The sequence below is a fragment of the Ruegeria sp. AB6 genome (genome assembly GCF_056542685.1).
Map to the genome: position 1 here is coordinate 335736 of NZ_JBQGAD010000003.1, position 55597 is coordinate 391332.

The following is a 55597-nucleotide window of genomic DNA, read 5'->3' on the forward strand; positions in this document are numbered from 1 at the left end:
CACATTCTCCGGGGCTCCGCCCGTTCGTGCCTCAAACGCTCCGCCGGAGCGTTTGCCGGAGCAAAGGCCCCGTAGCGGCCCTTACCCCTTAACCGCCTTCACGATCTTCTCGGCACCGTCTTTCAGGTTGTCCGCCGCGATCACGTCCAGGCCAGAGGTGTTGATGATCTCTTTGCCTTTCTCGACATTCGTGCCTTCCAGACGCACGACCAGCGGAACCTGCAGGCCGACCTCTTTCACGGCCGCCACAACGCCCTCGGCAATGACGTCACAGCGCATGATGCCGCCGAAGATGTTGACCAGTATGCCTTTGACGTTTTCGTCCGACGTGATGATCTTGAACGCCTCGGTCACTTTCTCTTTGGTGGCACCGCCGCCCACGTCGAGGAAGTTGGCAGGCTCAGCGCCATACAGCTTGATGATGTCCATCGTGGCCATCGCCAGACCGGCACCGTTCACCATGCACCCGATCTCACCATCCAGCGCGATGTAGTTCAGGTCGTATTTGGACGCTTCGAGTTCCTTGGGATCTTCCTCGGTCTCGTCGCGCAGTTCGGCGATGTCGGGGTGGCGGTAGACCGCGTTGCCGTCGAACCCAACCTTGGCGTCCAGCACTTTCAGATCACCCTTGTCCGAGATGATCAGTGGGTTGATCTCCAGCATCTCCATGTCCTTCTCGACGAAGGCGGTGTAAAGCTGGCTCATCAGTTTGACGCATTGTTTGACCTGTGCGCCTTGCAGACCCAGCGAAAATGCGATGCGGCGGCCGTGATAAGGTTGATAGCCGGTGGCCGGATCAACCGAGAAGGACAGGATTTTCTCGGGCGTGGCTGCAGCCACTTCTTCGATATCCATGCCGCCTTCGGTCGAGCAGACGAAGGAAATACGGCTGGTTTGGCGATCCACCAGTAGGGCAAGATACATCTCGGTCTCGATGCCGGAACCGGCCTCGATATAGATGCGGTTGACCTGTTTGCCCGCAGGGCCGGTCTGATGCGTGACCAGCGTGCGGCCCAACATTTTTTTGGCCTCTTCGGCGGCTTCTTCGACCGATTTGGTCAGACGGACACCGCCCTTTTCACCGGCATCAGCCTCTTTGAAGCTGCCCTTGCCGCGGCCGCCCGCGTGGATTTGTGCCTTTACGACCCAAAGGGGGCCATCCAGTTCACCGGCTGCGGTTTTGGCTTCCTCGGCGCGCAGAACCGCGCGACCGTCGGAGACCGGGGCGCCATAGCTGCGAAGAAGCGCCTTGGCTTGGTATTCGTGAATGTTCATCGAAATTGTCCCGTCTGACTACGATTGACCTTTTATAGGGGTGTGTAGGGGACAAGTTTAAAGGCTTTTTTGATAGCAAAGCGGTATTTCACGAAGATTTCCACTATTTGTGATCACAGTATTTTCAGGTGTGATCACAAAAATAAACTGATGTGGAAAGTGATTCGAGCGCGCCATCTTCGCGATAGGTAACGCATTCAGAAACCGGTATTTACTCTGTTTGCGCCAACATGTGCGACCGATATGCGACGACACGCGACCAAAAGAAAACCGGCCCAGAATTGGACCGGTTTCAATTTAGATTAGGTCTGCAGCTTACGCCAGAGAGTTGTCGATGCCCTTACATGCTTCGATCAGGCCTTTCACGGCGTTGACCGAGTTGTCAAAGCCAGCTTGCTCTTCTTCGTTGAGCTTGATGTTGACGATCCGTTCAATGCCGCCGGCACCGATCACGGTGGGAACGCCCACATACATGCCGTCAACACCCAGCTCGCCATTGCAATAGGCGGCGCAAGGCAGAACGCGCTTCTGGTCTTTTAGATAAGCTTCGGCCATTTCGATAGCCGAGGTGGCCGGTGCGTAGAAGGCCGAACCAGTTTTCAGCAGGCCAACGATTTCGGCGCCTCCGTCACGGGTACGCTGAACGATGGCGTCCAGTTTCTCCTGCGTGGTCCAGCCCATCTCGACCAGATCCGGCAAAGGAATACCGGCGACGGTTGAATAGCGCACCGACGGCACCATCGTGTCGCCGTGGCCGCCCAGCACAAATGCGGTCACATCGCGCATGGAGACGTTGAACTCTTCCGACAGGAAGTGAGCAAAACGGCCCGAGTCCAGAACGCCTGCCATACCGCAGACTTTGTTGTGCGGCAGGCCCGAGAATTCGCGCAGCGCCCAGACCATTGCGTCCAGCGGGTTGGTGATGCAGATGACGAACGCATCGGGCGCGTTGGCGGCGATGCCTTCACCCACGGATTTCATGACCTTCAGGTTGATGCCCAGCAGGTCGTCCCGGCTCATGCCCGGTTTGCGGGGGACACCGGCGGTTACGATGCAAACGTCGGCGCCTGCGATGTCTTCGTAGGACTGGGTGCCCTTCAGCTTGGCGTCGAACCCTTCGGAGGGGCCGGATTCTGCGATGTCCAGCGCCTTGCCTTCGGGGGTGCCTTCGGCGATGTCGAACAGGACAACGTCACCCAGTTCTTTCATTGCAGCGAGGTGGGCGAGCGTGCCGCCGATCTGACCTGCGCCGATCAGCGCGATCTTGGGTCTGGCCATGTGGAATATCTCCGATGGATTTTGAAATCGCGGTTGTGCTAGTCGCTAAAGCGGCAATACGCAAGGGTTTCACGACGCGGCATACAACCGCATACCGTTGCTGGGGCGCTTTGATTGCGCTAAACGGCCTTTGAGATACGCTTTTTCGGAACCGCCGCATGTTTGAGTTGAATTTTGTGTTTTTTGCGGTGGCGATCCCGGCGGTGATCTTTGCAGGCATTTCCAAGGGCGGGTTCGGGTCGGGTGTGGCCTTTGCATCCTCATCGATTCTGGCACTGATCCTGACGCCGGGACAGGCGCTGGCGCTGATGTTGCCCATCCTGATGGTGATCGATGTTGCCACGTTGAAGCCTTATTGGAAGCGCTGGAGCTGGCCGGATTCGCGCCTGTTAATCCTTGGCGCTGTGCCCGGCATCGCGCTGGGCGCGTGGCTGTACCGCGTGACAGATGACGATTTGCTGCGCCTGCTGATCGGAGGGATCTCGGTTGGGTTCGTGATCTGGCATATGGCGCAAAGCAAGGGCTGGATTCGCGGATTTGCCAACCGGTTGCCGCCCTCGGCCGGGCTGTTTGCGGGGCTGGTGGCCGGGTTCACCAGCTTTGTCAGCCATGCTGGCGGTCCACCCGCCGCCGTCTACCTGCTGTCGCAGCGCCTGTCGAAGACCGAGTTTCAGGCCAGCACCGTGCTGGTCTTCTGGGTGATCAACGCGGCGAAATTTGTGCCTTTCGCCTATCTGGGCCTGTTCACCTGGCACACCGCGCTGGCGGATTTACTACTGACCCCTTTCGCCATTCTTGGCGCGTGGTTGGGCGTCCGGGCACATTTCATGATGTCCGAGCGCCTGTTCTTTAGCATTGCCTATGTGCTTCTGACCCTGACAGGCAGCAAGCTGATTTGGGATGCGCTGACCTAGATGTTGGGCGGAAGCGCCTCGGCCAAATTCTCATAGGACTGACCGGAGGCGATCAAGCAGGTTTTCCCGTCCGGGAGTGTCACCGTGATCGTCCAACTGCCGCTAGTGGCCGAGGCATAGACCTCCATCACCGCGCCCTGACTCGCGATTCCGATGCTCCGTCGGGTCTCGCCATAGGTTTCGGCCAACCGCTTGACCACGTCTTCGCGCGGAGCGCAGGTTCTTGCTTGCACCTGTTGGGCGGCCAGAACCATGATGCTCAGCCCCATTGTCATCTTGAACAGCGTCTTCTTCATACGTGCACCCTTTCGAATCCATCTGTCCCAAAGGGTGCGGATCAGGCACCGAAATCGGGTTAAACCTACGCACGTTGCGTCGCGAATGCTGCGATGCGGCGATTTTGCCCTTGAACTTTCCGACAAAAAATGCCCCATTCCGCGCAACTTTATTTCTTACGGGAGAGGCCAATGGACCCTCGTCAGCGCCCCTATCGCTCTGTTTTGTATATTCCCGGCTCGCGTGACCGGGCGCTGGACAAGGCACGCAGCCTGCCGGTCGATGCGATCATCTTTGATCTGGAGGATGCGGTTTCAGCGGATGAAAAAGAGAACGCGCGGGAAACACTCAAGGCAGCTTTGGCCGCAGGCGGATACGGCGCGCGAGTCAAGATCGTGCGCATCAACGGGTTGGACACTGAATGGGGCCATGCCGATGCCGAGGCCGTGCGGGACATGGATGCCGACGTGGTTTTGCTGCCTAAGGTGAACTCGGCCGCTGATGTAGACGCGCTGGCTGCGATCACCGGCGATATCCCGATCTGGGCGATGATGGAGACCCCGCGTGGGATGCTGAACGCGGCCGAGATCGCCGCACATCCGCTGATGGCGGGTTTCGTGATGGGCACCAACGACTTGGCCAAGGAGTTGCAGACCCGGTTCCGCCCCGACCGCTTGCCGCTGATGACCTCGCTGGGCCTGTGCCTGTTGGCCGCCAAGGCCGAGGGGCTGATCATCGTGGATGGTGTCTACAATGCCTTTAAGGATGGCGAAGGTCTGGCCGCAGAATGCACGCAAGGCCGCGATATGGGCTTTGACGGCAAGACGCTGATCCACCCCGCTCAGGTCGAGATCACGAACGCGGCCTATGCTCCCTCGGACAGCGAAATTGATCTGGCGCAACGTCAGATCGCGGCCTTTGAAGAGGTCGAAGCGCAGGGGCAGGGCGTTGCTGTCGTGGATGGCAAGATCGTTGAAAACCTGCACGTTGCAACCGCCCGCGAAATTCTGGCAAAAGCAGAGGCGATTTCAGCTTTGCAAGCGGGGTAAGCCAGCATGGGCTTTGTTCTTCTGATCTTTGGTGTGGCGCTTTGGTGGGCCGCACATCTGTTCAAACGCGTCGCGCCCGCGCGGCGGGCAGCTATGGGTAATGGCGGCAAAGGTGCGGTGGCACTGGCGCTGGTGGCTTCGATCTTGCTGATGATCTTGGGCTATCGCATGACCGATTTCATCTATGTCTGGGCGCCGCCCACGTTCCTAATCCACGTCAACAACCTGCTGGTGCTGATTGCCATCTTCCTGATGAGCCCCGCACCCAAGAAAGGCCGCCTGCTGAACAAGCTGCGCCATCCGATGCTAGGCGGGTTCAAGCTGTGGGCCTTTGCGCATCTGCTGGTGAATGGCGATCTGGCCTCGATCATCCTGTTCGGCGGATTGCTGGCCTGGGCCGTGGTCGAAGTGATCGTGATCAACAAGTCCGAACCTGACTGGACCTCCGGCGAACCCGGAACTTACGGCAAAGACGCGATGTTCTTTGTGGCCTCGATCGTTCTGCTGGGTTTCATCGGCTATATCCATGGGCTGGTCGGCCCATCGCCGTTCGGATCGTGAGGGGAATAAGATGGCAAAACTCTATCGTCTGCTGACCGAAGAGGACACCTCGGCCTTTTGCCACAAAGTGTCCGAAGCGCTGGCCAAAGGGTGGGAGCTGTATGGCGACCCGTCTTATGCCTTTGACGCCGCCAACAACGTGATGCGCTGTGCGCAGGCTGTAACCAAAGAGGTCGCGGCCGACTATTCACCCGATATGAAACTGGGACAACAATAATGGCAAAAACCAACTCGGGCCGCTTTTTCGAGGACTATTCCGTCGGGCAGGTGCTGCAGCACGCGGTGCCGCGCACCGTAACCGATGGTGAGCGCGCGATGTATCACGCGCTCTATCCAGCGCGTCATGCGCTGTATTCTTCGGATGAGTTTGCCCGAGCCTCTGGCCTGCCGCAAAGCCCGCTGGATGATCTGGCGGCCTTCCACGTGGTGTTCGGCAAGACAGTGCCGGATGTATCGCTGAATGCGGTGGCCAATCTGGGCTATGCCGAGGGGCGCTGGCTGAAGCCGGTCTATGCCGGTGACACGTTGCGGTCGGAATCCGAAGTGATTGGGATCAAGCAGAATTCGAACGGGAAGACCGGGGTGGTTTACGTACGCACCCGTGGCCTGAACCAGCGCGACGAGGCAGTCATGGAGTATGTCCGCTGGGTGATGGTGCGCAAATCAGACCTGTCCGCCCCCGCGCCCGAAGCGGTTGTGCCGCAGTTGAAAAAGGCGTTGGAGCCAAGCGATCTGGTCATTCCGCAGGGTTTGAATTTCTCGAACTACGATTTTGCCCAAGCCGGTGAGGCGCATCGCTGGGGCGATTATGAGATCGGCGAAAAGATCAACCACGTGGACGGTGTCACCATAGAAGAGGCCGAGCATATGCTCGCCACCCGCCTTTGGCAGAACACCGCCAAAGTGCATTTCGACCTGACCTTCCGCCCCGAGGGGCGACTGATCTATGGCGGGCACGTGATCTCGATGGCGCGAGCGTTGTCGTTCAATGGCCTGGCCAACGCGCAGATGATCGTGGGTCTGAACGGCGGTGCGCACGCCAACCCGTGTTTCGCGGGTGACACGATCAAGGCCTGGTCCGAGGTTCTGGACAAGGCCGAAACCGGTGTGCCGGGTGTAGGTGCCATCCGCCTGCGTTTGGTTGCTACGAAAGGCGGCGAACCATTTGAATTGAAAAATGAGGACGGCCGATACATGCCGGGCGTGCTTTTAGACCTCGATTATTGGGCGCTGATGCCAATCTGATCTGTGCGCACATTCATGTGATCGCAGCTCGGCACAATCGTGCTAGGCTGCGCGCATGTTGCTTCGATCCTTAGCTGCCTGCATTCTGCTTTCGCCGCCCGCCTGGGCGTGTGATTTGGCATTGGCGCTTGCGGTGGATGTCTCGGGTTCGGTCGATTCGTCGGAATACCGTATCCAAATGGACGGGCTGGCGGAAGGATTGCGGGATCCCATCGTCTCAGAAGCTTTGGTGCGCGGAAACGCGCGCCTGATGCTGGTTCAGTGGACCGGCGCGTCGCGGCAAAGAATAACCATCCCCTGGACCAAAATCGACAGTTTCGAAACCCTCGACCGGTTTGCTGATCAGGTGGGTGCTGATCCTCGGGTTTGGCGCAACTTCTCGACAGCTATCGGAGAAGCACTTGAGATGACTCTGGTGAATTTTGACGAGGTTGCCACCTGCAAGCGGCATTTGATCGACATCTCGGGTGATGGAATTTCCAATGAAGGGGTTGAGCCGACCGAAATTCACGAGACCTTGCGCCGCCGCGGCGTCACTGTGAATGCCATTGCCATCGAAGAAAGCGAACCCGACCTTACGGCATATTTCTTCGAAAACGTCATCGTAGGTGAAGGTGCCTTTGTGGTGTCGGCCGCCGGGTTCGAAGATTACCCCGAGCGCATCCGCAAAAAACTGCTGCGCGAGGTGACGCAGCAAACCGCTGGATTGGAATAGATTCGAGGCTCGGGCGCTAACATTCCGAGCGCGTGATTAATTTTGTGATCACGTCATTATTTTGCGTGATCACAACTTGCCGATATCTGCCATATTGCGTCAATTTGCGGCTTTTTTGCATGTGCAGCACGTGACAGTGTCGCAAAAACCAGTAAAACGTTCGGTAGCCAACCGAAAAGGAGCCGCCATGGCCGATGTTAATCGGGGCAATCGCCCGCTTTCTCCGCATCTGTCGATCTATCGTCCGCAATTGACCTCGGTCACATCCATCCTGACACGCATCACCGGGAACGCCATGATCGTGGCTGCTTTGCTGATCGTCTGGTGGTTTCTGGCCGCTGCGACCTCGCCCGAGGCATTCGAGCGCGCGAACTGGTGGCTGACGTCGGTTTTGGGCGATCTGGTCATGGCGCTGTCTTTGTGGGGGCTGTGGTATCACACGCTGGCCGGTATTCGGCATCTGATTTGGGACAACGCGATGGGCCTGGATATTCCCACTGCTACTAAATTGGGTTGGGCTGTAGTTGGCGGATCGGTTGTCCTGACCCTTCTGACCCTGATTATCGTTGCTTAAAGGAGGCCAACCATGCGTTATTTGACAGACCGCAAACGCGCAACTGGCCTGGGATCGGCCAAAGCGGGCACAGCCCATTTCTGGCGGATGAAGGTCAGCTCGGTGGCTTTGCTGATCCTTGTTCCGCTGTTCATCTTCACCTTTGGTCCCGTGTTGGGGCAGCCCTACGATGTGGTCCTGGACTATTATTCGCGCCCGTTCCCGGCGATTGTTGCGGCGCTGACATTGGTGATCGGTATGAAACACTTCGCCGAAGGCGCACAGGTGATGCTTGAGGATTATGCCCACGGCACGACCGAGAAGGTCCTGATCATCCTGACAACCTGCCTGTCCTATGGCGCGGCTGCGGCGGGCCTGTTCGCCATCGCCCGCATTGCCCTCTAATTCCCGGAGCTGAAAGAAATGGCTGCATACGAATACGAAACGCATGAATATGACGTGGTCGTTGTCGGCGCCGGTGGGGCGGGTCTGCGGGCCACCCTGGGCATGGCCGAACAAGGGCTGCGCACCGCCTGCGTGACCAAGGTTTTCCCGACCCGCTCGCACACGGTTGCGGCGCAGGGTGGCATCGCAGCATCACTGTCGAACATGGGGCCGGACCATTGGCAGTGGCACATGTATGACACCGTCAAAGGCTCTGACTGGTTGGGCGATACCGACGCAATGGAATACTTGGCGCGTGAGGCCCCCAAGGCAGTATACGAGCTGGAACATTACGGCGTGCCCTTCAGTCGGACCGAAGAAGGCAAGATCTATCAGCGTCCCTTCGGCGGCCACACCACTGAATTCGGCGAAGGACCCGCAGTACAGCGGACCTGTGCGGCTGCTGACCGGACCGGCCACGCGATCCTGCATACACTGTACGGGCAATCGCTGAAGAACAACGCCGAGTTCTACATCGAATATTTCGCCATCGACTTGATCATGTCCGAGGACGGGCAGTGTCATGGCGTCGTCTGCTGGAAGCTGGACGACGGTACGATGCATGTCTTCAACGCCAAGATGGTTGTACTGGCGACCGGCGGCTATGGGCGCGCCTATTTCAGCGCCACATCGGCCCATACCTGCACCGGTGACGGCGGTGGCATGGTCGCCCGCGCGGGCCTGGCCCTGCAGGATATGGAATTCGTGCAGTTCCACCCGACCGGTATCTACGGCTCGGGCTGCCTGATCACCGAAGGTGCTCGGGGCGAGGGCGGATACCTGACCAACTCGGAAGGTGAGCGGTTCATGGAGCGCTACGCGCCCCAGTATAAAGACCTTGCGCCCCGTGACTATGTCAGCCGGTCGATGACCATGGAAATCCGCGAAGGGCGCGGAGTGGGTGGAGAAGGGGATCACATCCACCTGAACCTGTCGCACCTGCCTGCCGAGGCACTGGCAGAACGCCTGCCGGGCATCTCAGAGTCGGCCAAGATTTTCGCCGGTGTCGACGTGACCAAGGAACCGATTCCGGTTCTGCCAACGGTTCACTACAACATGGGTGGCATTCCAACGAACTACTGGGGTGAGGTTCTGAACCCCACTGCCGATAACCCAACCGCCGTGGTTCCCGGCCTGATGGCTGTGGGCGAGGCCGGATGTGCCTCGGTTCATGGGGCAAACCGCTTGGGCTCGAACTCTTTGATCGACCTTGTGGTCTTTGGCCGCGCGGCCGCGATCCGGGCCGGTAAGGTTGTAGATGCCGAGGCTGCGAATCCGGTGCTGAATCAGGCGTCGGTCGATAAGGCGTTTGACCGGTTCGATGCGGCACGCAACGCTAATGGTTCGATCCCGACCGCTGACTTGCGACTTGAGATGCAGAAAACCATGCAGGCTGACGCGGCAGTATTCCGTACCGCCAAGACCATGGCTGAAGGCGTCGAAAAGATGACGGCCATTGCAGCCAAGATGGACGATCTGAAAGTCACCGACCGCTCGCTGGTCTGGAACAGCGACCTGATGGAGACGCTGGAACTGGGCAACCTGATGCCGAGCGCATTGGCGACGATCGTCGGAGCCGAAGCGCGTAAGGAATCTCGTGGTGCCCACGCCCATGAGGACTTTGCCGAGCGCGATGATGAGAACTGGCGCGTTCACACCGTTAGCCGGGTCGAGGGCAACAAGGTCGAGCTCAGCTATCGCCCTGTGATTGCGGACCCGCTGACGACCGAAGCCGAAGGCGGCATCAGCCTTAAGAAAATCGCTCCGAAGGCGCGGACCTTCTGATCGGTTGATCTGTCAAAGCCATCCCGGATTGGGGTGGCTTTTTTGTTTGGCGCGTGTGCGGATCAAACAAGTTCTGACAACGCATTCTTTAACAATCCCGAGACACGCATCGGATCGCGTTGGACGGCGAATTCGAAACAGGCAAGCCGTTTCTCATTCAGTTCCGCGTCAGACATCTCCATCATACGCATCATCATACGGATCAACCCTCGGGGGTTTTGCGCAGGGTAAAGCAGATCGTGGCAGGTTTCGGGTGTGGTTTGTTTATGCGCTTCTATATCGGGTCCGACTATCGGCAAGCCGAAGGTTTGCGCCAACATCGCCGTGCCCGAGGTGAAGGTGGTCGTCGATGGCAGCACGTAGACATGGGCCTGCGAAAATATCTGGGGTATTTCGCTGTCGGGTATGCGATCGGCAATGACCGAAACATTGGCGATGCCATCCAGCCGACGCGCCAATCGGCGGCCCTTTCGAAATACACGCCCGGCGATCGAGACGTGAAACGCGTGCCCTCGATTGGTCAGTTTACGGGCCGCGAGGTGAAGCCGGTCCAACTCACGATTGCCTCGCATGGCGCCGAAAGTCAGAAACCGCGTGATCGGGCGGGGTGCGAGGGGACGGGCCATTGAGACTTCGGCATCTTCATAAACTCCCAGATAGCTGGGATGCGGGATCAGACGCAGTTTTTCAGACTCGGCCCCGTATTCGGATATCATATAGGCCCATGCATGAGGCGTGTGCACGTGGATCAAATCCGCCATTTTCGTCAGGGCACGGCGGTTTTCGGAAAATAGGTCGTTGGCGTCACCATGGCTGTGGGCCTGTTGGTTGTGGATGGTCCAGATCAAGCGGCCACCGTTTTGCTTGAACCGGTCCAAGTGCGCGCGCGCCTGCTGGAATTTAAGCGCATCATCCTCGCCTGATTCTCGAAACAGCCTATCATCCCAATGCAGGTGGAGAACCCTGTTTTCTTCCGGAAAATCAGGGTGTGCAAATTCTGAAAACTCCACGTTCTTAGATGTGGTCAGATTGAATTCCGGCCCGCAGGCGGAATACATCATTTTCTGATACGGGTTCTTTGTCCCGAAAGGAATATTTGCGACGTTTGTCGGCATTTTTCGGGTTTGCACCTGCTGGAATTCCAAGCCATTTCACTTCTTGCACGTTTCCCGCGCAAAATCAGTTTGTAAAGGCGAAAATGCCTAATTTTATTGACTGTTTTCAAGGCGAAAAGGTTGGCTTTCCGCCTCTCAAAGTGTATCAACAGGCAGGAATTTAGCGAGGTCGGAAATGGTACAACTCACCCTGCCAAAGAATTCCCGGATCACCACCGGTAAAACCTGGCCCAAGCCGGATGGCTCGACCAATGTGCGCAAGTTTCAGATCTATCGCTGGAACCCGGATGATGGTCAGAACCCTCGGGTGGATACCTATTTCGTCGATATGGACAGCTGCGGCCCGATGGTTTTGGACGCGCTGATCAAGATCAAGAATGAGATCGATCCGACGCTGACCTTCCGCCGGTCCTGCCGCGAAGGTATTTGCGGATCCTGCGCGATGAATATCGACGGGATCAACACGCTGGCCTGTATCTATGGCATGGATGAGATCAAGGGCGACGTAAAGATCTACCCGCTGCCCCATATGCCCGTGGTCAAGGACCTGATCCCTGATCTGACGCATTTCTATGCTCAGCATGCCAGCATTATGCCGTGGCTGGAAACCAAGACCAACCGCCCGGCGAAGGAATGGAAGCAGTCCATCGAAGATCGCAAAAAACTGGATGGCCTGTATGAATGCGTGATGTGCGCAAGCTGCTCGACCTCGTGCCCCAGCTACTGGTGGAATGGTGACCGTTATCTTGGGCCCGCCGCGTTGCTGCACGCATATCGCTGGATCATCGACAGCCGCGATGAGGCAACGGGTGAGCGCTTGGATGAGTTGGAAGATCCGTTCAAGCTGTATCGTTGCCACACGATCATGAACTGTGCCAAGACCTGCCCCAAGGGTCTGAACCCGGCCAAAGCGATTGCCGAAATCAAAAAGATGATGGTCGAACGCGCGGTTTAACCCGTACAGCCATGCTTTGTGGCTTTGCGGTAAGCGCATGGCAAGATTGCAAAATCATGCGCTGCGACGGGTGTTGATCGGGCTTATAGTCTGGTCAGGGAGGAGTGATTGAACCAATTAGGGATCGCTCCGATGGAAAAAAAACCCTCAGAAAAACAAGCCGCTGCGGCAGAAGCACTGGAGTTGTTGGATCAGGCGTGGGCCTACTACATGCCCGAGCCGAACTCGACCCAAGAGCAGCATGAGCCAGAGTTGTTTGAATACGCAAACGCGGCTTGATCCGCCGACTGGAATGGGCGATGGAAGGCCATGCCCATTCTGTTGCTTTTGCTTGCTGCCGGTGTCTTCGCCTATCTGTTCTGGCGATCCCGCACAACGACTCTGACGCGTGATTGCCGTTGGCGTCAGCACCGTAAAGAAGGGGTTTGGACTTGCGCTTTTTGCGGCGCGCGGCAGAAGGGCGAGACCTCTCCTACGGCATGCCTCAAAGGACGAGAGTGACGGTAGGCCCGTCTGGATTCAGGCCTCAGGAAACGCGGCCTGCAAGGCAATCTCGACCATGTCGCCAAAGCTGCTTTCCCGCTCGGATGAGCGGAGCGCCTCGCCGGTCAGCAAGTGGTCAGAAACCGTCAACACGGCCAGCGCGCGGCAGTTGTGACGGGCGGCGAGAATGTAAAGCTCGGCGGCTTCCATCTCGACGCCCAGAATGCCGTGGCGCACCATCTGTTCGTTCAGATCGGGCCGTTCGTCATAGAACACGTCCGACGAATAGATGCCGCCCACATGGGTCGGCGTGCCTTTGGCAGTCGCAGCCTGCGCCGCTGCTTGCAACAGGCCCCAATCGGCACAGGGGGCAAAATTCAGCTCTTTCATGATGCCCCGCGACGGCGTGCTGAGTGTGGTTGATGTCATCGCCAAAATCACGTCGCGGATATTAACGCTGTCCTGCATTCCGCCGCACGAACCGATGCGGATCAGAGTTTTTGCGTCGTAGTCACGGATCAATTCGTTCACGTAGATCGACAGTGAGGGCATGCCCATGCCGCTGCCCTGAATCGTAACCGGGTTACCTTTCCACGTGCCGGTGAAACCCAACATGCCGCGCACATTGTTGACCTGTTTTGCGTCGTCTAAAAAGGTCTCGGCGGCCCATTTTGCCCGATAGGGATCGCCGGGCAACAATACCGTTTCTGCAATTTCGCCTTTTTCAGCGCCAATATGAATTGTCATGTCAGGTCAATTCCAATCAGATTTCCAAATCAGCCATATTGGCGCCGGAATTCAGCGCATCATGCACCCATTGCGGTTTTCGGCCGCGCCCGGACCAGGTTTGATCGGGCGAAGAAGGATTGCGATATTTCGCTTTGGATTTGGCTTGTTTTCCAGTCACAGAACCGCCATCTGACAATTCAGCCAGCGAAAACCCGTATTCCGCCGCTGCTTTTTCAGCAGCTTTCAGAGCTTCTTGCCGCTCTCTTTTATCTGCTTTTTTCAACGCCTTATCAACATTTTCGCGCAGAGCGATCAGCTCTTTGCGCGACATGTTTTCCAGATTGGTTCCCATCTGATTTCCCTTGTATTCGAATCGAATTCCGGATGGTGTCAAAACCAAACCGGAATTCCAATGACAGGCATTATCTATCCCTTTTCTCAAGGAATAGAAATTGAGAATCCAGAAAGAAACAGAACTGTTATTGCGCCGCCAGATTTTGCGGATCGACCAGAGTCACGATGTCACCCATAATCGCATTCAGTTCGAAATTTTTGGGTGTGTAGATTTCGGAAACGCCCATCGCTTTCAGTTTCTCGGCGTCGTCATCCGGGATGATGCCGCCGACGATCACAGGCACGTCTAATCCGGCGGCGTTCAGGCGGGCCATGACGTCCTCGACAAGGGGAATGTGGCTGCCGGACAGGATCGAAAGACCGATCACATGTGCCTTGTCTTCGATAGCGGCGTTGACGATTTCCTCGGGCGTCAGGCGGATGCCTTCATAGCTGATGTCCATGCCGCAATCGCGCGCGCGGAAGGCGATCTGTTCTGCGCCGTTGGAATGGCCGTCCAGCCCCGGCTTGCCGACCAGGAATTTCAGACGACGCCCCAGCTTGTCGCTGACCGCATCCACAGCGGCGCGCAATTCGTCCAGCCCTTCGGTCTTGTTCGAGACCGACCCCGACACACCAGTGGGTCCGCGGTAGGTGCCGTAGACCTTGCGCATCTCCTCGGCCCATTCACCGGTGGTGACGCCCGCCTTGGCGGCTGCGATCGAAGGCTCCATGACATTCGTACCGGTCTGCGCCGCTTCGCGCAAAGCCGCGAGCGCTGCGGAGACTGCGGCGTCGTCACGCTCGGACCGCCATTCGTTCAGGCGGTTGATCTGTTCCTGCTCGACAGCCGGATCAACTACCATGATGCCGCCATCTTCGGTTTGCAGCGGCGAGGGCTCGCCCTCGGTCCATTTGTTCACGCCGACGACGACGGTCTCGTTCCGCTCGATCCGGTTCAAGCGTTCGGCATTTGAATCCACCAAGCGGGATTTCATGTATTCGATCGAGGCGACCGCACCGCCCATCGAATCCAGGTTGGCCAGTTCGGCGCGTGCACCTTCCTTTAGGTCCTCAACCTTGGCATCGACAGCGGGGTTGCCGTCGAACAAGTCGCCATATTCCAGCAGGTCGGTCTCATAAGCCAAAATCTGTTGCATCCGCATCGACCATTGCTGATCCCATGGGCGGGGCAGACCCAGCGCCTCGTTCCAGGCAGGCAACTGAACCGCGCGCGCGCGTGCCTTTTTCGATAGAGTCACGGCCAACATCTCGATCAGGATGCGATAGACGTTGTTTTCTGGTTGTTGCTCGGTCAAGCCGAGCGAGTTCACCTGCACGCCATAGCGGAAGCGGCGGAACTTGGGATCTTCGACCCCGTAACGGTCTTTCAGAATCTCATCCCAAAGATCCACGAAGGCGCGCATCTTGCACATCTCGGTGACAAAACGGATGCCCGCGTTCACAAAGAACGAAATCCGACCGCAGAGCGCGGGGAAATCTTCGGCCGGTACGCGCGGGCGCAGCTCGTCCAGAACGGCAATGGCCGTTGCCAGTGCATAGGCCAGCTCTTGTTCGGGTGTCGCGCCAGCTTCCTGCAAGTGATAGGAACACACGTTCATCGGGTTCCATTTCGGCACATTGGTATAGCAGTACTCGGCCACATCCGCGATCATCTTAAGCGACGGTTTCGGCGGGCACACATAGGTGCCGCGGCTCAGGTATTCCTTGATCAGATCGTTCTGAACCGTGCCCTGCAACTTGGACACATCCGCGCCCTGTTCCTCGGCCACGGCGATATACAGCGCCAGCAACCACGGCGCGGTCGCGTTGATGGTCATCGAGGTGTTCATCTGTTCCAACGGAATCTGGTCGAACAGAACCCGCATGTCGCCCAAGTGACTGATCGGCACGCCGACCTTGCCGACCTCGCCGCGCGCCAATGTGTGGTCGCTGTCATACCCCGTCTGAGTCGGCAGATCGAAAGCAACCGAAAGACCGGTCTGACCTTTGGCCAGATTGCCGCGATACAGCGCGTTTGACGCCTGTGCCGTGGAATGACCGGCATAGGTTCGGATGAGCCAGGGGCGATCTTTCTGCATCTGCGTCATGGCGAGGCCTCGTGTCCTGATGGGGCAATAAAATTACTCACAAAGCCTCTAAAGCGCAATTTTTGGGATATGTCAATTCGCTGCGTTGCGGCATATGTGGTTCTTGTGATTGTAGGACGCAACGTTTGCTGTCAGGGTGCGCGCATGACTGAGACCGTGGAGCTTCCGCTTTGGCTGTTTTTGCTGATCCTGGTATTTGCCGCGGTCACATTTGCTTCGCATTTCCTGTTCCCTTCGGTGCGGTGGTTCTTTCGCCGTCGTCTTGAACGCGCAGTCAAACGCCTGAACACCCGCCTGCAACGCCCGATCCAACCGTTCAAGCTGGCCGAGCGGCACGACATGATCCAACGTCTGATCTACGACCCGCAGGTGGGGCAGGCTGTGCAAGACCATGCCCGCGAAACCGGGGTGCCCGAGGCGGTGGCCTTCGAAATGGCCCGCCGCTATGCGCGTGAAATCGTGCCCTCCTTTTCAGCCGTAGCCTATTTCAGCATCGCCATAAGGTTGGCGCGGATGCTGAGTAATGCGTTTTATGACGTGCGGCTCAGCTATCAGGATGAAGAGGCAATCAAGACTATCGACCCGGATGCGACCGTTGTGTTCGTGATGAACCACCGCAGCAACATGGATTACGTGCTGGTCACATATCTGGCCGCGCAACATTCAGCGCTGTCTTACGCGGTGGGGGAATGGGCACGAGTTTGGCCACTCAGCCGCTTGATCCGGGCCATGGGGGCCTACTTTATCCGGCGCAGATCGGGCAGTGAGCTGTACCGGCAGGTACTGGCTTGTTACGTGCGACACGCGACCGAAGCGGGGGTGACGCAGGCCATGTTCCCTGAAGGGGGGCTTAGTCTGACCGGTGCCTTAGGGCGCCCCAAGCTTGGTCTGTTGAAATACATACTGGACGGAACCAAGCCGGGCGGCAAGGACGTGGTGTTTGTTCCTGTTGCGCTGAATTATGACCGGGTGCTTGAGGACACAATCTTGACCAAGGCTGCGCTTGGGAGTGAGAGGCGGTTTCGGGCTCGGATCGGAGTGATCACCGGGTGGATTCTGAAGCAGATCGGCCGCCGACTGATCGGGCACTATACGCGCTTTGGTCTGGCGTCGGTGCGCTATGGCCGGCCCATTTCGTTGCAGGACTTCCGGGCCGAACATGAACAAGACGTCATGACTGACCTCGCTCGTGCTTTGATGGGACGTATCAAGGATGCAATCCCGTTGGTGCCGCTGCCTGCGATCTGCAAGCTGATCCAAGACCGAACTGCGTTGCTGGAGGATGATGTGCGCAGCCTTGTCGCGCAGGCCATGCGACGTGACGGAACTTTGACCGACCCGAGTGAGGCTGCAATCACCCAAGCTTTGGATCAACTTGTCCAAAGGCGGATTCTGAAACAAGTGGACGGGAAAATATCCCAATCTGGTCAAAGGGTTGACCTGCTGGAGTATTATGCGGCCTCGGCTCCGGGTGATGTGGAGTTCGGAGATGCTGCGCTCGCAAAGAGAATTTCTGCATCCGCTGGGTCATAAAATTACAAAATAGATACAAAATTGGTTGCAATATTTCTCAAGGCCCAATATTTCATCTGGTAAGGCCTGCGATTCTGCATCGCGGCAAACATTGAGATGGAAGGAGGCCAACATGGCTTTGGACACCGAAAGCGGTATCGCGACCTACGACGCGCCGGAAAAAGACCTCTATGAAATGGGTGAGATCCCTCCGATGGGGTTTGTGCCCAAGAAGATGTACGCGTGGGCAATCCGCAAGGAGCGCCATGGCGAGCCGGACACGGCCATGCAGCTGGAAGTGGTCGATGTGCCCAAGCTGGACAGCCACGAGGTGCTGGTTCTGGTGATGGCGGCAGGTGTGAACTATAACGGCGTTTGGGCGTCACTGGGCAAACCGATCAGCCCGTTCGACGGCCACGGCCAGCCATTCCATATCGCGGGTTCGGATGCCTCGGGCATCGTCTGGGCCGTGGGCGACAAAGTGCGTCGCTGGAAAGTGGGTGATGAGGTCGTGATCCATTGCAATCAGGATGACGGCGACGACGAAGCCTGCAATGGCGGCGATCCGATGTATTCGGACAGCCAGCGTATCTGGGGCTATGAGACACCGGACGGGTCTTTTGCCCAGTTCACCAATGTCCAAGCGCAGCAGTTGATGCCGCGTCCCAAGCACCTGACCTGGGAAGAAAGCGCCTGCTATACGCTGACGCTGGCCACTGCGTACCGGATGCTGTTTGGGCACGAGCCGCATGACCTGAAACCCGGTCAGAACGTTCTGGTTTGGGGCGCTTCGGGTGGTCTGGGGTCTTATGCGATCCAGTTGATCAATACGGCGGGCGCAAATGCGATCGGTGTGATCTCGGATGAAAGCAAGCGTGATTTCGTGATGGGTCTGGGTGCCAAGGGCGTTCTGAACCGCAAAGATTTCAACTGCTGGGGTCAGCTGCCTACCGTCAACACGCCGGAATATGCCGAGTGGTTCAAAGAGGCCCGCAAATTCGGCAAAGCCATCTGGGACATCACCGGCAAGGGTGTGAATGTCGACATGGTGTTCGAACACCCCGGCGAAAGCACCTTCCCTGTCTCGACCTTCGTTGTGAAAAAGGGTGGTATGGTCGTGATCTGCGCCGGAACCACCGGCTATAATCTGACCTTCGACGTGCGGTACATGTGGATGCACCAGAAGCGCCTGCAAGGTTCGCACTTCGCGCACCTGAAACAGGCGTCCGCTGCGAACCAGTTGATGGTCGAACGTCGTCTGGACCCCTGCATGTCTGAAGTCTTTGCTTGGAACGAGCTGCCCGAAGCTCACATGAAAATGATGCGCAACGAACATAAGCCGGGCAACATGTCGGTTCTGGTTCAGGCACCGCGCACTGGCATGCGGACTCTGGAAGAGGTTCTGGACGCACGCGGATAAGCGGCCTGCTCTATCAGAAATCGCGCCCGCGAATCGTTGATCCGGTTCGCGGGCGCACTGCGTATTAGGCGCATGTGATCCTTTTCAACGACTTGCAGAACCCGGTCCCGCTATTTTTGGGGAGTAGAAACCCGTGAATAGCCTAAAAAACACTGCACATGTTATGGTTGTGTTAACCCTTCGTTAACCGTTTCGGAGCGACTTTAGATGGCGAAAAATGAGTGGATACTGGACGTTTTGTCGGATCTCAACGCCTTTGCGGTTGAGAACGGTTTGACCGCGCTTGCCGAGCAGTTGGATGACACCAAGCTGATCGCAGCGGCCGAGATTGCGTCCTTGAAGGATGAGGCTCGGACGCCCGCGAATGGGAACAACACCGGATATGGCTCAGGTCCTGGAGGACTTGGAAAACACCAGCACGCTTGATGAATTGGGTGCGGTCGCCCTTGGATTACGCGAGCGATTGCACATCGAGCATCTGATCTATCATTGGGTCGACGGGGCCGGGGACCAGTACGGGTATACGACCTATCCCGATGCCTGGGCCGAAAGATATCTCGAGCGGAATTACCACCGTATCGACCCCGTCATCCTGGGATGCTTTCAGCGCTTTCATCCTGTGGATTGGAAATCTCTGGACTGGTCCGGCAAGGTGGCGAAGAATTTCCTGCAGGACGCGTTGGAGCACGGGGTAGGCAACCAGGGCTATTCGATCCCGATCCGGGGCCCGAACGGCCAGTTTGCGCTGTTCACCGTAAACCACACCTGCGACGACGCCAGTTGGAAAGCTTTCATCGATACCCATGGGCGTGAGCTGATCCTGATTGCGCATTATTTCAATCGAAAGGCGCTGGAGTTTGAACGCGACCGTCAACCGGATGCGCCGCGCGGGCTGTCCCCACGCGAGGTGGATGCCATGACCCTTCTGGCGCTGGGCTATAGCCGAGCGCAAGTGGCGCATTCCTTGTCAATCTCTGAACACACGCTGCGTGTTTATATCGAAAGCGCCCGTGCCAAGCTTGGGGCGCAGAATACCACCCACGCGATCGCAACGGCGCTCAGTCGGGGATTAATAGTCGTTTAACGACCGCGCGCCCCTCGAACCGGAAATTAACCACGACTTTGTACCCCCTTCGTTCCTGCACAGGACGACAAGGGGAAAAGTCATGTTGCGCTATTTGTTTGCCGACGAACTTCACAAGTTTCCGGATCTCGCCGACGGAATGTTCCGCGACCGGGCCGATCAATTCAAAACCCGGCTGGGTTGGGACGTGCGTATAAACGAAAAGGGGGAAGAGAGGGATCAGTATGACGATCTGAACCCGCTCTACGTTATCTGGGAAGAAGAGGATGGTAGTCACGGCGGGTCCATGCGTGTGTTGCCTACCACTGGGCGCGTTATGGTGAACGAAGTATTCGGGCATCTGACCGGGGGTGAACCGATCAACAGCCCCCTGATCTGGGAGGTGACACGCTTTTGCCTGTCCCGAACGGCCAGCCCACATACCGCCGGTGCCATTATGCTAAGCGGGGGTGAAATCATGGAAGGGTTCGGCCTGACTCATATCGCGGGTGTGTTTGATGCGCGCATGATTCGGATTTACCGGCTGATAGGGTCGTCTCCGGTCGTTCTTGGCTCGGAAGGGAAGGGGCGTGATCAGATTTCCGTCGGGTTGTGGCCTTATTCTTCCGACGACTGCAACCGTGTGGCCGAGCGTGCCGGTATCCCGCGTGAACTGTCGCGCCTTTGGTTCAAGACCGCGTTTGGCACCGGTCGGCAGCATCGGTTTGCTCTGTCGGCATAAGCTGTTGAAAACCGGAAACCGCATCTGGTGATAGCGGGCGCGGCCTTGTAGGGTCGCGCCATGTCTACGCCCTTAGTGACCTTCTCGGACGACCAAGCCGCTGCCTATGACAACATCGCCGAGATGTTGAGGTCGGCGGGCGTTGATCTGGATGACGATGCCCTTCTGAAACTGCCGGGCAATGGCAAATCCGGTGTGATGGCGGTGATCGGAAAGGCTGGGTCGGGCAAGACGCTGCTGTTGGCCGAGCTTTACAAGGCGCTGGCTGAAACTGGCGTTCAGATCGTCTCGGGCGATTTTGAAAGCCGCAAGGCGCGGGACAAACGCAGCCTTGCTATTCTAGCGCCCACCAACAAGGCGGCCAGCGTGTTGCGTTTGCGCGGCGTTCCTGCGACCACGATCCACCGCATCCTCTATACCCCGGTCTATGACCCTGAATATGAGCGGATTGCCGAGTGGCTGGCCGGAAACGACGAACGCCCCGAAATCGAAGGGTTAACGGACGAGGCATTGGACCGTGCCGCCGCGTTTTATGAAAACAACAAATCCATTCCGGGTGCTTTGGCTGCTGCTGGGCTGCGCGGGTCGGATTTCATTACTGGCTGGAAACGTCGGGAAGAACCTTTGGATATCGGGTTTGTGGACGAGGCCTCGATGTTGGATGACCGGCAGTTCGAGGACCTGCAAGAGATTTTCCCGACACTATTGCTGTTCGGCGATCCGGCGCAGCTCGCTCCGGTCAATCAATCGGGCAGCATGGTGTTTGACGGTCTGCCCGAGCCGCGAAAACAAATCCTGCATCGCGTGCACCGTCAGACGGCAGACAATCCCATTTTGGATCTGGCCCATGCGCTGGCCGACCCTGCCATGGGGTTTGAAGATTTCGAGCGTCTGGTCGAACAGACTGCCCAGCGGGATGACCGCGTCGTGTGGGGGAAACGGGTCGAGGTTGATCTGATGGCCCGCAGCCCGGTTCTTGTCTGGCGCAATGCAACGCGCATCCGCTTGATTCAGGCGTTTCGGCAAGTGCACGGGGCGCCTGCGACCGAGTTACTGGAAGGTGAACCGCTGATCTGCGACGGGATCGAACTGCCCTTGAAGCATCGAAAGAAGCGCCTGGACCTTGAGGCGCGCGGGCTGATCAAAGGGGCGCAGGTTGTTTATCTGGGGCCGGGTCGCAAGCTGGGTTTTTCGCGCCTGCATGTCATGGGGGCCGAAGACCCGCAGGTCAGCGCGGCCTCGATCGTCAAAATCGAAATGCCGGATGAGGAAGAGCCGTTCATCCCCTATGCCGCCCGCATGGGCGCGACTTTTCTGCATGGGGCGGCTGTGACTATCCACAAGGCGCAGGGGTCGCAATGGGACACAGTGCAGGTCTTTGCACCGGATATCTATGCCGCCGCTCGGATGGGCCGGACCGAGGCCGGGCAGCCTTTGTGGAAACGTCTGGCTTATGTGGCGATCACGCGCGCGCAGGAGCGGTTGATCTGGGTCGTGCGCAATCGTCTGGCAAAGCCGACCTATCCGTTACGCATTGATGACTTGCGGGCGGTTCCGACGGCCCCGCTGACATTGGAGGCGGAAGAGACATGAAGACGATCATCGTAACCGGCGCAAGCTCGGGCATAGGGCGCGCCACGGCCGAGCTGTTTCTAAACGAGGGCTGGACCGTCGGCCTGTTGGCCCGTAGCGCCGATAAGCTGGATGAAATAGCGCAACAACATTCCAAGGCGATCGCGCTGGCGGCAGATGTGACGGATCCGGTCGCGGTCGCGCGGGCCTTTCGGACGTTTTCGAACCGGGCAGACAGGCTGGATGTCTTGTTCAACAACGCGGGCATCTTTGCCCCCGGTGGTACAATTGATGAGATCGCGTTGGACGACTGGTACCAAAGCGTCAACGTGAACTTGAACGGCATGTTCCTGTGCGCGCGCGAAGCCTTTCGGATCATGCGACACCAGTCGCCGCAAGGCGGCCGGATCATCAACAACGGGTCGATTGCCGCTTATGTCCCCAGGGCGAATTCGGTGCATTATTCGGCGACCAAACACGCGATCACGGGGCTGACACGCAGCCTGTCGCTGGATGGGCGCGACTTTGGCATTGCCTGCGGTCAAATCGACATCGGCAACGCGCGAACGCAGATGGTGCAGGGACTGGTCGACAGCGCCGTTGCTGCGGGGCAGCAGCCGGACCCCACAATGGATGTCGGGGATGCAGCCCGGTCCGTGCTGCACATGGCGTCTTTGCCGCCCGAAGCGAATGTTCAGTTCATGACGGTGATGGCCACAACGATGCCTTATATCGGGCGCGGCTAGATCAGTTCTCGCGCAGCAGGCGGAAGGCCGTGGAGGCGCCCCAACCGGCGGCAATGGCGATAACCAGCGACATCAGCCCGTACCACACAGGTTGTTGGCGGGACATGTTGTAGAGGAACCGCTCTAGCCCAACCTTGCGCACGTCAATCGTTGTCTCGAACTCCGAGATCACTTCGCGACCTCGGGTCAGGAAGATTCGCGCGGCATAGTCGCCCTCAGTCAGGTCAGCGGGCATGGCGATCGAGGTTCTGAACAAGGTTTGCTCATCCACCGCCACGGTGTTTTCGCGGATCGAATAGAGGCCTTCATCCTCGCGAATACGCACTACGGCATCCGCAAAATCCTGCGCGCCCTTGATGTGCATCGCGGCTCCGACCGAGCGGATGGCTCGTTCGATCGAGACGCGGTATCTCAGATCCTCGGTATCCGATAGGATTTCCTTCAGTGGCCCGCTTGTGGCCACGGCGTAAAAGCTGGGGGCGAGGTCGACCAGAACGCTGTCGGTGTTGACCCAGATGCCCAGCTTACGCTCTTTCCGCCGGACAGTTACGGGGCTGGACGGCCCGGCCACGGCGACGATCACCTCAAGCGGAGGGCCGTCCGGGATCGGTGTTTCGCGTTTGACGGCACCAAAAATCAGTATCTCGGACCCGTCGAAGGTTGCAGTGATTGCAACGCGGTCCTGGCTGAGGCCAAGCACTACGGATTCTTCTTCGGCCAAAGCCGGAGTGGTGCAGAGGGCAAGTAACAGGATCAGCCGTTTCAGCAAGATCAATGCCCCCCTTCCGCGCCAAGCGAATACAGCTCGGACGGTTCCAGTAGCAGGTCCAGCGCCAGTTTACCGCACACCACCAAAACCAGCGCGGCCAGCAGAACCCGAAGCTGCTCAGCCGGCATACGCGCGCCAATCACGGTCCCGATCTGCGCCCCGACAACACCGCCCACTAGCAGTAGGACAGCCAGCACGATATCGACCGTGTAGTTCGTGGTTGCGTGCAACATCGTGGTGAAGGCCGTGACGAAGATGATTTGGAACAGCGAGGTCCCAACAACCACCTTTGTCGGCATTCCCAGCAGATAGATCATCGCGGGCACCATGATGAACCCGCCGCCCACGCCCATGATGGCGGACAAAACGCCCACGCACAGGCCGACCAGAACCGGCGGAATAACCGAGATATAAAGGCCGGACGTGCGAAAGCGCATCTTGAACGGCATCGCGTGGACCCAGCCGCGCTGACGGCGCGCTGCGGGCGCGGCCCCGCCTTTTTTAGACTTGCGCAGCGCATTCAGGCTTTCGATAAACATCAGGCTGCCGACTACGCCCAGAAATACGACGTAGCACAGTGTGACCAGCAGATCGACCTGACCGAGGCTTTTGAGGTAGTTGAATACCACCACCCCAAGGGCCGCGCCCATTAAGCCCCCCGTCAGCAAAACAGTCCCCATTTTGAGGTCGACGGTCTTTCGTCTGAAATGAGCCAACACCCCGGAAAAGGACGAGGCGACGATCTGGTTTGCTTCGGTCGCCACTGCGACAGCTGGGGGGATGCCTATGAAGAACAGCAGCGGCGTCATCAGAAACCCGCCACCGACACCGAACATGCCGGATAGAATCCCGACCATGCCCCCGAGTCCCAGCAGCAGAAAGGCGTTGACGGAAACTTCGGCAATGGGAAGGTAAATCTGCATGATAAACTAGTACTTGAGGCCAGATGCGCCGTTCAACGCCGCAAAGCTCGTTTCAACAGAAAATGACGGAAGCCGGTTGTGACCCGCTAAGGCAATCCGCAGAAACCCGGCCACAGTGGGCTTTTTCCCAAGGACAGCTATCACAGGAAACACTCGCATACCTCTTTAGAGCGGGTGCGGCATGTAAAATCAACTCTACATGCCGCTCTGCAGCAAAAAGGACTGAAAGGAATCCTGAAACTGGACCTATCAGCGCTCTTTCACGTAGGGTTCGCCACCCGCGCGGGGTGGTACAGCCTTGCCGACGAACCCGGCCAGAATGACCACGGTCAGGATATAAGGCAGCGCGTCCATGACCTGTACAGGGATGATGACACCGCCAAGGTCGATATTCTGGAACCGCAGCGCAATTGCCTGAAGCAGGCCGAATAGCAGGCAGGCGCCCATCGCGTGCCAGGGCCGCCACTTGGCAAAGATCAGCGCGGCTAGTGCGATGAACCCGCGACCGGCGGTCATTTCTTTGACGAAGCCGGCTTGCAGGGCGGTCGCCAGATAGGCGCCCGCGATCCCGCACAGAACACCGCAAATAGCCACGGCAGCAAAGCGCAGTCCCACGACCGAGACCCCGGCCGTATCAACGGCGGCCGGGTTTTCGCCCACGGCCCGCAAACGCAGGCCAAAACGGGTGCGGTACAGAATCCACCACGTCAGCGGCACCATCAGGAAAGCGACGTAGACGAGGATCGAGTGCCCTGAAAGCAACTCGGAATAAATTGGCCCAATGACAGGCACACTGCTCAACGCGTCGGCAAAGGGGAAGTTGATCGGCTCGAACCGGCCCCCGCCGAAAAGGGACGGGGTTCGCCCGCCCTGCTGGAACCAACTTTGTGCGACCAGAACGGTCATCCCCGAGGCAAGGAAGTTGATCGCCACACCCGAGATCAGCTGATTGCCTCGGAACGTGATCGAAGCAACGCCATGCAAGGCCGACAGGATCAGTGAAGCCCCGATCCCAGCCAGAAGGCCCAGCCAGACCGAGCCGGTCACAGCGGCCACGGCGGCCGAGAAGAAGGCGGACATGAGCATCTTGCCCTCAAGCCCGATATCAAAGATGCCCGCGCGTTCCGAATAGAGCCCCGCCAGACAGGCCAGCAGCAGCGGCGTTGCCAGTCGAATTGTTGAATCGAGGACTTGGATGAGTGTTACGAAAGCTTCCATCACTGCGCTCCTTTCCGCAGACTCAGGAACAGCTTTTCAAGCGGCATCCGTACCATGTTGTCCAACGCTCCGGTGAACAGGATCACAAGGGCCTGAATGACCACGATCAGCTCACGCGGGATCGAGGTCCACAGCGCAAGTTCTGCACCGCCCTGATAGAGGAATCCGAACAGAATCGCTGCAAGGAACACCCCGAACGGGTGCGACCGCCCCATCAGCGCCACGGCGATGCCGATGAAACCTGCGCCCTCGGTCGAGTTCAGGACCAGACGTTCCGCCTCGCCCATGACGTTGTTGATGGCCATCATTCCGGCCAATCCGCCCGAGATCAGCATGGCGATGATGGTGATGCGTACAGGCGAAATCCCGGCATAGACGGCCCCGGTTTCCGAATGGCCGTAAGCGCGGATTTCATAGCCCAGCCGCGTGCGCCAGATCAGCGCCCAGACCGCGACACAAGCAAGCAGAGCTACAAAGAACGAGATATTCGCGGGCGCGCCCCGGAACAGAGCATTCTCGGCGGTTGAGAACATGGATTGGAAGGTTGGCAGATGCACCGCTTCGGGGAAACGCGCGGTTGCCGGGTCTTGTGAGCCTTGCGGGCGCATCACGTTGACCAGCATATAGTTCAGGAAAGCCGCCGCGATGAAGTTGAACATGATCGTGGTGATCACGATATGGCTGCCGCGCTTGGCTTGTAGGTAGGCGGGGATCGCTGCCCACAAAGCCCCGAACAGGGCGGATCCGACACAGGCGGCCAACAGGGCAACGCCCCAATGAGGCCAATCAATATAGAGGCACACCATGGCGACGCCCAGACCGCCCAGCATGGCCTGACCTTCACCGCCGATGTTGAACAGGCGCGCGTGAAATGCCACGGCTACGGCCAGACCGGTGAACATGAAGTTGGTCGCGTAATACAGCGTATAGCCCCAGCCATAGGTCGACCCCAGCGCGCCGGTGACCATCAGGTTCACGGCCTCGATGGGGTTTTCACCAATGGCGAGGATCACCAGCGCCGAGAGGATTGCGGCCAGTATCAGACTGATCAGCGGGATCAGAACGACATCGGCCCATTTGGGCATTTTATCCATGCTTCACGCGGCCTTTCCCGCAACACCGGCCATCAGCAGGCCCAGCTCTTTTTCATCCGTCTCATGGGGCAGGCGTTCGCCCATGATATGTCCGTCAAACATCACCGCAATCCGGTCAGACAGCGAGAATATCTCCTCCAACTCGACCGAAACCAGCAAGATGGCCTTGCCCTGATCGCGCAGGGCGACGATCTGTTTGTGAATGAACTCGATCGCGCCAATATCCACGCCGCGGGTAGGTTGGCCGACCAGCAGCAGGTCGGGGTTTCGCTCGATCTCGCGCGCGACGACGATTTTCTGCTGGTTGCCGCCCGAAAAGCTCTTTGCGGTGAGCCAGCCGTTGGGCGGACGGACGTCGAACTTTTCCATCTTGGCCTCGGTATCAGCGCGCAGGGCGGCGTTGTCCATGAACAGGCCCCGCTTGTACGCCGGGTCGCGGTGATAGCCGAAGGCCACGTTCTCCCACGCGTGAAAGTCCATTATCAGGCCTTCGCGCTGGCGGTCCTCGGGTACATGCGAAATCCCTTGCGCTCGGCGTGTTTGACCATCCGAGCCCGTCCCGCTCAGCGCCAAAGGTGCGCCGTTCAGGCGGATCGTGCCTTGACCCGGACGCATCCCGCCCAAGACCTCAAGCAGTTCGGACTGGCCATTGCCGGCAACCCCAGCGATCCCCACGATTTCACCCGCGCGGACGGTCAGGTCGATGCCCTTGACCCGCTCGACGCCCGCACTATCGGTGACACTCAAATTCTCGATCTCAAGGACGGGCTGGCCCGGCTTCGCAGGTAGCTTGTCTACCTGCAGCAGCACTTTGCGACCCACCATCAACTCTGCCAGTTCCTGCGGGTTGGTATCGGCGGTTTTGACGGTGGCCGTCATCTCGCCGCGCCGCATGACCGAGACGGTGTCGGTGTTTTCCATGATCTCGCGCAGTTTGTGGGTGATCACGATGATCGTCTTGCCCTCGGACCGCAGCCGGTCGAGAATGCGGAACAACTGATCGGCCTCGGCCGGGGTCAGAACTCCGGTGGGTTCGTCCAGAATCAGAATTTCGGCCTTGCGATACAGGGCTTTGAGAATTTCGACACGTTGCTGCATGCCCACGCCGATCTCGTCGATACGCTTGTCAGGGTCGACGAACAGCTCGTATTCTTCTTCCAGCGCTTTCAGTTCTTTACGCGCTTTGGACAGCGAAGGGGCCAGCAGCCCTCCGTCCTCGGCACCCAGAACGATGTTTTCCAGAACGGTGAAGTTTTCCACCAGTTTGAAATGCTGGAACACCATCCCGATGCCTGCTGCAATCGCGGCTTGGCTGTCCGGGATGTCGGTCTTGGTACCGTTGATCCAAATCTCGCCCTTATCGGCCTTGTAAAAGCCGTAGAGGATGCTCATCAGCGTGGATTTGCCCGCACCGTTTTCACCGATGATCCCATGGATCGTTCCGGGGGTGACGCTGATCGAGATGTCTTTGTTGGCCTGAACCGGCCCAAAGGCTTTGGAAATGCCCTTAAGCTCAATGGCGGGGACGCTCATGTCTTGTCCTCAGATTGCCGAAAAGGCCGCATGGCGCGCGGCAGGGTAGGAGGCCGGGCGGAGGCTAAAACCCCCGCCCGCGCGATATCAGAACTGCAGTGCGGGGCAGCTGTCGTTCTCGTAGTAGCTGGTCACCGTGACATTGCCGTCAATGATGTCCTGACGCGCCTTGTCGACCGCGCCTTTCATCTCTTCCGAGACCAGCGACGCGTTGTTGTCGTCCATGGCAACGCCCACGCCTTCTTCGGCCAGACCCATGGCGAAGACGCCGGTTTCGAGGTTCTCACCCGCTTTCATCGCGTCATAAACAGCGACGTCCACGCGTTTCAGCATCGACGTCAAAACTTTGCCCGGATGTAGGTGGTTCTGGTTGCTGTCCACGCCGATCGACAGGATGCCTTCGTCGGCAGCGGTTTGCAGAACACCCACGCCGGTGCCGCCTGCGGCTGCGTAGATCACGTCAGCACCCTGGCTGATCTGCGCCTTGGTCAGTTCCGAGCCCTTCACCGGGTCGTTCCAGGCTGCAGGGGTGGTGCCGGTCATGTTGGCAACAACTTCAATGTCAGGGTTCACAGCTTTGGCACCCTGGGCATAGCCGCAGCCAAAGTGACGGATCAGCGGGATGTCCATGCCGCCAATGAAACCAACGGTGCCAGATTCAGACGCCATCGCTGCCATCATGCCAACCAAATACGAGCCCTCATGCTCGGCAAAGCCGATCTGACGCACGTTGGGCGCGTCCAGCCAGTTCACGTCAACTGCGACGAATTTGGTGTCGGGATAGTCGCCCGCAACAGCCGACAGCGGATCGGCCATGGCAAAGCCCATGGTGATGATCGGGTTCAGACCGGCCTCGGCAAAGCGGCGCAGAGCTTGTTCGCGCTGGGCTTCGGATTGCAGTTCGATCTCGCGATAGCTGCCACCGGTTTCATCGGCCCAACGCTGCGCGCCATTATGGGCGGCCTCGTTGAACGATTTGTCAAACTTACCACCCAGGTCGAAGATCAGGGCCGGTTCAGCCAGGGCCGCACCTGCGGTCAGTGCGACGGCTGCGGCGGCGCCCATCAAGGATTTCATCAGGGTCATTTGTTACTCCCGTTGTTATTGTCGGTCGGGGCCAAGATAGCCCCGTTCACCCACTATGAGCGAGCATATCTGTTGTGATGGCGGGAATTAAGGCCGTTTGCAACAGCCGGGGTCAACTGATTTTTGACCAACTGGTCGAAAAAAATTTGATACGTCGTTCAGGTCAAGTCACATTCCATCACAACGGCGTCAATTTTCTTATTGTTTTCGCGCACATAGTAGCCCCGTCGCAATCCGCAGGGGCGATAGCCGCAGGTTTCATACAGGGAAATTGCCGCAGCATTGTCTTGCGCCACTTCCAGAAAAGCTCGCGTCGCGCCCAAAGTTTTAGCCAAAGCGTGCCATTCTTCCATCCGCGTCCGTGCCAATCCCTGACGCTGCATTTGAGGGCGGGTCGCTATTGTCAGCAGTTCGGCCTCGTCTGCGATGACCTGAATCAGTGCGAAAGAGTGTTCGTTTCCAACCACATGGGTAAAGTGATTCTGCAAAAGGTCGTTGAATTCGGCCTCGGTCCACGGTCGCGACTGCGTGAAGGCCGCCGCGTGGATGCTGGCCAAGGCGCGGGGGGTCATTCGTCCAGCAGGACCGGAGGCAGGTCCTTGGACGGAGCGGCGTCTGCGCCCCGCACATACAGCGGGGCCGGAGGGCCATCATTGCTCTGCCATCTCTGTCGGGTCACATGCGCGATGCCACGGACCTGCAATTCAGCGTCGTCATTGAAGACCAGCGCGCCGAGTGATTCTGCCCGATCAAGCGGGATTAGAGCGGGCGCGTGACCAGCAGGCGCCACATAGACCTGATCGCGAGGGGCACGAATGGCAGGCAGCGCGCCGCCTGCGCCATCGGCAAGCGCATCGAACCCCGAGACTCCGACCGCAGGGATGCCCAAACCCAATGCAAGGCCACGAGCGGCGGATACCGATATGCGGATGCCAGTGAAATTGCCCGGGCCGATGCCGACACCGATGGCCGACAGATCCTGCCATGTGCAGTCTGCCTCGGCCAGCAGTTCCTCAAGCAGGGGCATCAGACGTTCGGCCTGGCCACGTGTCATCTGTTCAACGCGGGTTGCGACGAACTGGTCCCCGCCTAACAAAGCGGCCGCGCAATGCGCGGCCGATGTGTCAAACGCCAGAATGATCGGATCAGACGGCAACAGGGCGTACCTCGGTCACTTCGGGGATGTAGTGACGCAGCAGGTTCTCGATCCCCATTTTCAGTGTCAGGGTCGAGGACGGGCAGTTCGCGCAGGCCCCCTGCATGTGCAGATAGACAACGCCGCGGTCAAATCCGTGGAAGGTGATATCACCACCATCCTGAGCCACTGCAGGGCGCACACGACTGTCCAGCAGGTCCTTGATCTGGTTGACCACCTCGGCGTCTTCGCCGGTATGTTCTGCGTGGCCCGACTCCGTCGTTGCATCCGCGGCCATGACCGGCTGGCCGGATTGGTAGTGCTCCATCACCGCGCCAAGGATAGCTGGTTTGATATGGTCCCACTGCACGTCTTCCGATTTGGTGACGGTCACGAAATCATTGCCAAAGAACACGCCAGTCACACCGCTGACGGTGAAAATCCGGTTGGCCAGAGGTGATTTCTCTGCCGCGTCTGCCGATGGAAAGTCTGCAGTTCCAGCCTCCAGCACGGTCTGGCCGGGCAGGAATTTCAGGGTGGCTGGGTTCGGCGTGGATTCGGTCTGGATGAACATGGCGCGGCTCCGTTTCAGTTGTCCCTGATATGCGGGTCCACGCGCGGGAAGTCAAGATTTGGAACGATTCTAAATTTCAGTCGCCAACTTTATCGCATCGTCCAGACGGTCGTCGCCCCAGAACAACTCATCCCCAACCAGAAAGCTGGGCGCACCGAACAGCCCCTTGGCCTGCGCGGTTTTGGACTGTTCGATCAGGGCCGCCTTGATCGCCGGGTCCTGTGCATGGACCATGAAATCCGCAGACAACCCAACCGCGCTCAAGCAACCGGCAAGAACGTCATCGTCGGCGATATTCTGAGCGTCCGCAAACTCAGCAGAATAGACCGCCCGCACAAACTTGGCCTTTTGGGCCGCATCCTTGATCGCCAGTGCCAAACGCGCCGCTTTCAAACCGTTCTGAGGGAACATGCCAGGCCGTTGGAACGGCAGCCCACGTTGCGTTGTCAGCCGTTCCATATCACGCCACATGTATTCACCTTTGGCGGGATAGAGGTTGAAAGGCGAGTCGTTCCAGCCCTGCGCAGCAAAGATCGGCCCCAGCAGAAAGGGTTGCCAATCGACCGTAACGCCATGGCGACCAGCGGCGTCTTCGATCCGCATCGCGCTGAGGTAGGAATAGGTTGAGGCGAACTCGAACCAGAACTGAATGCTGCGCGTCATGGTTGACCCTTAGGTAATCGCTTCCAGCTTTTCCTTGCTCAGGTCACCCGGAACGATAGTGATCGGAATTGGCAGGCTGCCCGAGTTCTTGGTCAGTTGCGTGACCAGCGGGCCGGGTCCTTTCTTTTCGACACCTGCACCCAGAACGAGCACGCCAATCTCGGGGTCGGATTGCACGTGTTCGATGATCTGCGGTACGGGATCGCCTTCGCGAATGGCCAATTCGGGGTCGACGCCCTGTTTGTCACGCATCCACTTGGCAAAAACCTCGTAATGGGCGTGGATACGTTCACGGGCTTCTTCACGCATCACTTCGGCCACGCCGATCCAGTGGTTGAACTCATCGGGGGGAATGACCGACAGGATCGTCACGCCACCGCCCGTATGCGCCGCGCGCATAGCTGCAAAACGCATTGCGTTCAGACATTCGCGGCTGTCATCCAAAACCACCAGGAACTTACGCATGGGTGTCCTCATTCATTTCGGGCGATCATGCCCGACCTGATGCGCGCTGGCAACCGAAGCCTATCGCGTGCTGGCAGCCCAATCCCAATACAACTCGCGCGCACGGCGGGCGATAGGCCCGACCTGATATTGCGTATCCTGCAGCGCCGTGACCGGGGTGATTTTGCTCATGTTGCCGGTCATGAAGACCTCATCAGCTTTGTGGAAATCCTCGAAACTCAGGATCGCTTCGTGCACGGTCACACCGTCTGCACGCAGGTTTTCGATATGGCGCGCGCGGGTGATTCCGGCCAGAAAGGTGCCGTTCGGGGTGGGGGTAAGCACCTCGCCATCCCGGACCATAAAGATGTTGGCGGTCGCGGTTTCAGCCACATGTCCCAACGCATCCGCGACCAGCGCGTTTGAGAAACCGTTGGACCGAACCTCTTGCAACATTCGCGCGTTGTTGGGGTAGAGACAGCCTGCCTTGGCGTTCACAACCGCCGACTCCAGAACCGGGCGACGGAAGCGCGTATAGCCCAGTGTCACCGACGCAGATTCGGGCGCCATTGGAATCTCTTCCAGGCAAATCGCGAAGCCCGTACTGTTCTCCAGCGGCACGATCGCCGTGCGGTCGCCGTCGATGCCCCAATACATCGGACGGATATAAACCGCTGCGTCCGGCGCATAACTTTCCAGCCCTTCGCGGATGATCTCGACCATCTGCTCGGTGGTCACAAACGGCGTCAGCATCAAAGCCTCGGCTGAGCGGTTCACGCGGGCACAGTGCGCCTCAAGATCGGGGACCAGACCGTCGAAATAGCGGGCTCCATCGAAGACGGACGACCCCAGCCAAGCGCCGTGATCGGCTGCCCGCATGATGGGCGCATCCCCGTCATGCCACTGACCTTCGAAATAGGTGCGAATATTTTTGCCGACTGCCATGACGCCCTCCCAAGCTTTGCGGCAAACCTAGGAAGACGTAACGGCAACGTCCAGAGCAATCAGCCCCGTTTTGCGCCAACCATGCCCACGATTTCGTAAGTTTGCTGTAGGATCGGGGCGGCAACAGCGCGCGCCTTTTCTGCACCATTGGCCAGAATTCGATCAATCTCGGCCTCTTCGCCCATCAGGCGGGCCATTTCGGACGAGATCGGGCCAAGTTTCGACACGGCCAACTCTGCCAACATCGGTTTGAACTCGCCAAACTGCTTGCCGCCGACCTCTGTCAGAACCTGCTCGGCAGTCTGGTCGCTGAGCGCGGCGTATATATTCACCAGATTGCGCGCCTCGGGACGTTCGGACAGGCCATCCACTTCCGATGGCAGAGCATCGGGGTCGGTCTTGGCCTTGCGGATTTTCTTGGCAATTGTGTCGGCGTCATCGGTCATGTTGATCCGCGTCATATCCGACGGGTCCGAGGACGACATCTTGCGCGACCCGTCCCGCAGGTTCATCACGCGTGGGGCAGGGCCGCCGATGACGGGTTCGGTGACAGGGAAGAACTCTACGCCATAGTCATGGTTGAACTTGATGGCGATGTCGCGGGTCAGTTCCAGATGCTGTTTCTGATCCTCACCCACTGGCACATGCGTCGCGTGATAGGTCAGAATATCCGCCGCCATCAGCGCTGGGTAAGCAAACAGACCCAGCGAGGCGTTCTGCGCATTCTTGCCGGCCTTATCCTTGAACTGCGTCATCCGCTGCATCCAGCCCATCCGGGCGATGCAGTTGAAAATCCAGGCCAGTTGCGTGTGCTCGGGCACTTGGCTTTGATTGAACAGGATGGATTTTTCCGGGTCCAGGCCAGCAGCGATAAAGCCTGCGCAAACCTCGCGGGTCTTTTCGCGCAGGCGGGTGGGGTCCTGCCAGACGGTGATCGCGTGCAGATCGACCATGCAATAGATGGTCTCAAAATCGTCGCCCTGCATATCCACGAACCGCTTGAGCGCACCCAGGTAGTTGCCAAGGTGCAGGTTCCCCGACGGCTGGATGCCGGAAAACACGCGCGGTGTGAACTGGGTGTCGGTCATCGAAGGGAACTCCCGTCTGGAAAAATCAGCCCCCGTCGCTTACCCATGAGGCAAAGGGACGTCAACAGCCGCGAAAGGCCAGCCCAATGAGCAGTGAGCATTATACACCCGCCGTGAACACTTTGCCGCCCGTGGTGGTGGCGCTGGTCTTGTTCATTTTCGGGATCGAGGTGATCTTCATGCTGGGCGCGCGTGGTCTGGTCGGCGGGCCAGGAGCGATTGGTTGGCGGCTGGATGCCTTGCAGCACTACGCGTTTTCGCCGGACATTTTCGATTGGATGATGAAAAACGGGCGCTGGCCGTTTGAACACCTGATCCGCTTTGTGACTTACCCGTTTGTCTCGGCCAATTTCACGCAGACGGTCTTTGTCTGTGTTTTTGTTCTGGCCATGGGCAAGATGGTGGCCGAGGTTTTTGGCAGTGTTGCGATGCTTGTGATCTTTGTTGTCTCGGGCATTGGCGGTGCGCTGGTCTATGCACTGCTCTTGGACCCGCGCTATCCCTTGGTGGGAGGGTTCCCTCCGGTCTACGGCCTGATCGGCGCGTTCACGTGGATCTTGTGGCGCAAGCTGTCGCTCGTCGGTGAGAACCAGTCGCGCGCGTTCAGTCTGATCGCGGTTCTGATGGGCATCCAACTTGTGTTTGGCCTGCTTTTTGGCGGAACGCTGGATTGGGTGGCGGATCTGGGCGGGTTCGCTACAGGATTTGCTCTGTCATTTGTGGTTGGTCCCGGCGGTTGGACAAGGATCATTGGGGGTATCCGCCGCGATTGATCAGGACCGCCGCAGTGCCTTTTTGAACTCGGTGATTTCAAAGGCGCGCAGAAAGTGGCCCAGCACAAAATACAACGCTGCCGCACCGACGATGAGGGCCAACAGTGCCACATAACGCCAACCTGGCAGGTGAAATGCCCACCCGAACAGGGAAAGGGCGGCAAATAGGCCAACGCCCATCCCAAGCGATGCGGCTACGATCCGCCATGCCCGACGTTTGAACCGGTCATCAAAACGCGCCTCCTCGCCCATACGTCGCGCCCCTAGCGCCAGCAGTCCGACCATGGCCCACCCGGCGACCGAGGCCGCAATTGCAGGCGCGATCCAGCCCAGCAGTGGATAAAGCCCAAAGGCCAGCCCCGCATTCACCACCATCGCCACCACCGCATAGCGGAACGGAGATTTTGTGTCCTCGCGTGCGAAGAACAGCGGTTGCAGCAGCTTTTGCAACATGAAAGCCGGCAGGCCGATGCCATAGATCGCCACGGCCAGCGCGGTGGCGGCGGTATCCTCGGCGGTGAACTGTCCACGCTCGAACAGGACCGAGACCAGAGGGATCGGCATGATCACAAAGGCCACTGTTGACGGAAGGGTCAGCAGCAGCGTGAACTCTCCGGCGCGGGAAAAGGCGTTGCGGGCGCCGTCTTTGTCACCCGCACGCAGGCGGCGAGACAGGTCAGGCAGCAACACGATTCCAACGGCGATGCCCACCACACCCAAGGGCAGTTGATACAGCCGGTCCGCGGCAAACAACCAACTGACCGCGCTTTCGGTTTTTGAGGCCACAAGCTGCCCCACCACAAGATTGACCTGCGTCACCCCCATCGCCAGCGCGGCGGGGACGGCAATGCGGACCATACGCTTCATCTCAGGGCTGAGTTTCGGCAGGCCGGGGCGGATGCGGATACCCGCGCGCTCGGTCGCGACCCAGACCAGCGCAAGCTGCGCCACACCGGCCAAGGGGATGATGGCGATCAGCCAGCGGATGACTTCGCCACCCGACAGTGCTCCGGCGATCATGGCGGTGCAGGCGAAAATGTTCAGCAGAACGGGCGCTGCGGCAGCGGCCGCAAAGCGGCCCGTGGCGTTCAGAACGCCCGAAAACAGTGCTGCCAGTGACATGAACAAGATGTAAGGGAAAACCACGTAACCATAATCCACGGCCAGATCGAACCGGTCGTCGCCGTAAAACCCTTCGGCGGTGATCCAGACCAGTGCGGGCATGAACACCATCGCCAGCCCAACCAGCGCCAAAACGGCCACAGCCAGCAGGTTGAAGGCGTCCTGTGCGAAACCTTCGGCGTTCTCGTCCCCTTCCAGCCGTTTGGAAAACATCGGGACGAAGGCCGCGTTGAACGCACCTTCGGCAAAGAAGCGGCGGAACATGTTGGGCAGGCGGAAGGCGGCCACAAAGGCGTCCATCACCGGGCCCGGCCCGATAAAAGCCGTCAGCAGGATTTCCCGCAGGAACCCCAATATCCGACTGGCCAGGGTCCAGAACCCGACCGTGAACAGGCCCGAGAACAGCCGGATTTGCTTCATGATTCCGCGCGCTCGGCGCCATCGGTGATGGCTTTGCGCAGCTTGGCCTCAAGCCCACGCTGCTTGCTTTCGGAGTGGTATTTCAGCCCGAACATATCCTTGACATAGAACGTGTCCACCACCTGCTCGCCATAGGTCGCGATCACCGCGTTGGCGACATAGACATTCGCTGCGGCCAGCGTGCGTGCCAGATCATAGAGCAGACCGGGGCGGTCGCGGGTATCGACCTCGATAATCGTATAGATTTCAGACCCGTCATTGTCGAAGATGATATGTGTCGGCACGTTAAAGGCGCGTTCGCGTTTCTTGATCTTGTCACGGGATTTCAACGCTTCGCGCGCCACGACCTCGCCTTTCAGCGTTTTGTGAATCATCTGCGTCAGGCGTGGCAGGCGGCTGGCTTCGAATGGGCGGCCATCTGCGTCCTGTATCCAGAACGCATCCGTGACATAACCATCCTTGGTCGTATAGCTACGCGCATCGACCACGTTTGCCCCAACCAGCGCCAAGGCCCCCGCAATCCGTGCAAAGATGCCCGGATGGTCGCCCATGGCGAAACAGGCGCGGGTGGCGTCGCGGTCCTCGTCCGGTTGCAGGCGAATCTCCATCGCGCCCGCGTCGCCACTGCGGTCAAGTGCCTGCAGCATCTCGGCAAATTCAACATGCGTCGACAGGTTAAGGCCCTGCCAATAGGGGTCGTAATGCCGACCGGTCTCGGTTTTCAGGTCAGCCTTGGACCAGTCGGCCAATTCGGCGCGCAGGGTCTTTTTGGCCTCGGCTCCGCGATTGGCACGGTTGAGGTCTTCCATTCCGGTTTCAAGGGCACGTTTGGTTTCCGCGTGCAGCGCCCGCAACAGGGTGGCCTTCCAGTTGTTCCACGTATCCGGCCCAACGCCGCGAATGTCACAGACCGTCAGAACTGTCAGCAGGTCCAACCGTTTGACTGTTTTCACGGCCTTCGCGAAATCGCGTACCGTGCGCGGATCGGAAATATCGCGCTTCTGCGCCATGTCGGACATCAGCAGGTGATAACGCACCAGCCATTCGACCGTTTCGCAATCAGCCTTGTTCAACCCAAGCCGAGGTGCAATTTTGCGGGCCATCTGTGCGCCGAGGATCGAGTGATCTTCGGGCCGCCCTTTGGCAATATCGTGGATCAGCAGGGCAACATACAGAACCTTGCGGTTCACACCCTCTTTCAGAATCGAAGAGGCCAGCGGCAGTGACTCGACCAACTCCCCGCGTTCGATCTGGGCGAGGTTCACGATGCACTGGATGGTGTGCTCGTCCACCGTGTAGCTGTGATACATGTTGAACTGCATCATCGCGACGATGTGCTCGAATTCGGGGATAAAGGCCGACAGGACCCCCAACTCGTTCATCCGGCGCAAGGCCCGTTCGGGGTTGCCGTGTTTCAACATCAGATCAAGAAAGATGCGCTGGGCTTCCTTGTCCTCGCGCATGTCGTCGTCGATCAGCTTCAGATTGGCGCTGACCAGCCGCATCGCATCGGGGTGGATCAACATCCCCGTGCGCAACCCTTCTTCGAACAGGCGCAGCAGGTTCAGCTTGTCGGCCAGAAACTTGTCGGCATCCGCCACGTCCAGACGCCCATGTACCATCTTGTAACCCGGTTTGACCCGTGGACGACGGCGGAAGATCCTTTCAAGCAGGGGCGCGCCTTTCATATGGGTGGCTTCCAGCTTGGTCAGGAAGATGCGGGTCAGCTCACCCACCTTCGTTGCTTCGCGGAAATAGCGCTGCATGAACACCTCGACCGCCCGGCGACCGGCGCGATCCTCGTATCCCATGCGCTCGGCCACCTCGACCTGCATGTCAAAGGTCAGTTGTTCGGTTGCGCGTCCAGTGACCAGATGCAGATGCGAGCGCACGGCCCACAGGAAATCTTCGGCCTGCACGAATGTGTTGAACTCATCGGGTGTGAACAGGCCAAGCGGCACCAGTTCGGCCACGTCTTGCACGCCATAAATATACTTGGCGATCCAATAGAGCGATTGCAGATCACGTAGACCGCCTTTGCCCTCTTTGACATTGGGCTCGACCATATAACGCTGGCCCTGCTTCTTGTGGCGGGCGTCGCGTTCTTGCAGTTTGGCTTCGATAAAGGCCCGTTCGCTGCCTATGAACAGCTCATCCCGCAAGCGGGTGTTCAGTTCATCTGACAGTGTCGTTTCACCAGCCAAATAGCGCTGTTCCAGCATCGCCGTGCGGATGGTGAAATCCTCGGCCCCCAGCCGCAGGCAGTCCTTGATCGTGCGCGAGGAATGCCCCACCTTCAGCCGCAGATCCCACAGGATATACAGCATGGATTCGATCACACTCTCGGCCCAGGCGGTGATCTTGTAGGGGGTCAGAAACAGCAGATCGACATCCGAGGACGGGGCCATTTCACCCCGGCCATAGCCGCCCACCGCCAGAACCGCGATCCTTTCGCCCTGCGTTGGCGTCGCCAGAGGGTGCAGATCCTGGCTGGCCACCTGCATCGCCGTACAGACCAGCCCATCGGTCAGATAGGTGTAGGAATGGGTTAAAGGGCGCGCGTCGAACGGGCGCTGGGCAAAGGCGTCGGCAATGGCCTGACGCCCAGCCTTTTGCGCGGCACGCAGGACGCGCACAGTCTCGGATCGCCGCGCGCTGTTATCTGCGGTGTTTTCAAAGGCCTCCGACAGATCGGCCATGACGGCGGCACTGTCGAAAATATCTTCGGCCGGGCAAATCAGCTCACCCTTGGGGGTCAGCGTCAGGGCCGGTCGATCAGAAACCGGCGCCAGAGAAGCTTTGTGGGGCAGGGTCAATCACTACTACCTGTTTATTCTGGATCGTGGCGACTGCCAGACCGCGTTCATTGGTGCCATCGGGGCGCAGGCGGAAGATGCCGCCGACACCTTGGAAACCGGCATTCTGGGTCAGGGCCGAAGCCGTCAGCGCGTCTGCTTTTCCCTGACTGACCAGAGCGCCGATCGCGGCAATACCGTCATAGGCCAACCCGCTGATCGGATGAGGCGCTTCGCCATAGGTGTTGTTATAACGTTGGCGGTAGGCTTGCGCCTTGGCAGGGTCGGGCAATGCGAACCAGCCCCCCTGCACACCCGGCAGCTCTAGTGTTTGTGCCGGGATGTCCCAGCGGGTCAGGCCAATATATTGCGTTATGGCCGGCGACACGCCTGCTTCGGGTAAAAGCTGGGACAGCAGCGGCAGAGCCCCCGCTGTGGTCGCTGTCAGGATGATCGAATCCGCGCCTGCGGCATCGACGGTTGCCTTGATCGTCGGCACCGAGTTGATCACACCCTGTTGCGACCGGTCATAGCCGACCGTGCCCGCATTGTTCACCCGGCTGGTGCTCAGCGCGCGGGCAATTGCGGATTGGCCCAACTGGCCTGCGGCATCGTTGGAATGTACGATGACCATTCCGTTCTTGCCTTGCGATCCAGCGAAATTGACCAGCCTGTTGGCCGTGTTGTCAAAAGTCGGACCCAGAACAAAGACATTGCCACCTGCGATGCTTGTATTGTTCGAGAAGGACAGGACATTGACGTTGTTGTTCAAAACCGCCAAACCGGCCGAGTTTGCGGCCTGCGCATAAACCGGTCCCAGGATGATTTTGGCCCCCTCGGCCACCGCACGTTGCGCCGCAGCCGAGGCTGTGCCCGAGTTGCCTTGCGTGTCATAGACCCTCAGATCAATTTGCACATTCTGCAAGTCCGCCATGGCCAGGCGGGCCGCGTTTTCCAGGCTACGGGCCAGCGCTGCGTCACCCGAATTCGCTGAACCTGCTGGAACCAGCAGGGCCACGGGAACAGGTTTGGACGTGTTGATCGAGGGGCCACCACCGGTTCCGCCGGGGACGCAGGCGGTCAAAAGCGCCGCGGTTGCCAATGCGATGGCGGATTTCGCCAGTTTGCGAACGGGCTTGCAAACGCTAAACATCTAAAAGAAAACTCCCTGTCCCAGCGGCTTGATGCTCCGCCATTCTGTTAGGCCGCGATAATAAACGTCACGCTGTGAGGGTCCAGCTTTGAATCACCAAAAAGTTAGATTGGGCTCGGGCCTGTATTTTGTTGCCACTCCGATCGGCACGGCGCGCGACATTACGCTCAGGGCACTGGACGTGTTGGCCTCGGCAGATGTGATCGCGGCTGAAGACACCCGCAGCCTGCGCCGGTTGATGGAGATACACGGTGTTCCGCTGAAAGGCCGTCGTATTCTGGCCTATCACGATCACAGCGGCGCTGGCGCGCGACAGAAAATTCTGCAAGCTCTGGCGGATGGCAGCTCGGTGGCCTACGCGTCCGAAGCCGGGATGCCTTTGATTGCCGATCCGGGCTATGACCTTGGCCGCCAGGCGGCCGAAGCGGGGCACACCGTCACCTGCGCCCCAGGTCCCTCGGCGGCTTTGATGGCGCTGACGCTTGCTGGCCTGCCCACGGATGCCTTCTTTTTCGCTGGATTCCTGCCCAACACGTCGAACGCGCGAAAGTCAAGGATCGAGGCGCTGCGCGATGTGCCGGGCACACTGATCTTCTACGAATCACCCAAGCGCGTTGCGGCCTGCCTGTCGGACTTGGCCGAAGTATTGGGTGACACAAGACAAGCGGCAATGTGCCGGGAACTGACCAAGAAATTCGAGGAAGTGAAACGCGGAACTCTGGCCGAGTTGGCCGCTGATTTAAGCGGACAGACTGTCAAAGGCGAAATTGTCCTGCTTGTGGATCGCGGGCATTCGGAAACTGTTAATGAATTGGACGTAGAACAGGCTTTGAAGGAAGCCTTGGAAACCCATTCGGTTCGGGATGCGGCAGATCTGGTGTCGGAAATGTTCAAACTGCCCCGTCGCCCGATCTATCAAAAGGCTCTGAAGCTGAGAAAGGGATGACATGTCCGCACGCGCTGTTCGAAGTTCAGTTTCTTATCAGGCAGGCCAATCCGCTGAATTGCAGGTGGCTACGGACTATGAACGTCGCGGCTATTCCATCGCACATCGCCGCTGGCGCGGGGCCGGAGGGGAGATTGACCTGATCGCGCGGGATGGTGACTGCCTTGTGTTCATTGAAGTTAAGAAAAGCAGCAGTTTTGACCGAGCTGCGGCACGGATCAACCAGCGTCAGATGAAACGGATCTGCGCCTCTGCTTCACAGTTTTTGGAAAATGAACCCGCAGGACAACTGACGAATGTGCGCTTTGACGCAGCGCTGGTGGATGCAACTGGCGCAGTCAAAATCGTTGAAAACGCCTTTGGGCAAGCCTGACCCCCATTGAACCCTCGGGCCCGCTGGGCCATGTATCTGGCGTGAAACTGAGGGACACGCCATGAAAATCGCCTTTCAGATGGACCCAATCGGGGCCGTGGATATCAATGCAGACAGCTCATTCCGACTGGCCGAAGAGGCGCAGGCACGTGGGCATTCGCTGTTTTTCTACGGACCGGATCAGTTGGCGTATCAGGAAGGGCGCATAAAAGCACGCGGCCATGACATGACGGTGCAGCGTGTGGCAGGAAACCCGGCTGAACTGGGGCCTGAGCGTGAGGTTAATCTGGCCGATTTCGATGTGGTCTGGCTGCGGCAGGATCCACCGTTCGATATGCACTACATCACCTCGACGCATTTGTTAGACCGTTTGAAGGGCAAGGCGCTGGTGGTCAATGATCCGTTCTGGGTGCGCAATTACCCCGAAAAGCTGCTGGTGCTGGATTTCCCCGATCTGACGCCACCGACAACGATTGCGCGCGATCTGCAGACAATCAAAGTTTTCAAGGAAAAGCATGGCGATATCATCCTCAAGCCGCTTTATGGCAATGGTGGTGCGGGCGTGTTCCGGCTGGATGCCAACGACCGCAACCTGACTTCGTTGCATGAGTTGTTCACCGGTTTCTCGCGCGAGCCGCTGATTGTTCAGAAGTTCCTGCCCGATGTAAGCAACGGCGACAAACGTGTGATCCTTGTGGATGGTGAGCCGGTTGGCGCAATCAATCGCGTGCCAGCCAAGGGCGAGACGCGGTCGAACATGCATGTGGGCGGTCGCCCTGAAAAGATTGGCCTGTCCGACCGGGATTTGGAGATTTGCGCCGCCATTGGTCCTTTGCTGAAGGAAAAAGGCCAGATTTTCGTCGGCATCGACGTGATCGGAGATTACCTGACCGAGATCAACGTGACCTCGCCCACCGGCATTCAGGAGCTGGAACGGTTCGACGGTGTCAACATCGCTGAAAAAATCTGGCAGGCGATTGAAGCCAAGGTTTAAGACGCCGCCCGGGCGCTGATACGAAAGCTCAGCGCCTCGGCCACATGGGGGCGGCGGATATCCCGCGCGCCCTCAAGATCGGCAATGGTGCGCGCGACCCGCAGGATGCGGTGATAGGCGCGCGCCGACAGGCCGAACCGTTCCGCGGCTTTCAGTAACAGCTCTTTGCCTTCGGCGTCGGGTGCGGCGATCTCTTCCAGCAGCTTGCCCTCCATATCCGCGTTCTGGCGGGGCTCCATGCCCTCGAACCGCTCAGCCTGCACGGCGCGTGCGGCTTCGACCCGTGCGGCAACGGTGGCGGAGCTGTCCCCAGAAGGCGGCAGGTCCAAATCGGTGAACCCGACCGGAGGCACCTCGATCCGCAAGTCGAACCGATCCATCAGCGGGCCAGAGATGCGGCCCAGATAATCCTCGCCACAGACCGGCGCGCGGGAACAGGCGCGGGCAGGGTCGGTCAGGTAGCCGCATTTGCAGGGGTTGGCGGCGGCCACCAGCATGAAGCGGCAGGGGTATTTCACATGGGCATTGGCGCGGGCCACCATGACCTCGCCCGTTTCAATCGGTTGGCGCAGGGTTTCTAGAACGGTGCGTGGAAATTCAGGGAATTCGTCCATGAACAGAACCCCGTTATGAGCCAAGGAAATCTCACCGGGTTTCGCGCCTCGACCACCGCCGACAATCGCAGCCATCGAGGCGGTGTGATGCGGTTCTCGGAATGGGCGGGTGCGGCTGATCCCGCCTTCGTCAAGCAATCCGCAGAGCGACTGGATCATAGAGGTTTCCAGTGCCTCGGATGGGGTCAGAGGCGGCAGAATTCCCGGCAGACGCGCGGCCAGCATCGATTTGCCCGACCCCGGTGTGCCGATCATGATCAGGTGATGCCGCCCGGCAGCGGCGATCTCTAACGCGCGTTTGGCCCGCTCTTGCCCTTTCACATCGCGCAGGTCGCGCGCGCTGGGCGCAAGGCTGACCTCGCCGGGTTGGGCTGCCGACAAGGGTGCCTGACCCGAGAAGTGCCGCACCACATCGCCTAGTGATGTGGCCCCGATAACCTGTGTAGCATCGACCCAAGCAGCCTCGGCGCTGGAGGCCTTGGGACACAGCAGTGCGCGATCTTCGGCGGCGGCGGTCATGGCGGCGGGCAGGGCGCCGACGACGGGTACGAGCGATCCGTCCAATGACAGCTCACCCAGCGAAACCGCGCCTTCGGCAGCATCGGGAGGGATTATTTCCAATGCAGACAGCAGCGCGACGGCGATGGGCAGGTCGAAATGGCTGCCCTCTTTCGGCAGGTCGGCGGGCGAGAGGTTTATGGTGATGCGTTTGGACGGCAGCGCGATGGCCATGGAGCCAAGCGCGCTACGCACGCGGTCGCGGGCCTCGGACACGGCCTTGTCAGGCAGGCCGACGATGGAAAAGGCGGGCAGGCCTGGCGAGACGGCGCATTGTACCTCGACCGGGCGGGCCTCGACCCCTTGGAAAGCAACAGTATGAGAGCGGGCGACCATGAACGACCTTTTTGGTTAACAGGTCGTTGCTGGCACGCCGCCGGTTTAGGAATCGTTAACGCCTGCGACCATGTCAGAGAATTTCGGCCAAGCGCCAGGGTCTGCGGCGGTTTTGTCACGGCAGAACGGGTTGCAGAAGCCCCAGATGCGCCCGTCCAGTTCAAGGAAATCCGTCACAGGGTCGCCGGAATAGGGGCAGGTGGCGTTGACCGAGGGGCCTGCATCCACGGCGCGGGCTGGGAGCGACCCGACTGGCCAGGGTTGTGTTGCCAATCCCAGTGCGTAGGGGAAAGGGTCATAGGTCACAGTCAATCCCATCGCGCGCCATTGGCGTGCGGACAGGTCCGACAGCAGAGCTAGGCAATAGGCTCGGGTTGCGTCCGAGACCGGCAATCCATAACCGATAATCCGCGCGGCCACCGGCGTATAGAAGACATCCGCCAGGGAATAGGCGCCAAACAGCGGACCGGTGGTGGCCCCGGATACGCTGCGAGAATGGGCCCATAGGGTCTCGATCCGGTCAAGGTCGCGCAGGGTATCTGCTGAGGGTTCAAACCCAGTCCAGCAATGGTGCAACTGCATCGGGCATTCGCCGCGCAAGGCGGTGAACCCGGCCACCATCTCGGCGCATAACCAGCGCGCGGTGGCGCGGGCGACTGGATCTGCAGGCCACAGCCCGGCGTCGGGATGTCGTTCGGCCAGAGTTTCGGCCATGGCGAGGCTTTCGCCTACCACCGTCCCGTCGGGCAGGCGTAAGGCGGGCACCAAACGGGCGGGGGCGAGTGGCTTCATATCCTCGGCCATGGTGCCGGAATAGAGGCCGATCATATGGGCTTTGTAAGGCAGGCCGAACCGTTCTAGCATCAGCCAGCCGCGCATGGACCAGCTGGAAAACAGGCGGTCCCCGATAAACAGATCATAAGTCATGTGGACAGAATGGCGCGGCATGACGCGGCGGTAAATCAGTGAATTGTGCGCAGGTGCATCACGCCAGGTGATTGATCCGCCCGACCGACCAGCGATCCCCGTGATGAGTCAGTTCCGTGACCGAGAGGTTGTCGATCTTGTGGCTGAACGCCTCTTGCGCGGTCACGTCCAGCGCGCGCTGCACCTGCGTCAAGATCACGCCGAAATGCACCACCACGACCAGATCGTGCCCTGTATGATCGGCCATCAGCCGGTCGATCACGGCATCCACCCGTGCGCGCACCTCGTTCCAGCTTTCGCCATCCGGGGGGCGCACGTCGCCGGGATTGTCCCAATAAGCAAAGGCGAGGTCGGGGTCTTCGGCCTCAATCTCTCGGAACCCACGCAGCTCCCAAGTGCCGAAATTGATCTCGCGCAGGTCGGGGTGGTGGGGCAGGCGGGTGCGTGTCCCCTGAATGGCCGAAGCCGTATCGGCGGCGCGGGACAGGTCGGACGAGATCACAACCGCATCAGACGGCAGATGGTCATGCAAGCGCTGGAGCGCCACTGTGTCGCTGAGGTCAGCGGGCAGGTCGGACCAGCCGACCATGGTTTTCGCATGGGTCGGCCCATGGCGGACAAGGTGCAGCCGGGTCATGGAAGCTGCCCTTTCAAAACCAAGGGCAGGCCCACCGTGACCTGCACCACCAGATCGGCCTGCGCCGCCAGCGCGATGTTCAGCCTTCCCTGCGCCTCGCGGAACCTGCGGGAAAGGGCGTTGTCGGGGACAATGCCCTGGCCCACCTCGTTCGAGACGACGATGACCGGGGCCCGACATCCGGCCAGAGCATCCAAAAGGTCCGCCTGCGCCTGATCCAGATCGTTGTCAGCCAGTAGGTGATTGGTCAGCCACATGCTGGCGCAGTCGATCAGGCAAACTTGGCTTTTGTCCAGCGTGGCCAGCGACGGGCGCAGGTCCAGCGGGGCCTCAATGGTGGTCCAGCCATCGCCGCGCTGGGCGACATGCCGCTTCACCTTTTTGTGCATCTCGTCATCAAACACTTGTGATGTCGCCAGATAAATGCGACTTTTTTCTGTTGAAACAGTAAGTTGTTCTGCAAATGCAGACTTGCCCGAGGCAGCTCCGCCTATCACAAAGGTTAAATCCGGATACACTATTCTTACCTTCCATGTGATCCACCCGGTTTCGTTCTGCGTATCGACCATAGGTCGGCAAGGCAAGGCCGGGGTGCGCCTGCGAAAAGGGGAGGTTTCCATGGCACTGGATAACGCAAACGATTTTTCGATGTCACGGCAGGCAATGAAGGCCGAATTGCTGGACGCGGAGACCGAATTGAAATTGGCCTATGCATGGCGTGACCACCGCGATGAAAAGGCGCTGCATCGGTTGATCACCGCATATATGCGGCTGGCGATCTCTATGGCGGCCAAGTTCAAACGCTATGGCGCGCCGATGAATGACTTGATTCAAGAGGCCGGTTTGGGCCTGATGAAAGCCGCCGACAAATTCGACCCGGACCGGGGTGTGCGGTTCTCGACCTATGCGGTCTGGTGGATCAAAGCCAGCATTCAGGACTATGTGATGCGCAACTGGTCGATGGTGCGTACTGGGTCGACGTCCTCTCAGAAATCGCTGTTTTTCAACATGCGCCGCGTGCAGGCTCGGCTAGAGCGTGAAGCTGCGACGGAAGGGATGGAATTGGACAGGCACCAGCTTCATCAGATGATCGCCACTGAAATCGGTGTCCCTCTGCGTGATGTCGAGATGATGGAGGGGCGCCTTTCAGGGTCGGATTTCTCGCTGAATGCAGTGCAATCCGCAGATGAGGATGGGCGCGAGTGGATTGACGCGCTGGAGGATGAGCGCGAGCAGGCCGCCGAAACCGTCGAGAACAGCCATGACACCGCGCAGTTGCGTGAATGGCTGGTAACTGCCATGCGATCCCTGAACGATCGTGAGCAGTTCATCGTGCGCGAACGCAAATTGCGGGAACCGGCGCGGACATTGGAAAGTCTGGGTCAGGAATTGGGTCTGTCGAAAGAGCGTGTGCGTCAGCTAGAAGCCGCCGCTTTCGTCAAAATGCGCAAGAACCTTGAAGCGCAATCGCGCGAGGTGCAACACTTCATCGCATGAGACAGTTTGCGATTCTGCTGTGTGCGCTTGTAGTTACAGCCGGTGTAGGCCGGGCCGATGGACTGATTCCTGATGATGTTGCCGACGCAATGCGCGCGGCGGATGTAGTGATTTTGGGTGAAATCCACGACAACCCACAGCATCACATCGTCCAAAAAGAGGCGTTGGAGATCATCAACCCCTCGGCCGTGGTCTGGGAAATGGTCACCGAAGAGGGCGCGCAACGGCTGGCTCAGAAAGCTGCGACCAACCCCGAGGAATTGGACCGTATCCTGAAATGGGCCGAGATGGGGTGGCCGTCCCTCAGCATGTATTACCCGGTCTTTCAGGCTACCGATGCGCCGGTCTATGGGGCGATGGTTCCCCGTGCGGCGGCGCGCGCTGCAATGGAACGGGGTGCTGCCACGGCGCTGGGCGCGGATGCGGCGCGCTATGGGCTGACCGTGCCTCTTTCGGCTGCGGATCAGGCTGAACGCGAGGCAGATCAACTGGCGGCGCATTGCGATGCGCTCCCGCAAGAGGCGCTGCCTCAGATGGTGGCCATCCAACGTTTGCGCGACGCGGTTCTGACGCGTTCGATCTTGCGTGCCGATGACGAAACAGGCGGGCCGATTGCTGTGATCACTGGTAATGGGCATGCCCGCAAGGATCGCGGGATTCCGACATTCACGTCCCGGCTGCGCCCCGGCCTGAAAGTCTTTGTGTTGGGGCAGTCCGAGGATGGCGCGATCTCAGGCGAGTTTGACGCGGTGATCGACAGCCCTTCGGTCGAACGCGAAGACCCCTGTCTGGCATTCCAGACGCAGAATTAACCGCTGGAACTGTCTGGCCTGCTTGCCTAATGTCAGGGCCGACCGGGACGGGAAGGGCTGAACATGCTGGCATCGAAACGAATTCTGCTGATCATCGGCGGAGGCATCGCAGCCTATAAATCGCTGGATCTCATCCGCCGCCTGCGCGAACGCGGCGCGGCCGTAACCCCGGTTCTGACCCGCGCGGCTGAGGAATTCGTGACCCCTTTGTCTGTGTCTGCCTTGGCCGGAGAGAAGGTCTATCGCGATCTTTTCGATCTGACCGATGAGGCCGAGATGGGCCATATCCAACTCTCCCGCTCTGCCGATCTTGTAGTGGTTGCCCCGGCCACTGCCGATCTGATGGGCAAAATGTCCAGCGGGCTGGCCAACGACATGGCCTCGACCCTGCTGATGGCGACCGACACGCCAGTTCTGTGTGCCCCTGCGATGAATGTGCGGATGTGGGATCACCCCGCGACGCAGCGCAATCTGACGCAACTGCAGGCGGATGGTGTCCGCTTTGTTGGCCCGAACGAGGGCGACATGGCCTGTGGCGAATACGGCCCCGGTCGTATGTCCGAGCCGCTTGAAATCGTTGCTGCGGTCGAGGCGCATCTGGGCGGCGGCCCCTTGCAGGGCAAGCGTATTCTGGTCACTTCGGGCCCCACCCATGAACCCATCGATCCGGTGCGCTATATCGCCAACCGGTCCTCGGGCGCGCAAGGAACGGCGGTGGCGAGGGCGCTCGCCGCGCTGGGGGCCGAGGTGGTGTTTGTCACCGGCCCGGCGGATGTGGCTCCGCCCCAAGGCGTACAGGTGGTTGCGGTCGACACCGCGCAACAGATGTCGGATGCGGTGGACGCCGCCTTGCCCGTGGATGCAGGCGTGTTTGCGGCGGCTGTGGCGGATTGGCGGGTGGCCAGCGCCTCGGACCGGAAGCTGAAGAAAACCCGCGACGGCCTGCCCGCGCTGGAATTTGCGGAAAACCCCGACATTCTGAAACGCGTCTCGCATCTGGAAACGGGTCGCCCCGCGCTGGTCGTGGGCTTCGCCGCCGAGACCGATAGTGTGATCGAACACGCCACCGCGAAGCGCGCGCGTAAGGGGTGCGACTGGATTGTGGCCAATGATGTCAGTCCCGCCACCGGCATCATGGGCGGGTCCGAGAATGCGGTCACGTTGATTTCGGACGCAGGGGCCGAAGAATGGCCACGTATGAGCAAGGACGCTGTGGCCGAGCGGTTGGCGCGCAAGATCGCCGACGCGCTGACCGCGTGAGAGAAAAGGAAACAAGATGGTTGCAATTCGCGTGATCCGCGAAGACGGCTCTGACCCCTCAGTACCGTTGCCGTCCTACGAAACCACTGGTGCGGCGGGCGCGGATGTTCGAGCCAACCTACCGGATGGAGCGTCGATAACGCTGAACCCCGGACAGCGCGCCTTGGTTCCCACCGGCCTGCGGATCGAAATCCCGAATGGCTATGAGGTGCAGGTGCGTCCAAGGTCCGGGCTGGCGTTGAAACATGGGATCACGCTACCCAACACGCCGGGTACGATCGACAGCGATTATCGCGGCCCGCTGGGTGTGATCGTGCTGAATGCCGGGCAGGAGGTGTTCGAGATCACCCACGGCGAACGCATTGCGCAGCTTGTCGTGGCTCCGGTCGTTCAGGCCACATTTGAGTCTACCGATACGCTCAGCGACACCGAACGCGGCGCGGGTGGGTTCGGCTCGACCGGGCGCGGCTGATGCTGTTGGTTTTCATTCTGGCTGCCGGGCTGTGGGGCGTTGGCTATCTGGCTGGCGTGTCGCGCACCGCGCGGATGACATCCGTCGGGGTGTTGCTGTTGGGCGTGATCACGGCGCAGCTGGTTCTACCGGACGGGCACCCCTTGCGTCAGGCGACTGGCGGCTCTGCGGCGATGTGGCTGATCCTGGCTGGTTTCGCGGTTCTGGTTCTGGTTTATGGAAGGGTGCTGAAAGCGTTACGCAACCGCGCGACGCCCGCCACGAAGGAGTCCGCCATGCCATCCGACCAATTCTCTGAAACCGAGCTGGAACGTTATGCCCGCCATATCGTGTTGCGGGAACTGGGTGGGCCGGGTCAGAAAAAGATGAAACAGGCCCGTGTGCTGGTTATCGGTGCCGGGGGGCTGGGCGCGCCAGCGCTGCAATATCTGGCTGCCGCCGGGGTTGGGACCATCGGTGTTATCGACGATGACGAGGTCGAAAATGCCAATCTGCAACGTCAGGTCATACACCGCGACGCGGATATCGGGATGCCCAAGGTTTTCTCGGCGCAGCAGGCCATGCAGGCGCAAAACCCTAATGTGATCGTGCTGCCTTACCACCGCCGTCTGACTGATGAGATCGCGCAGGATTTGTTTGCCGATTTCGATCTGATCCTCGATGGCACTGACAATTTCGACACTCGCTATCTGGCCAACCGCACGGCGGTTGCGCTGGGCAAGCCGCTGATCTCGGGTGCTCTGTCGCAATGGGAAGGGCAGCTGAGCGTCTTTGATCCCGCCCATGATGCCCCTTGCTATCAGTGTATATTCCCAGAGGCTCCGGCCCCAGGGCTGGCGCCTTCCTGCGCCGAGGCTGGCGTGATTGGCCCTCTGCCCGGCGTTGTGGGCTCGATGATGGCGGTGGAGGCGATAAAGGTGATCACCGGGGCTGGGCAGGCTCTGCGCGGTGAGATGCTGATCTATGACGCGCTTTATGGGGAAAGCCGCAAGATCACCCTGTCGCGCCGCGCCGATTGTCCGATTTGCGGTAAGTGAGCGCGCGCACTGGATCATGCCCCCTTGTGTTCCTAGGTTGTGCTCAAAGGAGAGTTTCATGACCAACCCGATCCTGTCCGACTGGACCACACCGTTTGAAATCGCGCCCTTCGACACGATTGCCGACACCGATTTCGCGCCCGCGCTGGATGCGGCCTTGCAGGCGCATAACGCGCAGATCGACGCCATCGCGGACAACCCCGACGCGCCCAGCTTTGCCAATACGGTTGAGGCGCTTGAGGCTGCGGGTGAGCAATTGGACAAGGTCCTGTCCGTCTTCTTCACTGTGGCCGGGGCTGACAGCAACCCGGCGCGAGAAGAGTTGCAGCGGGACTTTTCGCCCAAGCTGGCGGCGCATTTCTCTGGCATTTCCTCGAACAAAGCGCTGTTTCAGCGGGTGGCCGACCTGTGGGACCGAAAGGATGATCTGAACCTGACCGAAGAACAGGCGCGGGTTCTGATGCTGACCCATCGGGGCTTCGTGCGCGCGGGCGCGGCCCTGACCGGGGATGCAGACGCGCGGATGCAGGAAATCAAGGCGCGGCTGGCCTCGCTGGGTACATCCTTTACCCAGAACGTGCTGGCGGACGAGCGCGCGTGGTTCATGGACCTGTCCGAGGATGATCTGGAAGGTCTACCAGATTTCGTCGTGGATGCCGCCCGCGCCGCCGGGCAGGAAAAGGGTGTAGATGGTCCCGTTGTCACCCTGTCCCGCTCGATCATCGTCCCATTCCTCCAATTCTCGCCCCGCCGCGATCTGCGCGAGGTGGCCTATAAGGCCTGGACTGCGCGTGGCGCGAATGGGGGCAAGACGGATAACCGCGAAAATGCCGCCGAAATCCTCAGCCTTCGCGAAGAACGCGCCAAGCTGCTCGGCTATGCCAATTTCGCCACCTACAAGCTGGAAACCGAGATGGCCCGCACGCCGGACAAGGTGCGCGATCTGTTGATGCAGGTTTGGGAGCCCGCCAAGACCCGCGCGGATGCGGATGCCGAGATTCTGACGCAGATGATGCAGGCGGATGGGGTCAACGGCCCTCTGGCCGCGTGGGATTGGCGCTATTATGCCGAGAAACGCCGCAAGGCCGAGCATGATCTGGATGAGGCCGCGCTGAAACCCTACCTGCAGCTGGACCGGATGATCGAGGCCGCCTTTGCCTGTGCCAACCGCTTGTTCGGGTTGGAGTTCGCGCCGCTGGACGTGCCCCTCTACCACCCCGATTGCCGCGCGTGGGAGGTCACGCGCAACGGCCAGCATATCGCGGTGTTCATCGGTGATTACTTCGCGCGGGGCTCCAAGCGATCCGGCGCGTGGTGCAGCGCGATGCGGTCGCAGGCCAAGTTTCCCAAGGTGCAGGCTCCGGTCGTGATCAATGTCTGCAATTTTGCAAAGGGCGATCCGGCGCTGCTGTCTTATGATGACGCCCGGACGCTATTTCATGAATTCGGCCATGCGCTGCATCAGATGCTGTCGGATGTGACTTATGAAAGCATATCGGGTACGTCTGTCGCGCGCGATTTCGTAGAACTGCCCAGCCAGCTTTACGAACACTGGTTGGAAGTGCCCGAAGTTCTGGCCGAGTTCGCCACCCATGCCGAAACCGGCGCGCCGATGCCGCAAGACATGCTGGACAAGGTGCTAAAGGCCGCCAATTTCGATCAGGGGTTTCAGACGGTCGAATATGTCGCCTCGGCGCTGGTCGATCTGGAATTCCACGATGGCGCGGCCCCCGCCGATCCGATGGCGAAACAGGCAAAGGTGCTGGAGGGTCTGGGAATGCCCCCGGTCATCGGAATGCGTCACGCCACCCCGCATTTCGCGCATGTGTTTGCCGGCGACGGCTATAGCTCGGGCTATTACAGCTATATGTGGTCCGAGGTCATGGACGCCGACGCCTTCGCCGCCTTTGAAGAGGCTGGAGGCGCATTTGACCCCGCCCGCGCCAAGGCGCTGGAGGAAAACATTCTGTCCACCGGAGGCTCGCGCGAGGCCGAAGACCTGTATCTGGCCTTCCGGGGCCGGTTGCCGGGGGTTGAGGCTTTGCTGAAAGGGCGCGGGCTAGTAGCCTAAAGCGCGGTCGACGAGGTGCAGGTAGGGTTCACCCGCCTCACCGCGTCGAATGTTTTCAACGATCACCTGCGCGGCTGTCACTGGCCGCGTTTCCGAGGCGATATGCGGCGTGACCGTCACGTTCGGATGCGCCCAATAAGGGTGGTCGATTGGCAAGGGTTCAACCCGGAACACGTCCAGCGTGGCGTGGCCGATTTGTCCGGCGTTCAGCGCATCCAGCAGAGCGCTGTCGTCGATGAGAGGGCCTCGGCCCGGATTGATCAGACATGCGCCCTTAGGCAGCAGGGCGAGTGTTTCCGCGTTCAACAGGTTCTCGGTCGCCGGTGTGTCGGGCAGCAGCAGAACGACGATTTCAGCTGTGGTCAGCGCCGCGCGTAGCCCGTCTCCGCCGTGGAGGCAGGTGACACCGGGGATGTCCTTGGGCGACCGACTCCAGCCCGTGACGTTGAAACCCAATACAGCAAGTGCCCGCGCGGATGCCTCGCCCAACATGCCAAGGCCCAGTATGCAGACGGTGCGTTCAGGGGCCAGCGGTGGGGCCTCGGGTATCCATGTGCCGTCCTGAACAGTGATATGGCGGTCCATTCCAAGATGGTATCGCAGCACGTGGCCGACCACCCATTCGGTCATGCCTTGCGTCAGGCCGAAATCCACCATTCTAGCGAGGGGAACGGTTAGGGTCGCGTTATCTGCGATGCTTTCGACCCCGGCCCACAGGCTGAGCACGGCCTTCAGCCGCGAATACGGCGTGAAGTCCAATAGCCCACCGTTTGGCGCATAGACCACGTAATCGACCTGATCCGGGTCCATCTGCGTTCCGATCGCCGCATCCACCCCCGCATTGGTCAAGCCGTCTGACAAGAGGGGTTCATACACGGGCCACAATTCAGGTCGCGCGGAAAACAGGACGTTCACGGGCATCGGGGGCCTTTCAAATCAGCGAGGACGATGGATATGCGCGCTTTGCACAATACCGAAGGCCGCCATCAGGACAAGCATGGCCGAGCCGCCATAGCTGACCATAGGCAGGGGCACACCCACGACTGGGGCCAGTCCCATCACCATCGACATGTTCACCGCGAAGAACAGGAAGAAGTTCAGCGCGATGCCCAGCGTCACCAGCGACGAAAACCGGTCCTTGGTCGACAGCGCCGTCACCAGACAGAACACGATGATCAGGCCATAAAGGATCAACAGGGTAATGCCACCGACAAAGCCGAACTCCTCGGCCAATGTGGTGAAGATGAAATCGGTATGTTTTTCCGGCAGGAAGTTCAGCCGCGATTGTGTGCCTTGCATGAAGCCGCGCCCGTTCCAGCCACCCGATCCCAGCGCGATTTTGGACTGAGTAATGTGATAGCCCGCGCCCAGCGGGTCGGTGGAGGGGTCCAGAAAGGTATCAATCCGGCGGAACTGGTAGTCCTTGAGTAACTGCCACTCGGTTCCGCGGCTGTTGAAAACGGTTGCGATCAGCCCGACCACGGCGGCGATGACAGCGGCGAAATAGGCCCAGTGGACCCCTGCCAGAAACATCATCCCGCCCCCTGCAGCCAGCAACAGGATCGAGGTGCCAAGGTCGGGTTGTTTGAGCACGAAGAACACGGGGATCAGGATCAGGATCACCGGAAGGATCACCCACAGCGGGCGCGAGGTTTTGTGCGAGGGCAGCCAGTCGTAATAGGCGGCCAGCACCATCACAAGGGCAACCTTCATCACCTCGGACGGTTGTAGGCGCATGAAGCCAAGGTCGATCCAGCGCTGTGCGCCCATGCCAATCGTCCCGAACAGTTCGACCACGATCAGTAGGCCAATTGAGCCCAGGTAGGCCACAACCGACATGTTGCGCCAGAACCAGATGGGAACAAGCGCGATGATGAACATCACCGCGAGGCCCAACCCGAACCGCTCCATCTGCGGTTCGGCCCAAGGGGTCCATGACCCTCCTGCAACCGAGAACAGCATCAGGAACCCGGCGCTGGCCACGCTGATCAGCAGCAGAGTCAGGGGCCAGTTCATATACAAGAACTTGCGGAACCCCGAGGGCGTGGATTTGACCGTATACTCAAGATAGCTCATGCGCGGTCCTTTTCGGACGGGCGCGCTTTGGGACGGCGATCGCCTTCAAGCTTCTTTTGCAGTTCCTTGATCCGGTCGCGGTCGGCAACCGGATAGGCGTCCAATGGCGGCGTTCCATTATAGAGCGCCTGTAACATGATGTCCCGCGCCACAGGGGCTGCGGCTTTCGACCCACCTCCGCCATGTTCCACCACCACGGCAATCGCGTATTTCGGCTTGTCATAGGGCGCGAAGCTGACGAACAGAGCATGGTCTCGGCGTTCCCACGGCAGGTCCTCGTTGCGGATCACACCTGCGGCGCGCTCGGCCTTGGTGATGTTGCGTACTTGGCTTGTACCGGTTTTGCCCGCCATGCGAAAATCGTCGGCTATGATGC

At 59.4% G+C, this 55597-nt stretch carries 58 protein-coding genes (1 of these 58 running past the window's edge); 28 read left to right on the plus strand and 30 right to left on the minus strand.

Annotated features, from left to right (window positions below; all coding sequences use genetic code 11):
* Positions 1-81: 81 nt before the first annotated feature.
* Both sucC and mdh read right to left on the minus strand, forming a co-directional pair.
* A complete protein-coding gene (sucC, locus tag ACR0DB_RS09680) occupies positions 82-1275 on the minus strand; it encodes an ADP-forming succinate--CoA ligase subunit beta (protein ID WP_480550448.1) in 1194 nt (397 codons plus the stop codon).
* 315 nt (positions 1276-1590) lie between these two features.
* Positions 1591-2553 carry a malate dehydrogenase gene (mdh, locus tag ACR0DB_RS09685; protein WP_170784903.1) on the minus strand — a complete coding sequence of 321 codons (963 nt, stop codon included), beginning with the start codon at positions 2551-2553 and terminating at the stop codon, positions 1591-1593.
* Positions 2554-2711: 158 nt separating this feature from the next.
* Between mdh and ACR0DB_RS09690 the strand changes: the two genes are divergently transcribed.
* Entirely contained in the window at positions 2712-3467 is a 756-nt protein-coding gene (locus ACR0DB_RS09690) for a sulfite exporter TauE/SafE family protein (protein WP_170784901.1), read from the plus strand.
* On the opposite strand, the gene ACR0DB_RS09695 is transcribed toward ACR0DB_RS09690, so the two are convergent.
* The gene (locus tag ACR0DB_RS09695) at positions 3464-3763 is read right to left on the minus strand and encodes a hypothetical protein (RefSeq protein ID WP_170784899.1); all 300 of its coding nucleotides are present in this window, start codon (positions 3761-3763) and stop codon (positions 3464-3466) included. The genes ACR0DB_RS09690 and ACR0DB_RS09695 overlap by 4 nt on opposite strands.
* A gap of 171 nt (positions 3764-3934) precedes the next feature.
* Here ACR0DB_RS09695 and ACR0DB_RS09700 point away from each other — a divergent pair, with 171 nt between their 5' ends.
* From ACR0DB_RS09700 to sdhA, 8 genes are all read left to right on the plus strand, one after another.
* Positions 3935-4792, plus strand: a complete 858-nt coding sequence (locus ACR0DB_RS09700) for an HpcH/HpaI aldolase/citrate lyase family protein (protein ID WP_480550450.1) — start codon at positions 3935-3937, stop codon at positions 4790-4792.
* A gap of 6 nt (positions 4793-4798) precedes the next feature.
* A complete protein-coding gene (locus tag ACR0DB_RS09705; protein ID WP_480550452.1) occupies positions 4799-5353 on the plus strand; it encodes an NnrU family protein in 555 nt (184 codons plus the stop codon).
* A gap of 10 nt (positions 5354-5363) precedes the next feature.
* A complete protein-coding gene (locus ACR0DB_RS09710; RefSeq protein WP_480550454.1) occupies positions 5364-5570 on the plus strand; it encodes a DUF1737 domain-containing protein in 207 nt (68 codons plus the stop codon).
* Positions 5570-6598: a MaoC family dehydratase gene (locus ACR0DB_RS09715; RefSeq protein ID WP_170772539.1), complete on the plus strand. Its 1029-nt coding sequence runs from the start codon at positions 5570-5572 to the stop codon at positions 6596-6598. Before ACR0DB_RS09710 ends, ACR0DB_RS09715 begins: the two co-directional genes overlap by 1 nt.
* A gap of 55 nt (positions 6599-6653) precedes the next feature.
* On the plus strand, positions 6654-7313 hold the full coding sequence (locus ACR0DB_RS09720) for a DUF1194 domain-containing protein (protein WP_170789731.1): 660 nt from the start codon (positions 6654-6656) through the stop codon (positions 7311-7313).
* 187 nt (positions 7314-7500) lie between these two features.
* A complete protein-coding gene (gene sdhC / locus ACR0DB_RS09725) occupies positions 7501-7887 on the plus strand; it encodes a succinate dehydrogenase, cytochrome b556 subunit (RefSeq protein ID WP_170772535.1) in 387 nt (128 codons plus the stop codon).
* A 12-nt stretch (positions 7888-7899) separates the two neighbouring features.
* On the plus strand, positions 7900-8271 hold the full coding sequence (sdhD, locus tag ACR0DB_RS09730; protein WP_170772533.1) for a succinate dehydrogenase, hydrophobic membrane anchor protein: 372 nt from the start codon (positions 7900-7902) through the stop codon (positions 8269-8271).
* A gap of 18 nt (positions 8272-8289) precedes the next feature.
* Positions 8290-10095, plus strand: a complete 1806-nt coding sequence (gene sdhA, locus ACR0DB_RS09735; RefSeq protein ID WP_480550456.1) for a succinate dehydrogenase flavoprotein subunit — start codon at positions 8290-8292, stop codon at positions 10093-10095.
* A gap of 62 nt (positions 10096-10157) precedes the next feature.
* Here the strand turns inward: sdhA and ACR0DB_RS09740 are convergent, their stop codons facing one another.
* The gene (locus ACR0DB_RS09740) at positions 10158-10973 is read right to left on the minus strand and encodes a glycosyltransferase (protein ID WP_480550458.1); all 816 of its coding nucleotides are present in this window, start codon (positions 10971-10973) and stop codon (positions 10158-10160) included.
* Positions 10974-11385: 412 nt separating this feature from the next.
* Between ACR0DB_RS09740 and ACR0DB_RS09745 the strand changes: the two genes are divergently transcribed.
* Positions 11386-12165 (plus strand): succinate dehydrogenase iron-sulfur subunit, encoded by a 780-nt coding sequence (locus ACR0DB_RS09745; protein ID WP_480550460.1) that lies wholly within the window; start codon positions 11386-11388, stop codon positions 12163-12165.
* 132 nt (positions 12166-12297) lie between these two features.
* On the plus strand, positions 12298-12444 hold the full coding sequence (locus ACR0DB_RS09750; protein ID WP_170772526.1) for a hypothetical protein: 147 nt from the start codon (positions 12298-12300) through the stop codon (positions 12442-12444).
* Positions 12445-12684: 240 nt separating this feature from the next.
* On the opposite strand, the gene deoD is transcribed toward ACR0DB_RS09750, so the two are convergent.
* The 3 genes from deoD to ACR0DB_RS09765 form a co-directional block, all read right to left on the minus strand.
* A complete protein-coding gene (gene deoD, locus ACR0DB_RS09755) occupies positions 12685-13395 on the minus strand; it encodes a purine-nucleoside phosphorylase (RefSeq protein ID WP_480550462.1) in 711 nt (236 codons plus the stop codon).
* A gap of 16 nt (positions 13396-13411) precedes the next feature.
* A complete protein-coding gene (locus tag ACR0DB_RS09760) occupies positions 13412-13729 on the minus strand; it encodes an H-NS histone family protein (protein ID WP_480550464.1) in 318 nt (105 codons plus the stop codon).
* Positions 13730-13856: 127 nt separating this feature from the next.
* The gene (locus ACR0DB_RS09765; RefSeq protein WP_480550466.1) at positions 13857-15821 is read right to left on the minus strand and encodes a methylmalonyl-CoA mutase family protein; all 1965 of its coding nucleotides are present in this window, start codon (positions 15819-15821) and stop codon (positions 13857-13859) included.
* Between the two features lie 144 nt (positions 15822-15965).
* Between ACR0DB_RS09765 and ACR0DB_RS09770 the strand changes: the two genes are divergently transcribed.
* From ACR0DB_RS09770 to ACR0DB_RS09800, 7 genes are all read left to right on the plus strand, one after another.
* On the plus strand, positions 15966-17354 hold the full coding sequence (locus tag ACR0DB_RS09770) for a 1-acyl-sn-glycerol-3-phosphate acyltransferase (RefSeq protein WP_480550468.1): 1389 nt from the start codon (positions 15966-15968) through the stop codon (positions 17352-17354).
* A gap of 112 nt (positions 17355-17466) precedes the next feature.
* Positions 17467-18753, plus strand: coding sequence for a crotonyl-CoA carboxylase/reductase (gene ccrA, locus ACR0DB_RS09775; RefSeq protein WP_170772516.1), 1287 nt, complete (start codon positions 17467-17469; stop codon positions 18751-18753).
* 207 nt (positions 18754-18960) lie between these two features.
* Positions 18961-19179: a hypothetical protein gene (locus tag ACR0DB_RS09780; protein WP_170772339.1), complete on the plus strand. Its 219-nt coding sequence runs from the start codon at positions 18961-18963 to the stop codon at positions 19177-19179.
* The gene (locus ACR0DB_RS09785) at positions 19118-19837 is read left to right on the plus strand and encodes a helix-turn-helix transcriptional regulator (protein WP_170772514.1); all 720 of its coding nucleotides are present in this window, start codon (positions 19118-19120) and stop codon (positions 19835-19837) included. The genes ACR0DB_RS09780 and ACR0DB_RS09785 overlap by 62 nt, the downstream gene beginning before the upstream one ends.
* Positions 19838-19919: 82 nt before the next feature.
* Positions 19920-20558, plus strand: a complete 639-nt coding sequence (locus tag ACR0DB_RS09790; RefSeq protein WP_480550470.1) for an acyl-homoserine-lactone synthase — start codon at positions 19920-19922, stop codon at positions 20556-20558.
* Positions 20559-20618: 60 nt separating this feature from the next.
* Positions 20619-22151, plus strand: coding sequence for an ATP-dependent DNA helicase (locus ACR0DB_RS09795; protein WP_480550472.1), 1533 nt, complete (start codon positions 20619-20621; stop codon positions 22149-22151).
* On the plus strand, positions 22148-22876 hold the full coding sequence (locus ACR0DB_RS09800) for an SDR family oxidoreductase (protein ID WP_480550474.1): 729 nt from the start codon (positions 22148-22150) through the stop codon (positions 22874-22876). The genes ACR0DB_RS09795 and ACR0DB_RS09800 overlap by 4 nt, the downstream gene beginning before the upstream one ends.
* A gap of 1 nt (position 22877) precedes the next feature.
* Here the strand turns inward: ACR0DB_RS09800 and ACR0DB_RS09805 are convergent, their stop codons facing one another.
* From ACR0DB_RS09805 to trpS, 13 genes are all read right to left on the minus strand, one after another.
* Positions 22878-23642 carry a TIGR02186 family protein gene (locus ACR0DB_RS09805; RefSeq protein WP_480550528.1) on the minus strand — a complete coding sequence of 255 codons (765 nt, stop codon included), beginning with the start codon at positions 23640-23642 and terminating at the stop codon, positions 22878-22880.
* Positions 23643-23647: 5 nt separating this feature from the next.
* Entirely contained in the window at positions 23648-24568 is a 921-nt protein-coding gene (locus ACR0DB_RS09810; RefSeq protein ID WP_170772506.1) for a sulfite exporter TauE/SafE family protein, read from the minus strand.
* Between the two features lie 249 nt (positions 24569-24817).
* Positions 24818-25786, minus strand: a complete 969-nt coding sequence (locus tag ACR0DB_RS09815) for an ABC transporter permease (RefSeq protein WP_170772504.1) — start codon at positions 25784-25786, stop codon at positions 24818-24820.
* Positions 25786-26880: an ABC transporter permease gene (locus ACR0DB_RS09820; RefSeq protein ID WP_480550476.1), complete on the minus strand. Its 1095-nt coding sequence runs from the start codon at positions 26878-26880 to the stop codon at positions 25786-25788. Before ACR0DB_RS09820 ends, ACR0DB_RS09815 begins: the two co-directional genes overlap by 1 nt.
* Positions 26881-26883: 3 nt before the next feature.
* Entirely contained in the window at positions 26884-28413 is a 1530-nt protein-coding gene (locus ACR0DB_RS09825; RefSeq protein ID WP_480550478.1) for an ABC transporter ATP-binding protein, read from the minus strand.
* Between the two features lie 87 nt (positions 28414-28500).
* Entirely contained in the window at positions 28501-29499 is a 999-nt protein-coding gene (locus ACR0DB_RS09830) for a BMP family lipoprotein (protein ID WP_480550480.1), read from the minus strand.
* A 158-nt stretch (positions 29500-29657) separates the two neighbouring features.
* Complete coding sequence (locus tag ACR0DB_RS09835; protein ID WP_480550482.1) at positions 29658-30071, minus strand: GNAT family N-acetyltransferase; 414 nt, start codon at positions 30069-30071, stop codon at positions 29658-29660.
* A complete protein-coding gene (gene tsaB / locus ACR0DB_RS09840; RefSeq protein ID WP_480550484.1) occupies positions 30068-30655 on the minus strand; it encodes a tRNA (adenosine(37)-N6)-threonylcarbamoyltransferase complex dimerization subunit type 1 TsaB in 588 nt (195 codons plus the stop codon). Before tsaB ends, ACR0DB_RS09835 begins: the two co-directional genes overlap by 4 nt.
* On the minus strand, positions 30645-31208 hold the full coding sequence (locus ACR0DB_RS09845; RefSeq protein ID WP_170772492.1) for a NifU family protein: 564 nt from the start codon (positions 31206-31208) through the stop codon (positions 30645-30647). Before ACR0DB_RS09845 ends, tsaB begins: the two co-directional genes overlap by 11 nt.
* Positions 31209-31277: 69 nt before the next feature.
* Positions 31278-31871 (minus strand): DsbA family protein, encoded by a 594-nt coding sequence (locus ACR0DB_RS09850; protein WP_480550486.1) that lies wholly within the window; start codon positions 31869-31871, stop codon positions 31278-31280.
* 9 nt (positions 31872-31880) lie between these two features.
* The gene (locus tag ACR0DB_RS09855) at positions 31881-32336 is read right to left on the minus strand and encodes a universal stress protein (protein ID WP_170772489.1); all 456 of its coding nucleotides are present in this window, start codon (positions 32334-32336) and stop codon (positions 31881-31883) included.
* Between the two features lie 60 nt (positions 32337-32396).
* Positions 32397-33260: a branched-chain amino acid aminotransferase gene (locus tag ACR0DB_RS09860; protein ID WP_480550488.1), complete on the minus strand. Its 864-nt coding sequence runs from the start codon at positions 33258-33260 to the stop codon at positions 32397-32399.
* A gap of 59 nt (positions 33261-33319) precedes the next feature.
* Positions 33320-34348 carry a tryptophan--tRNA ligase gene (trpS, locus tag ACR0DB_RS09865; protein WP_480550490.1) on the minus strand — a complete coding sequence of 343 codons (1029 nt, stop codon included), beginning with the start codon at positions 34346-34348 and terminating at the stop codon, positions 33320-33322.
* Between the two features lie 86 nt (positions 34349-34434).
* Between trpS and ACR0DB_RS09870 the strand changes: the two genes are divergently transcribed.
* Entirely contained in the window at positions 34435-35121 is a 687-nt protein-coding gene (locus ACR0DB_RS09870; RefSeq protein ID WP_480550492.1) for a rhomboid family intramembrane serine protease, read from the plus strand.
* Here the strand turns inward: ACR0DB_RS09870 and murJ are convergent, their stop codons facing one another.
* From murJ to ACR0DB_RS09885, 3 genes are read right to left on the minus strand one after another with little or no spacing between them, the layout of a single operon-like run.
* Positions 35122-36663 carry a murein biosynthesis integral membrane protein MurJ gene (gene murJ / locus ACR0DB_RS09875; RefSeq protein WP_480550494.1) on the minus strand — a complete coding sequence of 514 codons (1542 nt, stop codon included), beginning with the start codon at positions 36661-36663 and terminating at the stop codon, positions 35122-35124.
* Positions 36660-39479 carry a [protein-PII] uridylyltransferase gene (locus tag ACR0DB_RS09880; RefSeq protein ID WP_480550496.1) on the minus strand — a complete coding sequence of 940 codons (2820 nt, stop codon included), beginning with the start codon at positions 39477-39479 and terminating at the stop codon, positions 36660-36662. The genes murJ and ACR0DB_RS09880 overlap by 4 nt, the downstream gene beginning before the upstream one ends.
* Positions 39439-40611, minus strand: a complete 1173-nt coding sequence (locus ACR0DB_RS09885; protein ID WP_170772477.1) for a penicillin-binding protein activator — start codon at positions 40609-40611, stop codon at positions 39439-39441. Before ACR0DB_RS09885 ends, ACR0DB_RS09880 begins: the two co-directional genes overlap by 41 nt.
* Before the next feature lie 88 nt (positions 40612-40699).
* On the opposite strand from ACR0DB_RS09885, the gene rsmI reads away from it, so the two are divergent.
* From rsmI to gshB, 3 genes are all read left to right on the plus strand, one after another.
* Entirely contained in the window at positions 40700-41557 is an 858-nt protein-coding gene (gene rsmI, locus ACR0DB_RS09890) for a 16S rRNA (cytidine(1402)-2'-O)-methyltransferase (protein ID WP_480550498.1), read from the plus strand.
* A gap of 1 nt (position 41558) precedes the next feature.
* Positions 41559-41930 carry a YraN family protein gene (locus ACR0DB_RS09895; RefSeq protein ID WP_353391236.1) on the plus strand — a complete coding sequence of 124 codons (372 nt, stop codon included), beginning with the start codon at positions 41559-41561 and terminating at the stop codon, positions 41928-41930.
* Positions 41931-41991: 61 nt separating this feature from the next.
* On the plus strand, positions 41992-42924 hold the full coding sequence (gene gshB, locus ACR0DB_RS09900) for a glutathione synthase (RefSeq protein WP_480550500.1): 933 nt from the start codon (positions 41992-41994) through the stop codon (positions 42922-42924).
* Here the strand turns inward: gshB and ACR0DB_RS09905 are convergent.
* From ACR0DB_RS09905 to cobU, 4 genes are read right to left on the minus strand one after another with little or no spacing between them, the layout of a single operon-like run.
* Positions 42921-44432, minus strand: coding sequence for a YifB family Mg chelatase-like AAA ATPase (locus ACR0DB_RS09905; RefSeq protein WP_480550502.1), 1512 nt, complete (start codon positions 44430-44432; stop codon positions 42921-42923). The genes gshB and ACR0DB_RS09905 overlap by 4 nt on opposite strands.
* 45 nt (positions 44433-44477) lie before the next feature.
* The gene (locus ACR0DB_RS09910; protein ID WP_480550530.1) at positions 44478-45359 is read right to left on the minus strand and encodes a glutathione S-transferase; all 882 of its coding nucleotides are present in this window, start codon (positions 45357-45359) and stop codon (positions 44478-44480) included.
* 58 nt (positions 45360-45417) lie between these two features.
* Complete coding sequence (locus tag ACR0DB_RS09915; RefSeq protein WP_170772466.1) at positions 45418-45996, minus strand: histidine phosphatase family protein; 579 nt, start codon at positions 45994-45996, stop codon at positions 45418-45420.
* Positions 45993-46565, minus strand: coding sequence for a bifunctional adenosylcobinamide kinase/adenosylcobinamide-phosphate guanylyltransferase (cobU, locus tag ACR0DB_RS09920; protein WP_174839445.1), 573 nt, complete (start codon positions 46563-46565; stop codon positions 45993-45995). Before cobU ends, ACR0DB_RS09915 begins: the two co-directional genes overlap by 4 nt.
* Before the next feature lie 49 nt (positions 46566-46614).
* Here cobU and ACR0DB_RS09925 point away from each other — a divergent pair, with 49 nt between their 5' ends.
* From ACR0DB_RS09925 to ACR0DB_RS09950, 6 genes are all read left to right on the plus strand, one after another.
* The gene (locus tag ACR0DB_RS09925) at positions 46615-47493 is read left to right on the plus strand and encodes an RNA polymerase factor sigma-32 (RefSeq protein WP_170772462.1); all 879 of its coding nucleotides are present in this window, start codon (positions 46615-46617) and stop codon (positions 47491-47493) included.
* The gene (locus ACR0DB_RS09930; protein ID WP_170772460.1) at positions 47490-48305 is read left to right on the plus strand and encodes a ChaN family lipoprotein; all 816 of its coding nucleotides are present in this window, start codon (positions 47490-47492) and stop codon (positions 48303-48305) included. Before ACR0DB_RS09925 ends, ACR0DB_RS09930 begins: the two co-directional genes overlap by 4 nt.
* A gap of 63 nt (positions 48306-48368) precedes the next feature.
* The gene (gene coaBC / locus ACR0DB_RS09935) at positions 48369-49565 is read left to right on the plus strand and encodes a bifunctional phosphopantothenoylcysteine decarboxylase/phosphopantothenate--cysteine ligase CoaBC (protein ID WP_480550504.1); all 1197 of its coding nucleotides are present in this window, start codon (positions 48369-48371) and stop codon (positions 49563-49565) included.
* Positions 49566-49581: 16 nt separating this feature from the next.
* Positions 49582-50037, plus strand: a complete 456-nt coding sequence (gene dut / locus ACR0DB_RS09940) for a dUTP diphosphatase (RefSeq protein ID WP_480550506.1) — start codon at positions 49582-49584, stop codon at positions 50035-50037.
* Entirely contained in the window at positions 50037-51074 is a 1038-nt protein-coding gene (locus ACR0DB_RS09945; RefSeq protein WP_170772454.1) for a HesA/MoeB/ThiF family protein, read from the plus strand. The genes dut and ACR0DB_RS09945 overlap by 1 nt, the downstream gene beginning before the upstream one ends.
* 58 nt (positions 51075-51132) lie before the next feature.
* Complete coding sequence (locus ACR0DB_RS09950; RefSeq protein ID WP_480550508.1) at positions 51133-53145, plus strand: M3 family metallopeptidase; 2013 nt, start codon at positions 51133-51135, stop codon at positions 53143-53145.
* Here the strand turns inward: ACR0DB_RS09950 and ACR0DB_RS09955 are convergent.
* The 3 genes in view from ACR0DB_RS09955 to mrdA are tightly spaced (at most 15 nt apart) and all read right to left on the minus strand, a layout consistent with a single transcriptional unit that may run on beyond the window.
* On the minus strand, positions 53134-54066 hold the full coding sequence (locus ACR0DB_RS09955) for a 2-hydroxyacid dehydrogenase (RefSeq protein WP_480550510.1): 933 nt from the start codon (positions 54064-54066) through the stop codon (positions 53134-53136). The genes ACR0DB_RS09950 and ACR0DB_RS09955 overlap by 12 nt on opposite strands.
* Positions 54067-54081: 15 nt before the next feature.
* The gene (rodA, locus tag ACR0DB_RS09960) at positions 54082-55221 is read right to left on the minus strand and encodes a rod shape-determining protein RodA (protein WP_480550512.1); all 1140 of its coding nucleotides are present in this window, start codon (positions 55219-55221) and stop codon (positions 54082-54084) included.
* Positions 55218-55597 carry the 3' end of a penicillin-binding protein 2 gene (mrdA, locus tag ACR0DB_RS09965; protein WP_480504541.1) on the minus strand. Its footprint extends 1570 nt past the window's final position, so only the last 380 of its 1950 coding nucleotides appear in the window; its start codon lies beyond the right edge, outside the window; it ends in the stop codon at positions 55218-55220. The genes rodA and mrdA overlap by 4 nt, the downstream gene beginning before the upstream one ends.

Excerpts from the sequence above, each read along its gene's own strand:
- sucC (WP_480550448.1), bottom strand. The coding sequence starts at position 1,275 with ATGAACATTCACGAATACCAAGCCAAGGCGCTTCTTCGCAGCTATGGC.
- mdh (WP_170784903.1), bottom strand. The coding sequence starts at position 2,553 with ATGGCCAGACCCAAGATCGCGCTGATCGGCGCAGGTCAGATCGGCGGC.
- ACR0DB_RS09690 (WP_170784901.1), top strand. The coding sequence starts at position 2,712 with ATGTTTGAGTTGAATTTTGTGTTTTTTGCGGTGGCGATCCCGGCGGTG.
- ACR0DB_RS09695 (WP_170784899.1), bottom strand. The coding sequence starts at position 3,763 with ATGAAGAAGACGCTGTTCAAGATGACAATGGGGCTGAGCATCATGGTT.
- ACR0DB_RS09700 (WP_480550450.1), top strand. The coding sequence starts at position 3,935 with ATGGACCCTCGTCAGCGCCCCTATCGCTCTGTTTTGTATATTCCCGGC.
- ACR0DB_RS09705 (WP_480550452.1), top strand. The coding sequence starts at position 4,799 with ATGGGCTTTGTTCTTCTGATCTTTGGTGTGGCGCTTTGGTGGGCCGCA.
- ACR0DB_RS09710 (WP_480550454.1), top strand. The coding sequence starts at position 5,364 with ATGGCAAAACTCTATCGTCTGCTGACCGAAGAGGACACCTCGGCCTTT.
- ACR0DB_RS09715 (WP_170772539.1), top strand. The coding sequence starts at position 5,570 with ATGGCAAAAACCAACTCGGGCCGCTTTTTCGAGGACTATTCCGTCGGG.
- ACR0DB_RS09720 (WP_170789731.1), top strand. The coding sequence starts at position 6,654 with ATGTTGCTTCGATCCTTAGCTGCCTGCATTCTGCTTTCGCCGCCCGCC.
- sdhC (WP_170772535.1), top strand. The coding sequence starts at position 7,501 with ATGGCCGATGTTAATCGGGGCAATCGCCCGCTTTCTCCGCATCTGTCG.
- sdhD (WP_170772533.1), top strand. The coding sequence starts at position 7,900 with ATGCGTTATTTGACAGACCGCAAACGCGCAACTGGCCTGGGATCGGCC.
- sdhA (WP_480550456.1), top strand. The coding sequence starts at position 8,290 with ATGGCTGCATACGAATACGAAACGCATGAATATGACGTGGTCGTTGTC.
- ACR0DB_RS09745 (WP_480550460.1), top strand. The coding sequence starts at position 11,386 with ATGGTACAACTCACCCTGCCAAAGAATTCCCGGATCACCACCGGTAAA.
- ACR0DB_RS09750 (WP_170772526.1), top strand. The coding sequence starts at position 12,298 with ATGGAAAAAAAACCCTCAGAAAAACAAGCCGCTGCGGCAGAAGCACTG.
- deoD (WP_480550462.1), bottom strand. The coding sequence starts at position 13,395 with ATGACAATTCATATTGGCGCTGAAAAAGGCGAAATTGCAGAAACGGTA.
- ACR0DB_RS09760 (WP_480550464.1), bottom strand. The coding sequence starts at position 13,729 with ATGGGAACCAATCTGGAAAACATGTCGCGCAAAGAGCTGATCGCTCTG.
- ACR0DB_RS09765 (WP_480550466.1), bottom strand. The coding sequence starts at position 15,821 with ATGACGCAGATGCAGAAAGATCGCCCCTGGCTCATCCGAACCTATGCC.
- ACR0DB_RS09770 (WP_480550468.1), top strand. The coding sequence starts at position 15,966 with ATGACTGAGACCGTGGAGCTTCCGCTTTGGCTGTTTTTGCTGATCCTG.
- ccrA (WP_170772516.1), top strand. The coding sequence starts at position 17,467 with ATGGCTTTGGACACCGAAAGCGGTATCGCGACCTACGACGCGCCGGAA.
- ACR0DB_RS09780 (WP_170772339.1), top strand. The coding sequence starts at position 18,961 with ATGGCGAAAAATGAGTGGATACTGGACGTTTTGTCGGATCTCAACGCC.
- ACR0DB_RS09785 (WP_170772514.1), top strand. The coding sequence starts at position 19,118 with ATGGGAACAACACCGGATATGGCTCAGGTCCTGGAGGACTTGGAAAAC.
- ACR0DB_RS09790 (WP_480550470.1), top strand. The coding sequence starts at position 19,920 with ATGTTGCGCTATTTGTTTGCCGACGAACTTCACAAGTTTCCGGATCTC.
- ACR0DB_RS09795 (WP_480550472.1), top strand. The coding sequence starts at position 20,619 with ATGTCTACGCCCTTAGTGACCTTCTCGGACGACCAAGCCGCTGCCTAT.
- ACR0DB_RS09800 (WP_480550474.1), top strand. The coding sequence starts at position 22,148 with ATGAAGACGATCATCGTAACCGGCGCAAGCTCGGGCATAGGGCGCGCC.
- ACR0DB_RS09810 (WP_170772506.1), bottom strand. The coding sequence starts at position 24,568 with ATGCAGATTTACCTTCCCATTGCCGAAGTTTCCGTCAACGCCTTTCTG.
- ACR0DB_RS09815 (WP_170772504.1), bottom strand. The coding sequence starts at position 25,786 with ATGGAAGCTTTCGTAACACTCATCCAAGTCCTCGATTCAACAATTCGA.
- ACR0DB_RS09820 (WP_480550476.1), bottom strand. The coding sequence starts at position 26,880 with ATGGATAAAATGCCCAAATGGGCCGATGTCGTTCTGATCCCGCTGATC.
- ACR0DB_RS09825 (WP_480550478.1), bottom strand. The coding sequence starts at position 28,413 with ATGAGCGTCCCCGCCATTGAGCTTAAGGGCATTTCCAAAGCCTTTGGG.
- ACR0DB_RS09830 (WP_480550480.1), bottom strand. The coding sequence starts at position 29,499 with ATGACCCTGATGAAATCCTTGATGGGCGCCGCCGCAGCCGTCGCACTG.
- ACR0DB_RS09835 (WP_480550482.1), bottom strand. The coding sequence starts at position 30,071 with ATGACCCCCCGCGCCTTGGCCAGCATCCACGCGGCGGCCTTCACGCAG.
- ACR0DB_RS09845 (WP_170772492.1), bottom strand. The coding sequence starts at position 31,208 with ATGTTCATCCAGACCGAATCCACGCCGAACCCAGCCACCCTGAAATTC.
- ACR0DB_RS09850 (WP_480550486.1), bottom strand. The coding sequence starts at position 31,871 with ATGACGCGCAGCATTCAGTTCTGGTTCGAGTTCGCCTCAACCTATTCC.
- ACR0DB_RS09855 (WP_170772489.1), bottom strand. The coding sequence starts at position 32,336 with ATGCGTAAGTTCCTGGTGGTTTTGGATGACAGCCGCGAATGTCTGAAC.
- ACR0DB_RS09860 (WP_480550488.1), bottom strand. The coding sequence starts at position 33,260 with ATGGCAGTCGGCAAAAATATTCGCACCTATTTCGAAGGTCAGTGGCAT.
- trpS (WP_480550490.1), bottom strand. The coding sequence starts at position 34,348 with ATGACCGACACCCAGTTCACACCGCGCGTGTTTTCCGGCATCCAGCCG.
- ACR0DB_RS09870 (WP_480550492.1), top strand. The coding sequence starts at position 34,435 with ATGAGCAGTGAGCATTATACACCCGCCGTGAACACTTTGCCGCCCGTG.
- murJ (WP_480550494.1), bottom strand. The coding sequence starts at position 36,663 with ATGAAGCAAATCCGGCTGTTCTCGGGCCTGTTCACGGTCGGGTTCTGG.
- ACR0DB_RS09885 (WP_170772477.1), bottom strand. The coding sequence starts at position 40,611 with ATGTTTAGCGTTTGCAAGCCCGTTCGCAAACTGGCGAAATCCGCCATC.
- ACR0DB_RS09895 (WP_353391236.1), top strand. The coding sequence starts at position 41,559 with ATGTCCGCACGCGCTGTTCGAAGTTCAGTTTCTTATCAGGCAGGCCAA.
- gshB (WP_480550500.1), top strand. The coding sequence starts at position 41,992 with ATGAAAATCGCCTTTCAGATGGACCCAATCGGGGCCGTGGATATCAAT.
- ACR0DB_RS09905 (WP_480550502.1), bottom strand. The coding sequence starts at position 44,432 with ATGGTCGCCCGCTCTCATACTGTTGCTTTCCAAGGGGTCGAGGCCCGC.
- ACR0DB_RS09910 (WP_480550530.1), bottom strand. The coding sequence starts at position 45,359 with ATGACTTATGATCTGTTTATCGGGGACCGCCTGTTTTCCAGCTGGTCC.
- ACR0DB_RS09915 (WP_170772466.1), bottom strand. The coding sequence starts at position 45,996 with ATGACCCGGCTGCACCTTGTCCGCCATGGGCCGACCCATGCGAAAACC.
- cobU (WP_174839445.1), bottom strand. The coding sequence starts at position 46,565 with ATGGTCGATACGCAGAACGAAACCGGGTGGATCACATGGAAGGTAAGA.
- ACR0DB_RS09925 (WP_170772462.1), top strand. The coding sequence starts at position 46,615 with ATGGCACTGGATAACGCAAACGATTTTTCGATGTCACGGCAGGCAATG.
- ACR0DB_RS09930 (WP_170772460.1), top strand. The coding sequence starts at position 47,490 with ATGAGACAGTTTGCGATTCTGCTGTGTGCGCTTGTAGTTACAGCCGGT.
- coaBC (WP_480550504.1), top strand. The coding sequence starts at position 48,369 with ATGCTGGCATCGAAACGAATTCTGCTGATCATCGGCGGAGGCATCGCA.
- dut (WP_480550506.1), top strand. The coding sequence starts at position 49,582 with ATGGTTGCAATTCGCGTGATCCGCGAAGACGGCTCTGACCCCTCAGTA.
- ACR0DB_RS09945 (WP_170772454.1), top strand. The coding sequence starts at position 50,037 with ATGCTGTTGGTTTTCATTCTGGCTGCCGGGCTGTGGGGCGTTGGCTAT.
- ACR0DB_RS09950 (WP_480550508.1), top strand. The coding sequence starts at position 51,133 with ATGACCAACCCGATCCTGTCCGACTGGACCACACCGTTTGAAATCGCG.
- ACR0DB_RS09955 (WP_480550510.1), bottom strand. The coding sequence starts at position 54,066 with ATGCCCGTGAACGTCCTGTTTTCCGCGCGACCTGAATTGTGGCCCGTG.
- rodA (WP_480550512.1), bottom strand. The coding sequence starts at position 55,221 with ATGAGCTATCTTGAGTATACGGTCAAATCCACGCCCTCGGGGTTCCGC.